The sequence below is a fragment of the Rhizobium mesoamericanum STM3625 genome, assembly GCF_000312665.1.
Lineage (GTDB): Bacteria > Pseudomonadota > Alphaproteobacteria > Rhizobiales > Rhizobiaceae > Rhizobium > Rhizobium mesoamericanum.
This window is the reverse complement of record NZ_HF536772.1, coordinates 3,824,070-3,881,740: the sequence shown is the minus strand read 5'-3', so window position 1 is coordinate 3,881,740 and position 57,671 is coordinate 3,824,070. Positions and strand designations below refer to the sequence as shown.

General features: G+C 59.8%; 51 protein-coding genes and 1 other RNA gene (2 of these 52 cut by a window edge). 15 read left to right on the top strand and 37 right to left on the bottom strand.

The features are described from left to right. Positions 1–243, top strand: partial view of an AzlD domain-containing protein gene (locus BN77_RS18860; RefSeq protein ID WP_007534825.1) — the 3' portion only. 66 nt of this gene lie to the left of the window's left edge; the window shows 243 of its 309 coding nt (coding positions 67–309); its start codon lies beyond the left edge, outside the window; its stop codon occupies positions 241–243. Between the two features lie 15 nt (positions 244–258). On the opposite strand, the gene BN77_RS18855 is transcribed toward BN77_RS18860, so the two are convergent. Further along, positions 259–2,094 (bottom strand): aminopeptidase P family protein, encoded by a 1,836-nt coding sequence (locus BN77_RS18855; RefSeq protein WP_007534823.1) that lies wholly within the window; start codon positions 2,092–2,094, stop codon positions 259–261. A gap of 280 nt (positions 2,095–2,374) precedes the next feature. Here BN77_RS18855 and BN77_RS34170 point away from each other — a divergent pair, with 280 nt between their 5' ends. Next, positions 2,375–2,548: a hypothetical protein gene (locus tag BN77_RS34170; protein WP_167540369.1), complete on the top strand. Its 174-nt coding sequence runs from the start codon at positions 2,375–2,377 to the stop codon at positions 2,546–2,548. Positions 2,549–2,706: 158 nt separating this feature from the next. Here the strand turns inward: BN77_RS34170 and BN77_RS18850 are convergent, their stop codons facing one another. The 3 genes from BN77_RS18850 to BN77_RS18840 are packed head-to-tail and all read right to left on the bottom strand — an operon-like array spanning position 2,707 to position 5,334. Next, positions 2,707–3,585 carry a 50S ribosomal protein L11 methyltransferase gene (locus tag BN77_RS18850; RefSeq protein WP_007534817.1) on the bottom strand — a complete coding sequence of 293 codons (879 nt, stop codon included), beginning with the start codon at positions 3,583–3,585 and terminating at the stop codon, positions 2,707–2,709. Positions 3,586–3,599: 14 nt separating this feature from the next. Next, entirely contained in the window at positions 3,600–4,727 is a 1,128-nt protein-coding gene (locus BN77_RS18845) for an FAD-dependent oxidoreductase (RefSeq protein WP_007534815.1), read from the bottom strand. Positions 4,728–4,731: 4 nt separating this feature from the next. Next, positions 4,732–5,334: an SCO family protein gene (locus BN77_RS18840; RefSeq protein ID WP_007534813.1), complete on the bottom strand. Its 603-nt coding sequence runs from the start codon at positions 5,332–5,334 to the stop codon at positions 4,732–4,734. 341 nt (positions 5,335–5,675) lie between these two features. Between BN77_RS18840 and BN77_RS18835 the strand changes: the two genes are divergently transcribed. The 3 genes from BN77_RS18835 to BN77_RS18825 all read left to right on the top strand — a co-directional run bounded on the left by BN77_RS18835 (position 5,676) and on the right by BN77_RS18825 (position 8,731). Then, entirely contained in the window at positions 5,676–7,640 is a 1,965-nt protein-coding gene (locus BN77_RS18835) for a methyl-accepting chemotaxis protein (RefSeq protein WP_007534811.1), read from the top strand. Between the two features lie 2 nt (positions 7,641–7,642). Beyond that, the gene (locus BN77_RS18830) at positions 7,643–8,110 is read left to right on the top strand and encodes a chemotaxis protein CheW (RefSeq protein ID WP_007534808.1); all 468 of its coding nucleotides are present in this window, start codon (positions 7,643–7,645) and stop codon (positions 8,108–8,110) included. Positions 8,111–8,320: 210 nt separating this feature from the next. Next, positions 8,321–8,731, top strand: coding sequence for a GFA family protein (locus tag BN77_RS18825; RefSeq protein WP_007534805.1), 411 nt, complete (start codon positions 8,321–8,323; stop codon positions 8,729–8,731). 113 nt (positions 8,732–8,844) lie between these two features. On the opposite strand, the gene BN77_RS18820 is transcribed toward BN77_RS18825, so the two are convergent. The 3 genes from BN77_RS18820 to BN77_RS18810 form a co-directional block, all read right to left on the bottom strand. Then, positions 8,845–9,714 (bottom strand): aldose 1-epimerase family protein, encoded by an 870-nt coding sequence (locus tag BN77_RS18820; RefSeq protein ID WP_007534803.1) that lies wholly within the window; start codon positions 9,712–9,714, stop codon positions 8,845–8,847. A 113-nt stretch (positions 9,715–9,827) separates the two neighbouring features. Further along, positions 9,828–10,322, bottom strand: coding sequence for a CreA family protein (locus tag BN77_RS18815; protein WP_007534801.1), 495 nt, complete (start codon positions 10,320–10,322; stop codon positions 9,828–9,830). Positions 10,323–10,386: 64 nt separating this feature from the next. Next, positions 10,387–10,977, bottom strand: coding sequence for a 3'-5' exonuclease (locus BN77_RS18810; RefSeq protein ID WP_040677940.1), 591 nt, complete (start codon positions 10,975–10,977; stop codon positions 10,387–10,389). Positions 10,978–11,235: 258 nt separating this feature from the next. Here BN77_RS18810 and BN77_RS18805 point away from each other — a divergent pair, with 258 nt between their 5' ends. Next, positions 11,236–11,757, top strand: a complete 522-nt coding sequence (locus BN77_RS18805; RefSeq protein ID WP_007534797.1) for a GNAT family N-acetyltransferase — start codon at positions 11,236–11,238, stop codon at positions 11,755–11,757. 33 nt (positions 11,758–11,790) lie between these two features. Here the strand turns inward: BN77_RS18805 and ligA are convergent, their stop codons facing one another. From ligA to BN77_RS18765, 8 genes are all read right to left on the bottom strand, one after another. Beyond that, positions 11,791–13,962 (bottom strand): NAD-dependent DNA ligase LigA, encoded by a 2,172-nt coding sequence (gene ligA / locus BN77_RS18800; RefSeq protein ID WP_007534794.1) that lies wholly within the window; start codon positions 13,960–13,962, stop codon positions 11,791–11,793. A 109-nt stretch (positions 13,963–14,071) separates the two neighbouring features. Continuing rightward, positions 14,072–15,745, bottom strand: a complete 1,674-nt coding sequence (gene recN, locus BN77_RS18795) for a DNA repair protein RecN (RefSeq protein ID WP_007534792.1) — start codon at positions 15,743–15,745, stop codon at positions 14,072–14,074. A gap of 5 nt (positions 15,746–15,750) precedes the next feature. Further along, entirely contained in the window at positions 15,751–16,620 is an 870-nt protein-coding gene (locus BN77_RS18790) for an outer membrane protein assembly factor BamD (RefSeq protein WP_208856467.1), read from the bottom strand. A gap of 274 nt (positions 16,621–16,894) precedes the next feature. Continuing rightward, a complete protein-coding gene (gene lpxC / locus BN77_RS18785) occupies positions 16,895–17,851 on the bottom strand; it encodes a UDP-3-O-acyl-N-acetylglucosamine deacetylase (protein WP_007534787.1) in 957 nt (318 codons plus the stop codon). Positions 17,852–18,139: 288 nt separating this feature from the next. After that, on the bottom strand, positions 18,140–19,864 hold the full coding sequence (ftsZ, locus tag BN77_RS18780) for a cell division protein FtsZ (protein ID WP_007534786.1): 1,725 nt from the start codon (positions 19,862–19,864) through the stop codon (positions 18,140–18,142). 57 nt (positions 19,865–19,921) lie between these two features. Then, a complete protein-coding gene (gene ftsA / locus BN77_RS18775; RefSeq protein ID WP_007534785.1) occupies positions 19,922–21,253 on the bottom strand; it encodes a cell division protein FtsA in 1,332 nt (443 codons plus the stop codon). Then, a complete protein-coding gene (locus BN77_RS18770; RefSeq protein WP_007534784.1) occupies positions 21,250–22,182 on the bottom strand; it encodes a cell division protein FtsQ/DivIB in 933 nt (310 codons plus the stop codon). Before BN77_RS18770 ends, ftsA begins: the two co-directional genes overlap by 4 nt. Beyond that, a complete protein-coding gene (locus BN77_RS18765; protein WP_007534783.1) occupies positions 22,170–23,096 on the bottom strand; it encodes a D-alanine--D-alanine ligase in 927 nt (308 codons plus the stop codon). The genes BN77_RS18770 and BN77_RS18765 overlap by 13 nt, the downstream gene beginning before the upstream one ends. A 530-nt stretch (positions 23,097–23,626) precedes the next feature. Between BN77_RS18765 and BN77_RS18755 the strand changes: the two genes are divergently transcribed. Beyond that, positions 23,627–24,931: an MFS transporter gene (locus BN77_RS18755; protein WP_007534781.1), complete on the top strand. Its 1,305-nt coding sequence runs from the start codon at positions 23,627–23,629 to the stop codon at positions 24,929–24,931. A gap of 115 nt (positions 24,932–25,046) precedes the next feature. Here the strand turns inward: BN77_RS18755 and murB are convergent, their stop codons facing one another. From murB to mraZ, 12 genes are all read right to left on the bottom strand, one after another. Further along, the gene (gene murB, locus BN77_RS18750; protein ID WP_007534780.1) at positions 25,047–26,021 is read right to left on the bottom strand and encodes a UDP-N-acetylmuramate dehydrogenase; all 975 of its coding nucleotides are present in this window, start codon (positions 26,019–26,021) and stop codon (positions 25,047–25,049) included. Next, entirely contained in the window at positions 26,018–27,433 is a 1,416-nt protein-coding gene (gene murC, locus BN77_RS18745) for a UDP-N-acetylmuramate--L-alanine ligase (protein ID WP_040677388.1), read from the bottom strand. The genes murB and murC overlap by 4 nt, the downstream gene beginning before the upstream one ends. Beyond that, the gene (gene murG / locus BN77_RS18740; protein WP_007534778.1) at positions 27,430–28,554 is read right to left on the bottom strand and encodes an undecaprenyldiphospho-muramoylpentapeptide beta-N-acetylglucosaminyltransferase; all 1,125 of its coding nucleotides are present in this window, start codon (positions 28,552–28,554) and stop codon (positions 27,430–27,432) included. Before murG ends, murC begins: the two co-directional genes overlap by 4 nt. 6 nt (positions 28,555–28,560) lie before the next feature. Beyond that, positions 28,561–29,715, bottom strand: coding sequence for a putative lipid II flippase FtsW (gene ftsW, locus BN77_RS18735; RefSeq protein ID WP_007534777.1), 1,155 nt, complete (start codon positions 29,713–29,715; stop codon positions 28,561–28,563). 1 nt (position 29,716) lies between these two features. Next, the gene (gene murD, locus BN77_RS18730; RefSeq protein WP_007534776.1) at positions 29,717–31,129 is read right to left on the bottom strand and encodes a UDP-N-acetylmuramoyl-L-alanine--D-glutamate ligase; all 1,413 of its coding nucleotides are present in this window, start codon (positions 31,127–31,129) and stop codon (positions 29,717–29,719) included. Between the two features lie 6 nt (positions 31,130–31,135). Further along, entirely contained in the window at positions 31,136–32,236 is a 1,101-nt protein-coding gene (mraY, locus tag BN77_RS18725; protein ID WP_007534775.1) for a phospho-N-acetylmuramoyl-pentapeptide-transferase, read from the bottom strand. Positions 32,237–32,257: 21 nt separating this feature from the next. After that, positions 32,258–33,691 carry a UDP-N-acetylmuramoylalanyl-D-glutamyl-2,6-diaminopimelate--D-alanyl-D-alanine ligase gene (locus BN77_RS18720; RefSeq protein WP_007534773.1) on the bottom strand — a complete coding sequence of 478 codons (1,434 nt, stop codon included), beginning with the start codon at positions 33,689–33,691 and terminating at the stop codon, positions 32,258–32,260. Continuing rightward, entirely contained in the window at positions 33,688–35,148 is a 1,461-nt protein-coding gene (locus BN77_RS18715; protein WP_007534772.1) for a UDP-N-acetylmuramoyl-L-alanyl-D-glutamate--2,6-diaminopimelate ligase, read from the bottom strand. The genes BN77_RS18720 and BN77_RS18715 overlap by 4 nt, the downstream gene beginning before the upstream one ends. Before the next feature lie 67 nt (positions 35,149–35,215). After that, positions 35,216–36,958: a peptidoglycan D,D-transpeptidase FtsI family protein gene (locus BN77_RS18710; protein WP_007534770.1), complete on the bottom strand. Its 1,743-nt coding sequence runs from the start codon at positions 36,956–36,958 to the stop codon at positions 35,216–35,218. 2 nt (positions 36,959–36,960) lie between these two features. Then, entirely contained in the window at positions 36,961–37,365 is a 405-nt protein-coding gene (gene ftsL / locus BN77_RS18705; protein ID WP_007534767.1) for a cell division protein FtsL, read from the bottom strand. Between the two features lies 1 nt (position 37,366). Further along, positions 37,367–38,392 carry a 16S rRNA (cytosine(1402)-N(4))-methyltransferase RsmH gene (rsmH, locus tag BN77_RS18700; RefSeq protein WP_007534764.1) on the bottom strand — a complete coding sequence of 342 codons (1,026 nt, stop codon included), beginning with the start codon at positions 38,390–38,392 and terminating at the stop codon, positions 37,367–37,369. A gap of 17 nt (positions 38,393–38,409) precedes the next feature. Next, a complete protein-coding gene (gene mraZ / locus BN77_RS18695) occupies positions 38,410–38,847 on the bottom strand; it encodes a division/cell wall cluster transcriptional repressor MraZ (protein ID WP_007534763.1) in 438 nt (145 codons plus the stop codon). Positions 38,848–39,426: 579 nt separating this feature from the next. On the opposite strand from mraZ, the gene BN77_RS18690 reads away from it, so the two are divergent. After that, on the top strand, positions 39,427–39,621 hold the full coding sequence (locus BN77_RS18690; protein WP_007534759.1) for a hypothetical protein: 195 nt from the start codon (positions 39,427–39,429) through the stop codon (positions 39,619–39,621). A 41-nt stretch (positions 39,622–39,662) separates the two neighbouring features. Here the strand turns inward: BN77_RS18690 and rnpB are convergent. From rnpB to BN77_RS18670, 5 genes are all read right to left on the bottom strand, one after another. Next, positions 39,663–40,058: RNase P RNA component class A (gene rnpB / locus BN77_RS31455), an RNA gene on the bottom strand. 101 nt (positions 40,059–40,159) lie between these two features. Further along, complete coding sequence (locus BN77_RS18685; RefSeq protein WP_007534755.1) at positions 40,160–41,347, bottom strand: NAD(P)/FAD-dependent oxidoreductase; 1,188 nt, start codon at positions 41,345–41,347, stop codon at positions 40,160–40,162. A 101-nt stretch (positions 41,348–41,448) separates the two neighbouring features. Then, positions 41,449–41,964, bottom strand: coding sequence for a lytic transglycosylase domain-containing protein (locus BN77_RS18680; protein ID WP_007534753.1), 516 nt, complete (start codon positions 41,962–41,964; stop codon positions 41,449–41,451). A gap of 260 nt (positions 41,965–42,224) precedes the next feature. Further along, complete coding sequence (locus BN77_RS18675; RefSeq protein WP_007534751.1) at positions 42,225–42,989, bottom strand: N-acetylmuramoyl-L-alanine amidase; 765 nt, start codon at positions 42,987–42,989, stop codon at positions 42,225–42,227. Then, positions 42,986–43,690 carry a J domain-containing protein gene (locus BN77_RS18670; RefSeq protein WP_007534749.1) on the bottom strand — a complete coding sequence of 235 codons (705 nt, stop codon included), beginning with the start codon at positions 43,688–43,690 and terminating at the stop codon, positions 42,986–42,988. The genes BN77_RS18675 and BN77_RS18670 overlap by 4 nt, the downstream gene beginning before the upstream one ends. Before the next feature lie 362 nt (positions 43,691–44,052). Between BN77_RS18670 and BN77_RS18665 the strand changes: the two genes are divergently transcribed. The 3 genes from BN77_RS18665 to BN77_RS18655 all read left to right on the top strand — a co-directional run bounded on the left by BN77_RS18665 (position 44,053) and on the right by BN77_RS18655 (position 47,004). Continuing rightward, positions 44,053–45,264 (top strand): pyrophosphate--fructose-6-phosphate 1-phosphotransferase, encoded by a 1,212-nt coding sequence (locus tag BN77_RS18665; RefSeq protein ID WP_007534747.1) that lies wholly within the window; start codon positions 44,053–44,055, stop codon positions 45,262–45,264. 58 nt (positions 45,265–45,322) lie between these two features. Then, positions 45,323–45,958: a LysE family translocator gene (locus BN77_RS18660; RefSeq protein WP_007534744.1), complete on the top strand. Its 636-nt coding sequence runs from the start codon at positions 45,323–45,325 to the stop codon at positions 45,956–45,958. Between the two features lie 113 nt (positions 45,959–46,071). After that, complete coding sequence (locus tag BN77_RS18655; protein ID WP_007534742.1) at positions 46,072–47,004, top strand: lytic transglycosylase domain-containing protein; 933 nt, start codon at positions 46,072–46,074, stop codon at positions 47,002–47,004. Here the strand turns inward: BN77_RS18655 and BN77_RS18650 are convergent. Continuing rightward, positions 46,998–48,383 carry a serine hydrolase domain-containing protein gene (locus tag BN77_RS18650; protein ID WP_007534740.1) on the bottom strand — a complete coding sequence of 462 codons (1,386 nt, stop codon included), beginning with the start codon at positions 48,381–48,383 and terminating at the stop codon, positions 46,998–47,000. The genes BN77_RS18655 and BN77_RS18650 overlap by 7 nt on opposite strands. A gap of 173 nt (positions 48,384–48,556) precedes the next feature. On the opposite strand from BN77_RS18650, the gene BN77_RS18645 reads away from it, so the two are divergent. The 4 genes from BN77_RS18645 (at position 48,557) to BN77_RS18630 (ending at position 52,714) form a co-directional block, all read left to right on the top strand. Next, on the top strand, positions 48,557–49,801 hold the full coding sequence (locus BN77_RS18645) for a BtaA family protein (protein ID WP_007534738.1): 1,245 nt from the start codon (positions 48,557–48,559) through the stop codon (positions 49,799–49,801). Between the two features lie 50 nt (positions 49,802–49,851). Continuing rightward, positions 49,852–50,469 (top strand): class I SAM-dependent methyltransferase, encoded by a 618-nt coding sequence (locus BN77_RS18640; RefSeq protein ID WP_085989858.1) that lies wholly within the window; start codon positions 49,852–49,854, stop codon positions 50,467–50,469. Between the two features lie 131 nt (positions 50,470–50,600). After that, on the top strand, positions 50,601–51,398 hold the full coding sequence (locus BN77_RS18635) for a glycoside hydrolase family 25 protein (protein ID WP_007534733.1): 798 nt from the start codon (positions 50,601–50,603) through the stop codon (positions 51,396–51,398). An 83-nt stretch (positions 51,399–51,481) separates the two neighbouring features. After that, positions 51,482–52,714, top strand: a complete 1,233-nt coding sequence (locus tag BN77_RS18630; RefSeq protein ID WP_007534730.1) for a lytic murein transglycosylase — start codon at positions 51,482–51,484, stop codon at positions 52,712–52,714. Between the two features lie 507 nt (positions 52,715–53,221). Here BN77_RS18630 and metF read toward each other — a convergent pair. From metF to BN77_RS18610, 4 genes are all read right to left on the bottom strand, one after another. Beyond that, on the bottom strand, positions 53,222–54,121 hold the full coding sequence (metF, locus tag BN77_RS18625; RefSeq protein WP_007534728.1) for a methylenetetrahydrofolate reductase [NAD(P)H]: 900 nt from the start codon (positions 54,119–54,121) through the stop codon (positions 53,222–53,224). Between the two features lie 4 nt (positions 54,122–54,125). Further along, complete coding sequence (locus BN77_RS18620; protein ID WP_040677937.1) at positions 54,126–55,148, bottom strand: ArsR/SmtB family transcription factor; 1,023 nt, start codon at positions 55,146–55,148, stop codon at positions 54,126–54,128. 171 nt (positions 55,149–55,319) lie between these two features. Then, positions 55,320–56,969 (bottom strand): energy-dependent translational throttle protein EttA, encoded by a 1,650-nt coding sequence (gene ettA / locus BN77_RS18615; RefSeq protein WP_007534724.1) that lies wholly within the window; start codon positions 56,967–56,969, stop codon positions 55,320–55,322. A 135-nt stretch (positions 56,970–57,104) separates the two neighbouring features. Next, positions 57,105–57,671, bottom strand: partial view of a hypothetical protein gene (locus BN77_RS18610; RefSeq protein ID WP_007534722.1) — the final stretch only. The gene runs 1,251 nt beyond the window's last position; 567 of the gene's 1,818 nt are visible here — the last part of the coding sequence; its start codon lies off the right edge, out of view; its stop codon occupies positions 57,105–57,107.

The following is a 57,671-nucleotide window of genomic DNA, read 5'->3' as shown; positions in this document are numbered from 1 at the left end:
ATCGGTGGATATGTCCTCATCACCACGATGAAGCGCATTCCGCCGCGCATGGAGGCTGCCCTGGCCGCAGTCCCCGCCGCTGTCTTGACGACGCTTGTTGCGCCGGCCTTCTTCGTGGGAGGTTGGGATTCGAAGCTCGCCCTGCTCGTGGCCCTCATCGTCGGTCTGCGGGCCTCGCACACCTGGATGCTGATCGTCGCCTGGCTCGTCGTCATGAGCTGGCGCCACACGATCGGCATGTGACGCCAGCAGTAATTCTCAATATTCCAGCGGCAGGGTCGCGTTCTCCAGCCATGCTTTGACGTCGTGGTCGTGGATCAGCGGCATCAGCGCCTCGCGAGTGCGCTCATGGTAGCTGTTGAACCAGTGCAGCTCGTCATGCGTCAGAAGCTCCGCAATAACGAGGTTGCGATCGATCGGGCAGAAGGTCAGCGTCTCGAAGCCGAGCATCGGCATGTCGCCACCCTCAATCGCCTCCGCCTCGCGGACATAGATCAGGTTCTCGATGCGGATGCCGAAAGCGCCGGGGCGGTAATAGCCTGGCTCGTTCGAGAGGATCATCCCCGGCAGCAACTCCTGCGTTGAGAGCCTGGCGATGCGCTGCGGGCCTTCATGCACGGAAAGATACGACCCGACGCCGTGACCGGTTCCATGGGCAAAATCAGCCCCTGCCCGCCAGAGAGCGATGCGGGCTAGCGGATCAAGGTCGCAGCCGCGCGTGCCCTTTGGGAAGCGCGCAGTGCTAATCTGAATCATTCCCTTCAGGACCAGCGTGAAGAAGCGCTTGTGGTCCTCGGTGACCGAGCCGATGCCGACGGTGCGGGTAATGTCGGTCGTGCCGTTGATGTACTGGGCGCCTGAATCGATCAGGAAGAGTTCACCTGCTTCCAGCTTGCGGTTTGTTTCCGTCGTCACCCGATAGTGCATGATTGCCGCATGCTCGCCGGCACCGGAGATCGTATCGAAGGAGATATCTTTCAGCGGGTTCTGCATGCTCTGGCCGAGGCGGGCGCGCGCTGCTTCCAGCTTCTGCGCCACCTCGATCTCGGTCACGGTCCCGGGCTTGATCTGCGACAGCCAATAGAGAAACTCGACCATCGCCGCGCCGTCCTGCAGATGCGCGGCCGCAGAACCGTTGATCTCGACATTGTTCTTGACGGCTCGTGACAGCTTCGCAGGATCGTTCCCTTCCACGACCTCCCCCCCGGCCTTGCGAATGATCTGCGCCAAGGCATACGAGGTCAGGTCAGGATCGACCAGCACGCGGCCACCGTCCGTTGCAACAGCTGAGAGCTTCTTTTCGAGTTCCGACGGCGGAAGCTGCAGGCACATCTGCGCGAGATAGGCTTCGGCCTCGATACCGGTCTTGCGCTTGTCGAGGAAAAGGTCGGCCTTACCGTCGGCATAGAGGATCGCGCGCGCAAGGGGGTGCGGCGTATGCGGCACGTCGGCACCGCGAATATTGAAGATCCAGGCGACCGAAGACGGATCGGCAATCAGCACCGCCTTGACGTTCTTCTTTGCAAGATCGGCCGCGATGGTCGCGATCTTATCGGTGGCAAGCACGCCCGCCTGCGCGACGTTCTGGATCGTCACCTGTCCCAGCGGCTCCTGCGGCCGGTCGCTCCAGAGCTTGTCGAGAGGATTGTGAGGCAGGACAACGAGCGAACCGCCAATCTCGGCAAGCGCCTTTTCAAGGCGCCGCACCTCTGCGCCAGAATGCAGCCACGGATCGATGCCGAGGCGCAGACCCTTGGAGCCGTTCTTCGCAAGCCAGACGTGAGGCGGCTCGTTCACAAGGTCCCCGCCGATGAAAACGGAGTTGTCCACCTGTTCGGCAAGCTGCGTCACGTAGCGGCCGTCCACGAAGACAATCGCCGCCGAACGCGTAACCAAGGCGACGCCGGCCGACCCGGTAAAACCCGTCAACCATGACAAGCGCTCCGAACAGGCCGGGACATATTCGCCATTGAATTCGTCGGCTCTCGGCACAAGAAAGGCATCGATGCCAAGCGCGTCAAAACTGTCTCGCAACGCCGCGACCCGGTCGCGGCCAAATTGTGGCGTCGAAGTGACTTCGAAAGATTGGAACATGCTCAATAACCCGGTTTTTGTACGAATCCCGCAGCGAAGGAATTCGGTTATGTTATCGGAATTTCAGGCGAATAGCAGGAATTCGCAAAGCGAAGCCTGAGCAAAGGCCGCCCAATAATTCGGCGGAAATGAGGCGCCGATTCACAAACTGGCACGCTTTATGCATTCAACGCATGGCTCCCATGAACGAAACCATCTCCCTCAGCTTTTCTAAATCGCTATATAGGCGCCATCAAACGGGTTCGAGACGAACCTTAAACGAAACAAAAGGAATTCAGATATGACTGCCCCTCTGTCGCGCTTCGCTTACAGCAGCCCGGTGCAGGCTGGCGAGCGCCAGACCGTGCGTCACATCATCGGCTCGCGCCGTCCGCTCCATGAGGACACCCTCAAGATGCTCGGCGCCGGCCAAAGGGTTACGCGCCATCAGGTCGCAACCAGCTACGTGTTCTGAGCAACTCGCCGCTCTCTTCTCCTCCTCCCTCACGAGATCGGCGATCAGAACCAGTAGAAGCCCGCTCGAGCGCTCCTCCTCCTTCGAGCTCGCGGGCATGACCGGGAAACTGGTCCGAAGGCGGTGCCACTGGCACCGCCTTTTCTTTTGCCTCCATCTCAAGGGCGGTCGAGATGGATCGTCACCCAGCCGTTGCGCCAGATCGTGCGGACGTGCCGCAAATGCGCGCCGTTATAGGCAGCCAACACCTTCCAGCGTTGCGCGGCGAGAATTCCCGAAAGGATGACGGAACCGCCGGGCGCCAGATGATCGACGAGCTGCGGCGCCATCTTGATCAGGGGCCGTGCCAAGATGTTGGCGATGATCAGATCGAAGGGACCATGAGCAGAAAATGCGGTCGAGTGCAGACCCGGCGCAGTCTCGGTGGTGATACCTGACGCAATGCCATTGCGCCGAACGTTCTCGGCAGCGACCCGTGTTGCGATGGGATCGATATCGGTCGCGAGAATTGGAATGTTCCGCAGCTTCCTGACGGCGATTGCCAGGACGCCGCTGCCAGTTCCGAGGTCGAGCGCATTGCGCACCCTGCGCGAGCGCAGGACCCGATCAATCGTCTCCAGGCAGCCCGCCGTCGTCCCGTGGTGGCCGGTACCGAAGGCCTGGCCGGCATCGATCTCGATCGCAATGTCGCCGGGACGCACCTTGTCGCGGTCGTGCGATCCGTGGACAAGAAAGCGCCCTGCCCGAACCGGCTTCAGACCCTCGAGTGACTTCGCCACCCAATCGACCTCCGGAATAACTTCACGCTCGACCTTGGCGTCTGGAAAGCTTGTCTTCAGCGCCTCCTCGACACGCGTGCGAACCTTAGCCTCGTCTTCACGCATCATGTAGACGGACGCTTCCCAGATGTCCTTCTTTTCGTCGATCTCCGTCGTCGCGATTGCGAAGTCTTCTTCGCCGAAGACATCGGACAGCAAATCCAGAATCTCACCTGCCTGCACTTCAGTCGTCGTCACATAAAGGCGTATTTCACTCACAATCGGTCTTTCTTCTATAGGGCGCCATCGATCCACGGCGGCGACTGCGTATCATATCCTGATACACTGCGAAGCAATTTTTGCGAGAATGCAGGTATCCGCAAGATCAGCGGCGCGGCAAGGTCGCGGATCGTGATTGCCACCGGATTGCGCATGGTGATCAGCGATGTCAACCGATAGGTCTGCTTCATGACCCTCTTGACAGCCGGCATCCTGAGTTCGGCATACTCTTTCTGCCGCCCTTCCGAGATCAGCCAGGCCAACCAGCATGCGTCCTCAATCCCAAGGTTCATCCCGCGCGCGCCGGCTGGCGAATGGATGTGCGCGGCGTCGCCGGCCAAAAACACATTGCCCTTTGCCATCGTGTCGACATGGCGGAAGTGAATGCGAAAATCGGACGCCCAGACGCGCTCGGCGACAGGCGCGGGGTGTTGAATGCGGCCTTCGAAATCCGCAAGCGTCGAGATGTAGCGCAGCACATCGCGGGTAACAGGAATACGCCCGATGATACCAGGATCGACCAGGCTGATCTCGGCAAAACCCGGATCGATCGGCAAAGCGTAGCGAAAATCCGCCAGATGGAAGCTACTCTCGAGCGACTGCCCCGGGAACTCGATGCCGACGGCTTTGCGCACCGCCGAACGCGATCCGTCGGCCCCAATCACGATGTCGAAATCTGCGGTTTCGACCGAGCCATCAGGTTTTCGAAGCACAACGGTTGGTCTCGAAAGATCGCCGGAAACCGTCTCCACGGCGGTTTGCCACTCCGGGACGATCTCGTAATCGGAGAGCTTGCCAAGCAGCAAGCGCTCCGTATGTCCCTGCGCCAAGGCGTAGATTGCGCCGTAGGGACCGGGAAGCTTGGTCGTGTCCAGATCGACAAGCTGTCTTCCCTTGGCCGTGATGCGGAAGCGCGCGATCTGCTGGCATTCTTGCAGTATGGCGTCGCTCACGCGGGAGGGTGAAAGCAGCGTCAGCGTCCTTGCGTTGATGCCAAGTGCACGGCTTTCCGTGAGCGACACAGGGCCGGTGTCGCTATCGACGATGCGCGGAAGGTGCCCGCGCCGGGCCAGCTCGAGGGCGACAGTCAGACCGGTCGCACCGGCGCCAGCGATCAAGATGCTGCGATGCCCTGACGCCATGCCGTCATCCCTTGCTGACGAGGTTCTCCAGTTTTTTTACAGCCGTATCGGGATTTTCGCCATAGGCGATCGTACCGGAGAAGCGACCGGCCGAATCGAGCAGGAAGACGGACGCCGTGTGGTCCATCGTGTAGTCGCCGTTCGGATTGCTCTCGTCCACCGGTACCTTCTTGGCGTAGACGCGGTAACCCTTGATGACGTCGGCGACCTTGTCGGGTGCGCCCGAAATGCCAATGATGCGCTTGGAGACATTGGAGACGTACTCGTTCATCACCTCAGGCGTATCCCGCTCCGGATCGACGGTCACGAAATAGGCCTGAAGCTTCTTGCCCTCCGGGTCGACCTTCTCCAGCCATCCATTCATCTCAAACAGCGTTGTCGGGCAAACTTCCGGGCAATGAGTGAAACCAAAGAAGAGTGCCGTCGGCTTGCCGCGGAAAGCCTGCTCGGTGATCGGCTGTCCATTCTGAGCGACGAGAGTGAATGGCACGCCAAACGGTCCCTCGGACACGGCCTCCTTTGTCTTGGTGACATTCAGCGTCAGCCAGCCGAGGATTCCGGCCATGACGAGCACCGCAACCCAGACCGCAATGCGGACAGTCTTCATCGATCGAACCCCTGAGATCGGGACCATTCCCGTTTCCGCGTGATATCGCCTCGTCCTTCACCGTGCAATTCAACAAGATGTTTGCCGGCGGCGACGGATTGCCCCACCGGAACGCGGGAAAGCCCAATCAGATGGGAACCACCACCAATGCTTGGTGTAACAAAACGCAACATGCAATCTTTGAGGGTTAGCAAATACTTAAAAAAACGCATCTAAATTTAGCCCTGGATAGAGCGCTAGCTGCTCTCATGACATGACGTCTGCCTGGTATCTCCACCCCGGCTATCCGCATGAGCGCAAGGTACATGCCGCGTCTCATCGCGGAGGGGGATAATCGTCACATGACTGATATGAAAGTGCGCAAGAGCCTGTCCGTTGGCCAGAGGCTTGGAACTCTTGCAGGCGCGGCGTTTATTGGCTTCGGCTCGATGCTGGCTGTCGGCTGGTACCAGAATTCGAGCGCCGACGCCGGTCTCAGGCACGCCAACGAGATCCAGGCCAGTGTCGATCGCATCAATGAGATGCGCGCGGCAAACCTCACTCTCATTCTCGCCGCCATGGACACCATCGTCGATCGCGGCAATCACAGCGTCAAGGCCGAACGCCTGAAACTGATGAACGATGCGATTAACGCATTGCAGGGTAGCTCTAAGGAGATGCATCGACTGGGAGAGGAGCTGAACGCGGGAAGCCTGCTGTCCACTTACGATGCGGACGTGGCGGCTCTGGGGAAGAGTATCGTCGAAGACCTGAAGGCTGCCGTCGAATCCGGCGCGTCTGATGGTGAATTCGACAAGCTCGATGACGTCATCGACGCTGGCGGCGACAAGGTCGGCGCGACATTGGACACGCTCGCGCGCGAAGGCGGCGAACTCGCAAAGAACCGTATCGACGACGCCAACGCCATTTCCCAACGGGCGATTGAGATCCAGCTCGCACTTGGCATCCTGGCCATCCTGACAATGGCAGCCCTGCAATATGTTCATGGCGGCGCCATCCGGCGCGGCATCGAGGGTGTGCGCAGGAGCATGCACGCCATCATGAGTGGCGACCTCGACCACCATGTTCCTGCCACCGATCGTGGCGACGAGATCGGCGACATGGCACGCGCGGCGGAGAGCTTCCGCCTTGCCGCAATCGAGAAGCAGGAGTTCCAGGCGCGCAGCGAAAGCGAACGCCAACAGAGCGATGCCGAGCGCCGGGGCCGGGAGGCGGCAAAGCTGGCCGATACCGAAGCACTCAACAGTGCGGTAAGTGCACTGGGCCAGGGCCTTGTGCGGCTCGCCGGTGGAGATGTGACAGTCACCATCAATCAGCCGTTCAAGCCGGAACTGGAGCGCCTGCGCGCCGACTTCAACCTGACCACGGCAACGCTCCGTCAGACGATGGCCGGCATCTCCAAGAATGGCGTCTCCATACAGGCGCACAGTCAACAGATGCGCTCGGCTGCAGACGACCTGGCAAAGCGCACGGAACAGCAAGCGGCATCGCTGGAAGAAACCTCCGCCGCACTCGATCAGATCACTGCAACGGTTCGCAACGCCACCAATCGCGCCGAGGAAGTCGGCCACATGGTTGCCCATACCCGACAGAATACCGCAAAATCAGATATCGTCGTCACCGATGCCATGGCCGCCATGGAGCGAATCGCCACCGCCTCGCGCGAGATCGGAACGATCATCAACGTCATCGACGAGATCGCCTTCCAGACCAATCTCCTCGCCCTCAACGCAGGCGTCGAAGCGGCACGTGCGGGCGAGGCCGGCAAGGGTTTTGCCGTCGTTGCGCAGGAAGTGCGTGAACTCGCCGGTCGTGCGGCTGGTGCTGCCAAGGATATCAAGGCCTTGATTGGAAAATCGGGGGCTGAGGTGAAGGCAGGCGGTGAGCTGGTGACGGCAGCCGGTGAAGCGTTGCGCCAGATCGGCGAAGATGTTTTGCGCATCGACGAGCATGTTAAATCAATCGTAACCTCTGCGCGCGAACAATCTACTGGACTGAACGAAATCAATACCGCCATCAGCCAGATGGACCAGGTCACGCAGAAGAATGCGGCCATGGTGGAAGAAACGAACGCCGCAAGCCACGCGCTCGCCATCGATGCCGACAGCCTGATCCAGCTGATCGATACGTTCAAGATCGGCGAGGGCATGAATGCCCGTTCCACGCCGCGGGAAGCCACCGCAGTCTCGCATCCGAAACCATCTCCCGCGCGAGGCCTGATCGGCAAGGTCGCGGGCGCATTCAGCGGCGGCGCAACCGCCAGAGCCATGGCCGCACCGGCCGGAGACAACTGGGAAGAATTCTGATCATGAACAACACCATCATCAACCAGACCGGCTCGCATCTCGAGATCGTCTCCTTCCATCTCGGCGAGCAGGAATTCTGCATCGACATCATGGCGATCCGCGAAATCCGCGGTTGGGCGCCGGTAACGCCGATGCCGCACACGCCGCCTTACGTGCTTGGCCTCATCAACCTGCGCGGCGCAGTGATCCCGGTTATCGACATGGCCTGCCGCCTCGGCATGAAAATGACCGAGCCATCCGAGCGCTCCGCCATCATCGTGACGGACATCGCCGGCAAGCTCGTCGGCCTGCTGGTCGAGCAGGTTTCCGACATGATGACCATCAAGAGCGAAGACCTGCAGCCTGCTCCGGAAATCATCCCGGAAGCCCAGCGCGCCTTCTGCCGCGGCATCGTGGCTCTCGAAAAGACGATGGTCTGCTTCCTGAACCTCGACACGGTGATCGCTGACGAGCTGGCGCAAGCTGCTTGATCGCGGCTGCGGGCTCTACAGAGCCCGCCATTGAGACTTCTGGACCGCTCGCACCGAACCGTAGCGCGCGGTTTTTTTATCTATGGCCATTCTTAGGGCCGTATTGCGGGATATGTGCACACTCCACCGTCCCGCGCGAGGTTTGGCCGAGTACACAAAGCTGATCGGGGTGTACGGATGATCGTCAGAAGGAAAACGGGGGTACGCAGGATGAGCGAGGCGAAGACCCGTCACGCCGGAGGATGTGGCTGTGGCGCGATCCGTTACAGAATTGATGAGGCACCATTGGCGAGCGGCATTTGCCATTGCCAGACCTGCCGAAAGGTTGCTTCGGCTCCGACGCTTCCCTTCGTCACCTTTCCGGTGCGAGCGCTGGTCTACGAACAGGGGGCCCCGCGGGCCTTCGCCTCTTCGAAGGGCGTCGTGCGTACGTTCTGCGGCTCATGCGGCTCTCCGCTCAGCTACCAGAACGATGCCGACCCGGATTTGATCGACATCATGACCGTCAGCCTCGACGAGCCGGATGCCTATCACCCGACGTTTCACGTCTGGACATCCGAAAAGGTCTCCTGGGATCTCATCTGCGACGACCTGCCCGCCCATCCCAAGAGCCGCGCATAGCTTGAGAGCCGCGCCTAGCTCGAAGAGCCGCGCTGCCATTCGGCTTGCCGTTCATGCCGCGTGGTGGCCATCGAGCGGCATGGTCGAGGTCGCAGGCTGATGCGGCGATCGAGCTACGCGAAGATCTCGACCGTGAATGCGAAGCGGCCCATCTCGCCTGGAGGCAATGTCAGACTGTATGGTCGCTCTGCAAGCTCCCTCGGACCGTTCTTTTCAGCGGCCGTCCCATGCCAGGGTTCGATGCAGATGAACGGCGCACCCGGTTTTTGCCAGAGCGCCAGATTGGGCAGGTTCTCAAAACTGAAATGCATCGTTGGGCCGCCCTCGACGCCGTAGCGCAGCCCCTTGCCAGCGTCCTCCGGAAAGATCATGGCATCCTGCTCAAACAGGCCGTGGTTAAGCGCAAGCCGTCCTGCCTTGAACGGTGATGCCAGCTTGGTGGGCGAAATCAGCCCACTGTCCAATCGCACCAAACCGGGTTCGCCCCGATTGTCGAGCGTTATGACGTGATCCTGCCCGGCCGCGCCCGGCAATGGCCAGAGGAAGGCGGGATGAAAGCCGAGCCCAAAGGGCATCGCACGCTGGTCGCGATTGGTCACCTCGGCGGCGACGGTCAGTGCCCGCCCCTGAAGGGTATGCTCCACCGCCAACAGGAAGTCGAACGGGAAGACCGCCATTGTCGCGGGCGATGAGGCAAGCTCATACCGGCACGTCGTTGCACTCGCCAACGCAAGGACAAATTCCGATCGACGTGCGAAGCCGTGCTGCCCCATCGGAAAGCTCTGGCCCTCGATTGTCAGCACGTCATCGGGCGCCTTGCCTACGATCGGAAATAGGATAGGCGAACGCCCGCCCCAGAAAGCCGCATCGCCGTTCCATAGCCACGACCTGCCGTCGCTGGTCTCGAGCACCTGCATCTCGGCGCCGAGCGACGAGACGTCGACGGTCAGATATGGGTTGGCGATCCGCGTCAGGCTTGGCATCGTGCGTCCTCTTCGATTATCCCCTGCGTCAGAACCATATCCACGCCGGCCGCCGATTTCCATCGCCAGTTGGCACCGGGTTTGTCATCGAACCGATTTGCCGTACGTGAACGCTATTGCGGCTTGCCGTTCTTCCACGTGACATTCTGTCCATATAGGGGGATCGTCGAGACCGCCATCTTGGCCGAGCCGTCCGTCAGTTCGCGCGAGTGCGCAAGATAGATTAACGTGTCGTTCTGTTTGTCGTAGATGCGGTTGACGACCAGCTTCTTCCAGACCAGCGACATGCCTGTCTTGAATACCTCGTCGCCGCCCTTCGACAGATTTATGTCACCGATCTCGATCGGTCCCGTCTGGCGGCACGAGATGGAGTTGTTCGAGGGGTCCTCGAACCAGTTGCCGTTCTTGACACGGTCGATGACGCTTCGGTCGAAATAGGTGACGTGGCAGGTCACGCCCTTCACCTGCGGGTCAGCCACCGCATCGATGATGATGTCGTTGCCGATCCAGTCGACCCCCACCTTGCCGACTTGGTCGGCCGACGCCGTGCCGGCGCAGAGGCCGATGAGCGAGGCGGCGGCGAGTGCTGAGCAGCTTTTCCTGGACATGATGGTTCCCTGATTTTCATCCGCATCTAAGGTAAGTGCGACGGATGCCTTTACAAGGAAGACCTCATGCCTTCCTGCAGGTGCAGGCTTCGTATCCGCTCGGTGTCAACCTGCCCGGCTTCATGCCGATCAGCGCCGGAATGGCGTTTACCGCTGCCGCTCCGACTGTCTTTGCCATTGCGATCGCCGCATGCGCGCAGACGGCAGCGTCCTCGGCGGCATTGTGATGGGCAAAGCGCAGACCGAGATGCTCGGCGATCAAGTTGAGCTTGTGCGACAAAAAATGCGGCCAGATCCGCTGGGCCATCTTCAGGCTGCAGAGATAAGTCAGTTCCGGATAGGATTGCCGATAGCAATCGAGGCTTGAGCGCCAGACGCTGAAATCGAAAGCCGCATTGTGCGCGATCATTGTCGCGCCCTTAAAATCGTCGTGGAATTCGTCCATCACCTCCGGGAACTCAGGCGCGTCCTCGACATGCTCGGGCCGAATGCCGTGAATGGCGATGTTCATGCCAGAGAAGCGCATCTCCTTCGGCCGGATCAGCCGCTCTTCAACGCGGGCAACCTTGCCATCCTCGATCCACGCCAGGCCGACCGAGCAGGCGCTGCCGCGCTGTTCGTTCGCTGTCTCGAAATCGATGGCGATGGTTTTCAACGAGATTTCCGATTCGGTTGCATTGATCTGGCATAGCTTTCCCATCCTCTGCGCGCAAATCCGGCTGTTGACATCCGCAAGCGGATTGCCAAACATGGCGCGCATGAACAGGTTGATGACCATGACGCTTACGCTGACGACCACCCTTGCGGGCGTGGCGGGAGCGATGGTGCGTTAGAACAATCCATCATCCGTTAAACCCTGCCGAGGCGAGCAGGGTTCGGAAACCGGCTCTCCTCACTTTAGAAGGAGAGTCGCATGCAGGAAAATCCAAGCCGCAGTAAGGTACCTGTCGGACTGTTGATCCGAGCCGTCCGCTCGTCCGACACCGAGGCGTTGGCAACGCTGGTCAATCTGCCGGGCTTTCGCGCCGGTACCTTGCGTCCACCCTACCAGAGTATTGAAGAGACCCGCCGCCATATCGAAAACGGCAATCCGGACGCGATGCGTCTCGTCGCAACCATTGACGAGCAAATCGTGGGCGACATCGGCATGACCCGCTATCGGGGCCGTCGCAATCATGTCGCCAGCATCGGTATGGGCGTGCATGACGACTTTACCGGCCGCGGCATCGGTAGCGCGCTGCTCGCAGCCATCATCGACGCCGCGGACAACTGGCTGAACATCATGCGTCTGGAATTGACCGTTTACACCGACAACGAGGCCGCCCTCGCCCTTTACCGAAAGTTCGGTTTCGAAGAGGAGGGAATCCTTCGTGCATACGCCTTCCGGGCCGGCAGCTGCGTCGACGCCTATGCGATGGCGCGCATCAAGCGGTAGGGAAACGTCGATGAGGCGTTCAAAGCCTGCGCCTCACTCGCCAATCAGCGCCAGCCACTCGTCCTCGTCCATCGTCTGGACGCCGAGTTCGCGCGCCTTGTCGAGCTTCGAGCCGGCGCCAGGTCCGGCAACGACGATATCCGTCTTCTTCGACACCGACCCTGCGACCTTGGCGCCGAGGCTTTCGGCCCGCGCCTTGGCCTCCTCACGCGAGAATTTTTCCAGCGAGCCGGTGAAAACGACGGTCTTGCCGGCAACAGGGCTGTCGGATGTCGCCGGCTGCTCGGCCGGTAAGGGGCTCTTGTTGTCGAGTTCTTCGAGCAGCGCCCCGATGACCGCGAGATTGCGTGGCTCCTTGTAGAATTCGACGATGGCGCGCGCGACAATCTCGCCGATGCCTTCGATAGCGTTCAAGTCGTTCCAGGCATCGCCGGAAAGGGGTGCAGCCTCCTTCATCGCCGCCTCGAAGGCGTCATAGGTGCCATAGGAGCGCGCAAGCAGTTTCGCGGTTGTTTCGCCGACATGACGAATGCCGAGCGCATAGATGAAGCGGTGGAGTGCGATCGTGCGGCGCTCCTTGATGGCGGCGTAGAGCTTGCCGACGCTGACCTTGCCGAAGCCGTCGATATTTTCAAGCTTGGTCAACGAACCCGCCTGCCGCTTCTCCAGTGTGAAGATGTCGGGCGCAGTGCGGATCTGCAGCGTCGGGTCCTCGCTCTCGAAGAAGAAATCGATTTGTTTCGATCCAAGCCCCTCGATGTCGAAGGCATTACGGGAGACAAAGTGCTTGAGATGCTCGGTCGCCTGCGCCCTGCAAATGAAGCCGCCAGTGCACCGGGTGACGGAATCCAGCTTGCCAGTCTTCTCGTTCTTCTCGCGCACGGCATGGCTGCCGCAGACCGGGCAGGTCTTCGGGAAGGCGTAAGGTCTGGCATCTGCCGGACGCTTCTCCATCACCACGTCGAGTACCTGGGGAATAACATCCCCTGCCCGCTGAACGATCACCGTATCGCCGATACGGATATCGTGCTCCTCTTCGCGAATGCGTTCGCCGGAATTGCCGATGCCCTTGATGTAGTCCTCGTTATGCAGTGTCGCATTGGTAACGACCACGCCGCCGACAGTGATCGGCGTCAGGCGCGCGACCGGCGTCAGCGCGCCAGTGCGGCCAACCTGGATGTCGATATTCTCGACCGTCGTGAAGGCCTGTTCGGCCGGGAACTTATGCGCGGTCGCCCAACGCGGGCTGCGCGAACGGAAGCCAAGACGGGCCTGCAGCTCAAGGCTGTCTACCTTGTAGACGACACCGTCGATGTCGTAGTCGAGGTCGGGCCGCTTCAAACCAATCTCATCGTAATGCGCCAGGATATCAGCAACCGAATTCAGCCGCTTCATGAGCGGGTTGACCGGAAAACCCCATTGCTTGAACGTTTGCACCATGTCGAATTGCGTCTTCGGCAAGGAGTTTGGTTCCGACATTTCGCCCCAGGCGTAGGCGAAAAACTTCAGCTTGCGGCTCGCCGTCACCTTGGCGTCAAGCTGCCGCAGTGATCCGGCTGCCGTATTGCGCGGATTGACGTAGACCTGTTTGCCCTCGGCTTCCATCTGCGCGTTGAGCGCCAGAAAGTCGCTCTTGGCCATATAGACTTCGCCGCGCACCTCAACGACGGAAGGCACACCCGCGGGCAATGTCTGGGGAATTTCCTTGATCGTGCGAATGTTGGCCGTCACGTTTTCGCCGGTCGTGCCGTCGCCGCGGGTTGCAGCGCTCACCATCCTGCCATTCTCGTAGCGGATCGACATGGAAAGGCCGTCGATCTTCGGCTCCGCCGTAAATGCGATCGACTGGTCCGGCATGCGGCCAAGAAAGCGGTAGACGCTCGCCACGAAGTCCTGCACGTCCTCCTGCGAGAACGTATTGTCGAGCGACAGCATCGGCCGCGCATGGATAACGGGCGCGAAGGTCACCGAAGGCGCGGCACCGACGCGCCGCGACGGACTGTCCTCGCGGATGAGCTCCGGAAAGCGCGCCTCGATCGCATCGTTACGCCGTTTCAGCCCGTCGTATTCGGCGTCCGAAATCGCCGGGCGATCCTCGCCGTGATAAAGCTCGTCGTTGCGGGCGATCTCCCTGGCGAGCCGCTCAAGTTCGGCAGCGGCATCTTCGATCGTGAGGGCATCAACGGCTATGGTTTCGGTCGACATTCGGCTTTCGCTCCACGGAATCTGGAGTCGGTTTTAGAGCAAAATGGATGGATTGAAAGAGAGTGAGACGTCATGTCAGGCGCCTCTCCCCAATTCGGCGATTAAGAAATCAGCCGTTCCCGGCCAGCAACCGGGCAGCAGCAGCCCTCGCCTCTTCCGTCACCGAGGCGCCCGCCAGCATACGGGCAATTTCTTCGGTACGGTCGCCAGGCGCCATCGTCGCGACGCGGGTCGCGATCTTCTCGGACCCTTCGGCGGCGGGCCCCTTAGAGATCAGAAGGTGCGTCGCCGCACGCGCTGCAACCTGTGGCGCGTGTGTCACGGACAGGACCTGCACGCGCTCGGAAAGGCGCTTCAGTCGCTGGCCGATCGCATCCGCAACCGCACCACCGACACCGGTATCGATTTCGTCGAAGACGAGTGTCGGCGCAGAACCGCGATCGGCAAGCGCCACCTTAAGCGCCAGCAGGAAGCGCGAAAGCTCGCCACCGGATGCCACCTTCATGATCGAGCCGGGACGCGTGCCGGGATTGGTTTGAACGTGGAACGCCACCACGTCGATTCCTTCAGAGGTCGCATCCTCAGGATTGGTGGTGATCTCCACCATGAAACGCGCGCGTTCTAGCTTCAAAGCCGGCAGTTCTGCCATGACGGCAGCAGCCAAGGCGTCTCCGGCATGATGACGCTTCAGGGAAAGCGCACGCGCCGCTTCCTCGTAGTTCGCCTTGGCAACGCCGACCTCGGATTCGAGCTTGGCAAGCTTTTCCTCACCTGCGTCGACCTCGGCAAGATCGCTGATCATGCGCACGGCCAGCGCCGGCAGCTCGGTCACCGGCACGGCGTATTTGCGCGAGGCTGCGCGCAAGGCAAACAGACGCTCTTCGACACGCTCCAGCTCCTTCGGATCATATTCCGTTTTCCTGAGCGCCGCCTCAACTTCCATCTGGGCATTGGAGAGTTGGTCGAGAGCAGCGTCCAGAAGCGCCACGGTATCTTCGAGCAAGCCCGGAGCCTCGTGGCTCTTGCGTTCCAGCCTGCGCACGAGCGAGGCGATATGCGGCACAGGAGAAGCATTGCCGTTCAGGAATTCGGAGGCCTCGGCAATATCGCCGGCTATGCGTTCGGCCTTCATCATCTTTTGGCGACTGTCGGCGAGTTCGTCCTCCTCGCCATCGAGCGGCGATAGCTTTTCCAGCTCCTCGACGGATGCACGCAGATAGTCCGCCTCGCGAGCAGCATTCTCCACCTTCTCACGCTGCTTCTTCAGCGTCCGCTCAGTATCGCGCCAAATCCGGTAGAGATTGGAAACGGCCGCGGCCTCTTCGTTCACCCCGGCGAAGGCGTCGAGCAGGATCCGATGGGCGTGGGTGTCGACGAGGGCCCGATCATCATGCTGGCCGTGAATCTCGACCAGCATTTGTCCCGCCTGGCGCATCAGCTGAACGCTGAGCGGCTGGTCGTTGACATAGGCCTTGGTGCGGCCGTCGGAGTTTTGGACACGGCGAAAAATAAGATCGCCATCGTCATCGATGCCGTTTTCCCGCAAAAGCTTGCGGGCGCCGTGATCCGGGCCGACGTCGAAGACAGCCGTTACCTGCCCCTTGTCCTCGCCGTGGCGGACAAGACCACCGTCTCCGCGCCCGCCAAGGGCGAGCGAAAGGCTATCGAGCAAGATGGATTTGCCAGCGCCGGTCTCCCCGGTCAGCACCGAGAGGCCGGTCTCAAAGGCGAGATCCAGCCGCTCGATCAGGACGATATCGCGGATCGAAAGCTGGATCAGCATTGGCCTCAGGTACCGAGCAGGAGTTTCTTGCCTGCGGCAGCAATCCACGAACCGGGGTTTTCACGCGGCTCGGTGCCACCACTCTTCAGGAGCTTGAAGGAATCCGCGTACCACTGACTGTCAGGATAGTTGTGGCCGAGAACCGCAGCTGCCGTTTGCGCCTCTTCGACGATGCCCATGGCATAGTAGGCTTCGACGAGGCGTGCGAGCGCTTCTTCGATCTGATTGGTGTTCGGATACTTCTCGACGACCGTGCGGAAGCGCGAGATCGCAGCGAGATATTCCTTGCGTTCCATATAGTAACGGCCGACCTGCATTTCCTTGCCGGCCAGCTGGTCACGCGCGAAGCGGATTTTCGCCTGGGCGTCATCGACGTATTCGGAATCGGGATAGTTGTCGATAACCGCCTGCATGGCCTCCACGGTCTTCGCCGACGCGCGTTGATCCTGGGTGACATCCACGATCTGCTTCGAATAAGTCAGACCGATCAGATACTGCACATAGGGAGCATCCTTCGACTTCGGATATTGCGCCATATAGCGGTTGCCCGAAGCAAGAGCATCGTCGAGACGGCCTTGGCGATACTTCACGAAAGTGCTCATAACGAGCGCCTTGCGCGCCCATTCCGAGAAGGGGTTCTCGCGGTCGATCGCGTCGAATTTGCGCGCCGCCTCGGCCATGTTACCGGCCTTCATGTTGGCGAGGCCCTGGGTGTAGAGCACATCTGGCGGATCGTTCTCAAGGCCAAGTTTGGTGATATCGATATCGGGGTCAGACTGGCATCCGGAAATTAAGGCACCTGCGCTCAGCACCAAGAGCGATGCGAACAAAGCGCGCGCTGTCTTCATCATACTTTCAGACCCTGCATAACCCATCGGAACAATCCCAACGCCGCCATCCCTCAACGGCAGCCGCGCCTTGCTGGCGTTTCTAGCCACAAATGTGCAGCCAGAGCAACGCAATGATGATGCATTAACGCATTTTTGTGGCGACGCGGACCATATTCACTGGTTTTGCACCGGGAAAGCGGCAATTGTTGCCGCTAAACATCTGCTGCATAACATTTATCGGGGAATCACCGGCAATGCGTCCTCATAAAGAAACCGCCTCCCGAAGGAGGCGGCCCTGGCCTAAAGGATTTGATGGAGGTCATGCCGACCAGGGAGCAAATTCCGGTGCGTTGACCCGGATGAAGTCCCGGGGAGCAACGCGCTGACGCGGCGCGGACGTCTCGACCACCTCATAGGCGGTCGCGTCGCTGAGCAACGCCTTGAGAGCATTGGCATTCATCTTGTGGCCACCGCGGTAGGAACGATAGCAACCGATGAACGGAGCGCCGGCAAGCGCGAGATCGCCAACGGCATCGAGCGCCTTGTGGCGCACGAACTCGTCCTTGGCATAGCGCAGACCTTCGACATTGATAACGGTATTGTCGTCCGAGATGACGACCGAATTCTCAAGAGACGAACCAAGCGCATGGCCGGAGGCCCAAAGACGCTCGACGTCCCGCATGAAGCCGAAGGTACGAGCGCGCGACAGTTCGGACTTGAACGTCGCAGCCGTCAGATCGCCTTCCCACTTCTGCCGCCCGATCAGCGGGCAGTCGAAATCGATCTCGACTTCGAAGCGCGTGCCCTCGTAGGGCCTAAACTCGCTCCACGAGCCGCCATGTTCAATGCGAACCGGCTTGGTGACGCGAATGTAGCGACGCTTCACACCGAGCGATACCAGGCCAACCTGTTCGATCGCCTCGATAAACGGCATCGAGCTGCCGTCCATGATCGGCATTTCGGCGCCATGAACTTCGATCAGGACATTGTCGAGACCGAGTGCATAAACAGCAGCCATGACATGCTCGATCGTCGCGACCGAGCGTGCCGGCGAGAATCCAAGAACGGTGCAGAGATCGGTATTGCCAACCTGCGAAGACACGGCACGATATTCGGAGGCCTCGCCATTCTCATGCATACGATTGAAGACGACGCCAGTGTCAGCCTCTGCCGGGTTGAAGGTAATCGAAACGTCAGCACCGGAATGGACGCCGATGCCCGAGAGCGTGATCGGACGTGATACCGTTGTCTGAAAACCCAACATGCCAATGACCATAAATTTTGCCTTTATTATCCCTGGTGATCGGACAGCGGCTAAAATGCCGAACCATCTGCCAGGGTTCATTTCACTCCGTCGAAGCCTCTCCATAAAACGCAAGAAGACGGTTTCTTGGCCACATACATACTTTCGCCCGGGCTCCAATCCAAATCACTGTTTCTTTCGCATTGTTACGAAAGCATGCCTTTGAAATAACAGCGCAATTAGCGCCAGATTCCAGGCCCTGAAACGGCAATGCCCGGGAGCGCGCTCCCGGGCATCCTCGTGGCGATTCTGTCCCTTGCCTCAGTTCGACTGACGACGCAGGAATGCCGGAATTTCGAGCTGATCGTCTTCCTGCATCATGCGGGCTTGCGGAACACTACGGCCCTGATCATCGAGGTTTCCGCGGCGTGGCGCATAAAGGCTTGCCTCAGGAGAAAGCGGCCGGCGCTGCTGCGAGGCGGCTGCCGGAGCGGACGTCATCTCCGGGGCAACCTCCTCTTCTCGGCGGCCAAGCGAGTTGGTGATCCGCTTCAGGAGACCCATCGGACCACGCTCCTCGTGAGCGTGAGACGGAGCGGCCGGCTGCGAGCGATGGTCAATCTCTGCCTGCACGACCGGCGGGAAATCCTCAACCTTCGGCATACGGACGGCCTGCTGGGCGGCCATCGGCTGCTGCATAACAGGCGCCGGCTGAGGAATAACCGGCTGCTGGACCGGCTGGCTCATGACTGGAGCGTGCATCGGAGCCTGCTGAACCGGTGCCGGGCGAATGATTGGAGCGGCTTCCGGCGCAGCAAAAATCTTGCTTTGCGGACGGAAAGTCTCCTGCATCGCCGGCTGCTGCACGGGGGCTGCGGCACGCGGAGCATGGATCTCCAGCTCGCGTTCCATTTCGACTTCGGCCGCGCGGATTGCCTGGGCTACCGGGTCGACGGGCTTCGGTGCCTGCTGCATGACGGGTGCAGGCTGGGCTGCGGCCGGCGCCGGAGCAACGGCCGCGGAAGGACGGATAACGGGCTTTGCGGCCGGCTGGAACGTCTTGCCAGCAGCTTCGTTGATCGCCCGATCGATGCCGGTTGCAACGACGGAGACGCGGATGATGCCTTCGAGCGATTCGTCGAAGGTTGCGCCGAGGATGATGTTCGCATCCGGATCGACTTCTTCGCGGATGCGGGTAGCAGCTTCATCGACTTCGAAGAGCGTCAGGTCACGACCGCCGGTGATGGAGATCAGCAGGCCCTGCGCACCCTTCATCGAGGTTTCGTCGAGCAGCGGGTTGGCGATTGCAGCTTCGGCAGCCTGCATTGCGCGGCCCTGGCCCGATGCTTCGCCGGTCCCCATCATTGCACGGCCCATTTCGCGCATGACGGAACGGACGTCGGCGAAGTCGAGGTTGATGAGACCTTCCTTCACCATCAGATCGGTAATGCAGGCAACGCCGGAGTAGAGCACCTGGTCAGCCATTGCGAATGCATCGGCAAAGGTCGTCTTGTCGTTGGCGATGCGGAAAAGGTTCTGGTTCGGAATGACGATCAGCGTATCGACCGACTTTTGCAGTTCCTGGATGCCCTGCTCGGCAAGCCGCATGCGGCGACCGCCTTCGAAGTGGAACGGTTTGGTAACGACGCCCACCGTCAGGATGCCCTTGTTACGGGCCGCCTGCGCAACGACGGGAGCAGCGCCCGTGCCGGTGCCGCCGCCCATGCCTGCGGTGACGAAGCACATGTGGGTTCCGTTCAGGTGATCGACGATCTCGTCGATGCACTCTTCAGCAGCTGCGCGCCCGACTTCCGGCTGCGAACCAGCACCGAGACCTTCGGTAACGTTGGCGCCGAGCTGGATGATGCGCTCCGCCTTGGTCATCGTCAGCGCCTGGGCGTCCGTGTTGGCAACGACGAAGTCGACGCCCTGGAGGCCGGCGGAGATCATGTTGTTGACAGCGTTGCCACCGCCACCGCCAACACCAAACACGGTGATACGCGGCTTAAGCTCAGTGATATCCGGCTTTTGCAGCTTGATAGTCATGTTTACCGTTCCTTCTCTTTATGGCCGCATCGCCACGCCGGCCAATTCACTCAATGATCAGAAGCTTTCCTTCAGCCACTGCCCCATGCGGGCAAAGCGACTGCTATTTCCTCCAAGCGACATGAGCAGACCGCTCTGTGACGCATGTGTTTCCTGGTCCGCGACCTGGGGATAGATCATCAGACCGACGGCGGTCGAAAAGGCTGGGCCCTTCGCTGCCGTCGGAAGGCCCGAGACGCCCATCGGACGGCCGATTCTAACGTTGCGGGCAAGAATGCGGCGCGCAACTTCGGCAAGGCCGGTGAGCTGGCTTGCACCACCCGTCAGCACGACACGCTTGCCGACGATCGGGCTAAAGCCCGAGCGCTGGATGCGGTCACGGATCAATTCCATCGTTTCCTCGATACGGGCGCTGACAATGCGCGATACCAAAGCGCGCGGCACCTGCGTCGGCAGGTCGCGTTCGTCTTCGCCAATCGGCGGGATCGAAATCAGTTCGCGCTCGTCCGAGGAATTCGGCATGGCGGACGCATGAACGACCTTCAGGCGTTCGGCATCTTCGATACGGGTTGAAAGGCCGCGGGCGAGATCCGTGGTGACGTGATGACCACCGAGGCTGACGGCATCGGTGTGCACCAGCTTACCCTCTGCGAAGACGGAAATTGTCGTCGTGCCTCCGCCCATGTCGATCGCCGCGCAGCCGAGCTCGACTTCGTCGTCGACGAGAGCGGCCAAGCCTGAAGCGTAAGGCGTCGCAACAATGCCCTCGACCGAGAGATGCGCGCGATTGACGCTAAGCTCGAGGTTCTTCAGCGCGGTGCGCTCGGCGGTGACGACGTGCATATCGACGCCGAGGACATCACCATACATCGACAGCGGATCGCGAATACCGCGCTCGCCGTCAAGCGAGAAGCCGGTCGCCAGCGAATGCAGCACCGCGCGATCCTGTCGCAGCGACTGCTGGCAGGCGGCCGACAGGACCTTCTTGAGGTCGTTCAGTTCGACTTCCTGGCCACCAAGATCGATGGTTGCGGTGTAGATGTCGCTCGTCAAGCGACCAGCCGTAACGTTGACGATCAGGCTTTCGACGGTCAGGCCGGCCATGCGCTCGGCGGCGTCAACGGCAAGACGAATCACGCTCTCCAGGGCATCGAGATCGGAAATCGCACCGGTCTTGATGCCACGCGAGCGCTGGTGGCCGATGCCGATGATTTCAATATTATGGGTGCGGCCCGGCAGAACCTGACTTTCCTCGCGAGGCGTCAGGCGGCCGATCATGCAGACGACCTTCGTCGAGCCGATGTCCAGCACCGAAACGACATGCGACCGCTTCGACGAAAGCGGCTTCAGGCGCGGCAATCCGAAATGGGACGAACCGAACAAGCTCATATATTTTGCCCCGCCTTCTTCAAATCCTTGGTGCGCTGATCAAGTACAAGTTGCCGGCGCGCCATCGCGTCCGGCGTCAACTGAATTGCCGTGCGGTCGGTAAGTCTGAGATCGACCGCAGCGATATCGCGCTCCAGAAGATCCTGCTCCTTCATGAGCTTCGACAGCCGCGCCAACGCCAGATCGACATCGTCTTCCGGCAGTTTGACCGCAATGCCGTTGTCCATATGCAGATCCCAGCGACGACCCGAAACCCAGACGTAGGCCTTTACCCGCGCCTTGATCTCCGGCCAATTTGCAAACTCGGCCTCAAGCGAGGTCGCGGCAACCTCGGCACCGCGACCGACGACCAGGGGTAACTGCGAAAACTTGTTGTCGCGCAGCGGAGCAATGACCGAGCCCCCCTTCTCTACGAGCGAAAGCTCCTGACCGTGCTGCCAGATGGCGTAGGCCTGACGCTCCTTGAGCTTCACCTCGATCGTCTTCGGATAGATCTTTCGAACTTCGACGTTCTCAACCCAGGGAAGCTTGGCGATCTTCTGGCGCGCCGCATCGACGTCCAGAGCGACAAGCGAGGTCGTACCGTCGAGCCCCAACAACTGCAGGATCTCGATTTCGGAGGTCTCGGAATTGCCGGACACCTTCACATCATCGATTGCAAATCCAGCAGCCGTCGTCGTCGCCTGCGCAACCGCCTCTGTGTGACCGCCGAGCGACATGCCGTAAAGACCCGTCGCCGCGAAGAAAGCCAAAGCAGAGACGGTTCCGGTATGCGCCGGAATATGGATGCGGCCGCTTCCGAGACTGACAAGAAAGCGGACCACGCGGCGCAACGGGCGCGGCAGAACCAGTCGACCATCACCCTCGGGATACGAAGGCTCAGACTGATGAGTTGGCCGCCCTATTCTTTTGACCGTCACCGAGAACAAGAAGCGTCCTCCACCATCCAACGGAGAAATTCCCCAAACGAGTAGCCGGCATGTCCGGCCATTTCGGGCACCAGGGAGGTTGGCGTCATGCCCGGCTGAGTATTGATTTCCAGCCAGATGATTTCGCCATCTTCGGAGAAGCGATCGTCATAACGAAAGTCGGAGCGACTGACGCCACGGCAACCAATTGCTTGATGCGCCCTTAACGCCAATGATTGTATTTTTTGGTAAATATTCGGTGAAATTTCCGCAGGAATGACGTGTTTCGATCCACCGGCGACGTACTTGGCATCGTAGTCGTAAAAGCCATGCCCCATCGGCACGACCTCGGTCACGCCGAGCACCTGATCGCCCATTACGCCGCAAGTCAGCTCTCGGCCATAGATATAACGCTCGACAAGAACCTGTTCGCCATAACGCCACTCCGGAGAGCTGATGATCTGCGGAGGATGGGATTGATCCTCCTGAACGATCACCACACCGAAGCTGGAGCCCTCTCGCACGGGCTTCACAACATAGGGCGGCTTCATCGGATGCTCAGCCGGGAAGGCGAATCGATTGATGACTTCGGACTGAGCAACGGGAATGCCGGCAGCGGCGGCGACACCCTTGGCCTTCTCTTTATCCATGGCAAGGGCCGAAGCCAGAACGCCGGAATGAGTGTAAGGAATCTCAAGGTACTCAAGGACGCCCTGGATCGTGCCATCCTCGCCAAAAGGGCCATGCAGCGCATTGAAGACGACATCGGTTCGCAATGCAGCAAGCTTTGCTGACACGTCACGATCGACGTCGATCCGCGTCACCTGGAAGCCCTCCGCCTCAAGAGCATCCGCGCACGCCGTCCCGGAAGAAAGGCTGACCGGCCTCTCCGAGGAAAATCCGCCCATCAGGACAGCGACATGCTTGCGACTCATCAACACCCCCAAAAAATAACCTGCACATTGAGTTTCGACGCTTGCACCAAGCTTGTTTCCAGGCCGAATCTCGTTCTGTCATTGAGGTGTATTAGAGCCTGATTATGGTTAATGAAGTGTTTACTTTCGTTAATTTTGCCTTGGCCGACCGCCCCGACCAAACCCAAATTGCCGTAACGGCAGCCGCATGCCCGTGCGGGTTCCCCAACGAAAGTTGCGCCAGTTCGAGGCTTCTTCGCTCGAAAATTTCCAGACGATAACGCAAGAAGCGCTCCCCAATCGGCCGCCCCACTCAGCACAACTTGAAATGCTTTCGCAGCCCGTCGCCGACGCTCCAAGGGCGCTCGCTGAGGCCCTGATACCGATGCCGATCGCGCGATCCGCGCGCAAAGACTGGTTGAGCGGCAAAAAAATGCAAAGCCTACTAATCTTTTTTTCGTTTATTACCGGGCGGCCATTTGCGCCGAATTAAAATTGCGTTAAGAGCCGCCTGCCCTCGGGGCACAGTTGTAATCCCAATTGGAATGAAAATGTCAGACGCGATAACCAGAGTATCGCCGACGCTCGCTTCATCGAACAGTGCGCAAGTCAACTCGCCGGCGCGCGTTCTGATCGCGAGCCTTGTCGGCACCACGATCGAATTCTTCGATTTCTACGTCTATGCAACCGCCGCCGTACTGGTCTTCCCGACGCTGTTCTTCCCGAACAGCGACCCGACGACCGCGCTGCTTGCATCTTTTGCAACCTTCTCGATCGCCTTCTTTGCGCGTCCGCTCGGCGCCGTGGTCTTCGGCCATTTCGGCGACAGGATCGGGCGCAAGACGACGCTCGTCGCGGCCCTGCTCACGATGGGCATTTCGACGGTCGTGATCGGCCTTCTGCCCTCCTACGAATCGATCGGCGTCATTGCCCCGCTGCTGCTTGCACTTTGCCGCTTTGGTCAGGGTTTTGGCCTTGGCGGCGAATGGGGCGGCGCCGTGCTGCTCGCCACCGAGAATGCGCCAGAAGGCAAGCGCAGCTGGTACGGCATGTTCCCGCAGCTCGGCGCCCCGGTTGGCCTGTTTTTGTCTTCGGGTATCTTCTGGCTGCTTTTGCAGGTCATGTCGCAGGATGCGCTTCTGAGCTGGGGCTGGCGCGTTCCGTTCATCTCGTCCATTTTGCTGATCGTCATCGGTCTCTGGGTCCGCCTCTCGATCACCGAGACGCCGGCCTTCCAGAAGGCGATCGACAAGCAGGAGCGTGTAGCTGTCCCGGTTGCCGTACTCTTCCGCAAGCACAAGCGCAGCCTGTTCCTCGGCACCTTCGTGGCGCTGGCAACCTTCGTGCTGTTCTACATCGGCTCGGCTTACCTGCTGTCCTACAACGTCAAGGTCCTGAAGATCCCGTTCCTCGATGCGCTTGAGATCCAGATCGTCGGTTCTATCGCCTTCGGCATCTTCATCCCGATCGTCGGTAAGCTTGCGGAGCGCTTCGGCCGCCGAAAGATGCTGATCATCACCACCGTGCTGATCGGTATCTTCTCGTTCTTCCTGCCCGGGCTGATGACCGGCGGTGAAGGCAGCATCGTGGTCTTCGCGATCGTTGCGATGGCGCTGATGGGCATGACCTACGGCCTGATCGGCACGGCTCTTGCCGCGCCCTTCCCGACTGCAGTCCGCTACACAGGCGCCTCGATCACCTTCAACCTTGCCGGCATTTTCGGCGCATCGCTGGCGCCCTACATCGCAACCTGGCTGCAGGCAAACTTCGGCATGCAGTATGTCGGCTACTATCTCGGTCTCTCTGCTGTCATTACCCTGATCTGCATCCTGGCCTCGGGCCAAGACGAAGTCTGACGTTAACTTGCATTGAAAACTAAAGGCCACAAAACCCTGGTTTTGTGGCCTTTATTGTCTCTAAGACAAAAAGCGATTTTCCGTAGTTCGGGCGAGGAACTTTCCCGACACCCAGCTATTCGCTGGTGACGCCCTGAAAGGGCCGGACTTCCCGTCCAGGCATGAAGACGCCGAAACGCTTGATTTCCCACTCGAGCTTGATACCGGAATTTTCGAAGACCTCACGACGGACCTGTTCGCCAAGATATTCGAGATCGTAGCCAGTCGCTTGCCCCATGTTGATCATGAAGTTGCAGTGGAGCGAGGACATCTGCGCGCCGCCGATTACCAGCCCGCGGCACCCTGCTTCATCAATCAGCTTCCAGGCGGAATGCCCTTCGGGGTTTTTGAAGGTCGAGCCCCCCGTCTTTTCGCGGATCGGCTGGACCGTCTCGCGGTGGCTGCGCACGGCATCCATCTCGGCTCTGATCTTGGCGCGGTCCTCGTTGTACCCTTCGAAGAGCACCGATGTGAAGATCAGATCATTTGCCACCGACGAATGACGATAGGAATAGCCCATGTCGGCGTTCGACAGGACATGCTTGTTTCCCTTACGGTCAACCGCGTTCACCTCGACAACCCGTTCGCGCGTCTCCGCGCCATTGGCGCCGGCGTTCATGCGTGCGGCACCGCCGATGCTGCCGGGGATGCCGTAGTAGAAGTGGAAGCCGCCAATGCCGTTATCCATTGCCATGGCTGCGACATGCTTGTCCGGGCAGATTGCACCGGCAAGGATGCGATTGTCCCCAGCAAGCTCGACAGAACCGAAGCCCTTCGCAGAAAGCCGCAAGACAACCCCGGGAATGCCGCCGTCGCGCACCAAAATGTTGGATCCGACACCCACGACAGTCACCGGAACCCCTTCCGGCAGAAGCTTGAGGAAAGCGATCAGGTCATCCTCATCGTGCGGCTGGAACATCAGCTCGGCCAGACCGCCGGCGTGGAACCACGTAACACGGTCCATCGGCGCATCCGGAGTGATCCTTCCACGGATGTCCTTTATGCCGTCGCCAAGCGACGCAAGAAGCTTTTCCCCATTCACCTGTTTCATGCAGATATTCCCGAAAGGCTTTCCAATTGCTTGGGCAGCGCTGCCGCCCAGTATGTGATACTCCCAGCCCCCAACAGAACCACAAAATCCCCCGGCTTTGCAATCTCTGCGACCATTTCAGGCAAAAGCTCTGGGGACGGCAGGAAGCGGGCATCGCGGTGACCGCCAGACTTGATCCGAGACACGAGCGCATCCGAGTTCGCGCCTTCAATTGGCTCCTCACCCGCAGCATAGACAGGCGCGAGGAAAATGCTGTCCGCATCGTTGAAGCAGGACGCAAACTCCTCAAAGAGGCTTGATAGCCGCGAATATCGGTGTGGCTGATGGACCGCGATCACGCGTCCCTTGCAGGCCTCGCGCGCAGCGCGCAGCACTGCTTTGATCTCGACCGGATGGTGGCCGTAGTCGTCGAATATCTGAACGCCGTTCCACTCGCCGGTCAGCGTGAAGCGACGCTTGACGCCGCCGAAGGAGGCAAGTCCCTTGGCGATGTCCTCGCTCGACATGCCGAGACGATTGGCAACCGCGATCGCGGCGGTGGCATTGGAGATGTTGTGACGTCCGGGCATCGGCATCACGAGATTGTCGAGCTTGATGACCTGTCCGGTCCGCCGACGGCGGATCTCGACGTCGAAGATAGAACGCGGCCCCTCGACACGGACATTCATGAAACGAACGTCAGCCTGAGGATTTTCGCCATAGGTAATGATCTTGCGGTCCTCGATGCGGCCAACCAGCGCCTGGACTTCCGGATGGTCGAGGCACAGAACGCCGAAACCGTAGAACGGCACGTTTTCGACGAACTGGCGAAATGCAGCGCGAACGGCATCGAAGTTGCCGTAGTGGTCGAGGTGTTCAGGGTCGATGTTGGTGATAACGGCAACGTCGGCGGGAAGCTTCAGGAACGTGCCGTCGGACTCGTCGGCTTCCACCACCATCCACTCGCCCTCGCCCATGCGGGCGTTGGTGCCGTAAGCGTTGATGATGCCGCCATTGATGACGGTGGGGTCGAGGCCACCCGCTTCGAGCAACGTTGCCACCAAGGACGTCGTGGTGGTCTTGCCGTGCGTACCGCCGATCGCAATCGCGTTGCGGAACCGCATCAATTCGGCAAGCATCTCCGCCCGGCGCACGACCGGCAGCAGCTTTTCGCGCGCAGCCACGAGCTCGGGGTTGCTTTTCTTGATCGCGGTCGAGACGACCACCACTTCGGCGTCACCGAGGTTCTCCGCCTTGTGACCGACAAAGACTTCGATGCCTTTGTCGCGCAAGCGTTGCACGTTTGCGCTGTCGGCCTGATCCGACCCCTGCACCCGGTGTCCGAGATTATGGAGCACCTCGGCAATGCCGCTCATGCCGATGCCGCCGATGCCAATGAAATGAACGAGGCCGATGGCCTTCGGCATTTTCATGCGCGTTTCCCCTTGAACTCTGCAATTGTACGTCGTGCCGCAATAGCCTCTACCATGTCGGCAAGCAAGTTCGCAGCATCGGGTTTACCCGCCTGCTTGGCTGCAGCGGCCATCCTGGCGAGCTTTTCCGGATCGTTCATCACATGGGTGAGGATCGATGCGATCTTCTCCGGTGAAAGCTCGGCCTGGGGAATGACCTTGGCGCCGCCAGTCGCCGCAAGCGCTGCCGCATTCGCCGCCTGATCGTGATCCAAAGCATGCGGATAAGGCACCAGGATAGCCGGTCGCCCGATCACGGAAATCTCCGAAACCGTCGATGCGCCGGAACGGCAGATAACGAGATGTGCTGCGGCAAGTCGCTCGGCCATGTCGGTGAAGAACGGCGCGGTATCAGCCGCCATCTTCAATTGCGCGACGCACGTGCTCATCATGCCCATGTCTTCCGGGCGCACCTGCTGCGTGATGCGCAGGCGATCGCGAAGCCCGTCCTCAAGCAAGCTGATCGCCGTTGGCATCGCCTTGGAGAAATATTGCGCTCCCTGGCTACCGCCGAAGACGACGAGATTGAAAGGCTCACCCGGATTGGACGAAGAATATGGCACCTTCGCCGCCTCGATGATTGCGGGGCGCACCGGATTACCAGTTGTCACCGTTTTGTCCGGAAACTGGCCGCCGCCTTCGGGCAGGAACCCGCCCGCAATTGCTTGAACACGGCTCGCCAGCGCCTTGTTGGCGCGACCCATTACGGCATTCTGCTCATGAATCATCGCCGGCACGCCAAGGCGCGTGGCAGCCATGAGCGGCGGTACGGTCGGATACCCGCCGAAGCCAACGACCACCACGGGCTTGAGACGCGCGATAAGCTTCTTGGCAGCCCGCATTCCGGACCACAGCGTCCACAGCGAGCGGGTGACAGCGACCGGGCTCTTGGACCCGATCGTCGCCGACGGCACGACATGAATCTCGTCGGCCGGGAACTTGCCGGCATAACGCTCCGCACGACTATCGGTGACCAGGTGCACGGAATAGCCGCGATCCCTCAGCTTGTAGGCCAGAGCCTCCGCAGGAAACACGTGGCCGCCGGTTCCTCCGGCGGCAAGCAGGACGATGCCTTTGCTCATAAGCAGTTACTCCGCCGGCATGCCGTGCGCGACGCGGAAGAGGCTCCGGTCCTGCGCACGCTTTTCCGGCCTATGACGCGTCAAAGCGAGAATGAACCCGGCGGTGACGCAGATGGCGACCATGGACGAACCGCCGTAGGAAATCAGCGGCAGGGTCATACCCTTTGCCGGCAGCAGTTCGAGATTGACGCCCACGTTGATGATCGACTGTATGCCGATCTGCAGCACGAGGCCAGCGACGGCAAAGCGGTTGAAGTCGTTGCGTTCCTTGTAGGCATGTGAGAGACCGCGAAGCACAAGGACGGAAAAAAGCGCGACAAGTGCCATGCAGAAGACAATGCCGAACTCCTCGGCTGCGACCGAGAAGATGAAGTCGGTATGCGCATCCGGGATGATCCGCTTGACGATACCCTCGCCGGGTCCCTGGCCGAACCAGTCGCCGCGGATGATGGCTTCACGCGCCGTATCGATCTGGAAGGTGTCGCCTTCGCCGGTCAGGAACTTGTCGATGCGAAGCGCCACGTGCGGGAAGATGTAGTAGGCGCTGACAAGGCCGCCGACACCGCCTGCACCGAGCAGGATGATCCATATCCACGGCATGCCGGCCATGAAGAACATGCCGCCCCAGACGGCGGTCGTCAGGATCGTTTGTCCAAGGTCAGGCTGTGCGACCAGAAGAGCTGCGACAATGCCGAAGAGGATGATGGCGAAGAGATTGCCTGGTATCTCAGGCTGCCTGGCGTGCTCGGCAAAGAGCCAGGCGCAAACGACCACGAAGGCGGGCTTCATGAATTCGGAAGGTTGAATCGAAATGCCGGCCAACGTGACCCAACGGCGGGATCCCTTTACCTCGACACCGAAGAACAGTGCCAAAAGCATCATGGCGAGGGCAACGATCAACAGGATGATCGCCGTGCGTCGCACCTGGCGCGGCGTAAGGAAGGATAGCCCGACCATAACCGCCAGTGACGGGATCATGAAAGCCGCGTGGCGCTTGACGAAGTGGAACGGCTCCAGCCCGATGCGCTCGGCAACCGCTGGTGAAGCGGCGAACGACAGCATGAAGCCAATGCCCATCAGGAAGATGAACATCGCCAGAAAAAAGCGGTCGATGGTCCAAAACCAATCGGCCAGAGGCCCACGTTCCGCGCGGCTTACCATGTCACTTATCTCCTGTTGCCGAACCGATCAGCATGGTGATTCCGTCGAGCGCTGCCACATGGCTTACGAATGCATCGCCCCTGACTTCAAAGTTCTTATACTGGTCGAAGCTTGCGCAAGCCGGGGATAACATCACGGCCAGAGGACCGCTGTCGTCTTCTTCGGCATCGGCTGCGGCATGCGCAACGGCGCGCTCCAGCGTCCCTGAGATCTCGTAGGGCACTGCCTCACCGAGTGTTGCAGCAAATTCGGCCGCCGCTTCGCCGATTAGATAGGCCTTGGCAATGCGCGGAAAGAACCCAGTCAACGAGGTGATCCCGCCAGCTTTGGCTAACCCACCGGCAATCCAGTAAATGCGCTCGTAGCTCGAAAGCGCCGGAGCCGCCGCGTCTGCGTTCGTGGCTTTCGAGTCGTTGACGAAAACGACGCTGCCGCGACGTGCGACCGGCTGCATGCGATGCTTGAGCCCAGGGAAGGACACCAACCCCGCACGTATTTCCTCTTCGGAGACACCGACTGCAAGGCACGCAGCAACCGCTGCTGCGGCATTCTGCGCGTTGTGGCCACCGCGTAGTGTCTGGATCCCGTCAAGATCGGCGATCGGCTTCGTGGCGCCTCCCGACGCCTGGGTGAGCTTTGTTCCGTCCGCATAGATGCCATAGGCAAGGGCATGGCGACGGGAAATTCGCGTAACCTTGCCGCCGGCTCGCTCGATACGATCTGCGATCATCTCGCAATGGCTGTCGTCCACGCCGACCACGGCCACATCGCTGCCGGCGACCAGACGTTCCTTGATGTCGGCATAGTGCTGCATCGTCCCGTGACGATCGAGATGATCCGGCGTCAGGTTGAGCAGGATGCCTGCGGACGGATTGAGTGTCGGTGCAAGGTCGATCTGGTAGGACGAGCATTCGACGACGTAAAAGCGCCCATCCTTCGGCGGCTCCAGCGTCAAGACGGCCGTGCCGATATTGCCGCCGAGCTGCGTGTCGCGACCGCTCGATTTCAGAATATGCGCAATCAGCGCTGTCGTCGTCGATTTGCCGTTGGTGCCGGTGATTGCGATGAACGGGCAATCCGGCGCATGTGCGCGCCGTTCGCGCACGAAAAGCTCAACGTCGCCGACGATATCGACCCCAGCGGCACGGGCGAGATCAACCGTCCAGTGCGGCTTCGGATGCGTCAGTGGTACGCCGGGCGACAGCACCAAAATCGACTGCGCGCTCCAGTCAATGGAGCGCAGATCAGTCGTGTGGATGCCCTCAGCAGCGGCTTTGGTGACGCTATCGGGATTGTCGTCCCAAGCCGTCACCTCTGCACCGCCGAGTTTCAGCGCCCGCGCAGTGGCAAAGCCGGAGCCGCCGAGCCCGAAGAGGGCGACTTTCTTTCCTGCGAGTGTCGTAACGGGGATCATCGCTGCTTACCGCAGCTTCAGGGTGGAGAGGCCAAGCAGGGCCAGGCCGACGGCGATGATCCAGAAGCGGATGACCACCTGGCTTTCCGTCCAGCCCTTCTTTTCGAAATGGTGATGGATCGGCGCCATCAGGAAGACGCGTCGACCAGTCATTTTGAAGAAGCCGACCTGGATAATGACCGACAGCGTCTCCATCACGAACAGGCCACCGATGATCGCCATGACGATCTCGTGCTTGGTGGCAACGGCCACCGTGCCGATCGTGCCGCCGAGCGCCAGCGAGCCGGTATCGCCCATGAAAATTGCGGCGGGCGGCGCATTGAACCACAGAAAGCCAAGGCCAGCGCCGATGACAGCGCCAAGCACGACCGAAAGCTCCCCGGTACCCGGTACGAAGTTGATCTGCAGGTAGTTGGCGAAGACGGCGTTACCTGCGAGGTACGCAATCACCCCGAAGGACGCTGCGGCAATCATGACCGGCACGATGGCGAGCCCATCGAGACCATCGGTCAGGTTCACGGCATTGCCGGCGCCAACGATTACAAAACCGCCGAAGACGACGAACATGATGCCGAGATTGATCATGAAATCCTTGAAGAAGGGAAACGCGATCGACGACCCGAACGTCGAACCCGCGGTTCCCGAGGCCAGCGCCGTGCGCATCATGAAGTAGACGGCAATGCCGGCGATCACGAATTCGATGCCGAGACGGGCCTTGCCGGAGAAGCCCTTGTGGCTCTGCTTGGTGACCTTCAGGTAGTCGTCATAGAAGCCGATCGCGCCGAAACCGAGGGTAACGAGGAGCGTCGCAACCACGTAGGCGTTCGACAGATCGGCCCACAGCAGTGACGAACCGATTATACCCGCCAGGATCATCAGGCCACCCATGGTCGGCGTGCCTGCTTTCTTGAAGTGCGTCTGTGGTCCGTCAGCGCGGATCGGCTGCCCCTTGCCCTGGCGGATGCGCAGTGAGTTGATGATGGTCGGGCCAAAGAGGAAGACAATGAAGGCGGACGTAAACAGGGAGGCGCCCGTGCGGAAGGTAATGTACCTGAATAGATTCAAGAATTTCAGGTGTTCCGACAGTTCGACAAGCCAAATCAGCATTCAGGGCCCCTTGTTACCCGCTCAAAAATCGCGTTGCGTGTCGGCAAATGGCGGGAATTTGTCAAGGAGCGCGGCGACGATCTTGCCGAAACCTAGGCCCAGTGACGATTTTACCATCAGCACGTCGCCAGCCGCGACAGCGTTCAATACATAGTCTGCTAGTTCTTCGGTCGTCTCGTAGTGGACGACCTGCACGCTTTCGGGAAGCGATTCCTTCAGCGCCACCATTTCAGGCCCGGCGAGCCAGACATGCTCGATACCGGCTGCAAGCAACGGCCCCGCCAGGTCAGAATGGACCTTTTGCGCATAGTCGCCCATCTCCAGCATGTCGCCGAGGACGGCAACGCGTCGCCCAGCACCGGCCGGCACCGCACTCGCAAGCACGGCAATTGCTGCTCGCATCGAAGCAGGATTGGCGTTGTAGCTTTCGTCGATAACCGTGAAGGCGCTCCGGTCGATTGCCAAGCGATGGCGCCGGCCCCTGCCCTTTTCCGGCTTGAGCGTCGCGAGCGCGCCGATTGCCTGCTGCATATCTGCACCGACGATCTTCACAACGCCGAGCGCAGCCAGTGCATTCTCGGCGATGTGCCGGCCCGGTGCGCCGATCGCCACTTCCTTCGTATCGCCATCAATGGTGATCCACAACGTCGAACTCTGATCAGAGCCGTTAAACTCCGCCAGGCGGAAATCCGCCTTGGCGTGCTGACCAAACGAATAGATGTGCTGGATACCCTGAGCCTGTGCGGTACGCTCCAGGAAATTGAACTGATCGTTATCGCGATTGAGCACGACCTTGCCGCCCGACGCGACGCCTTCGAAAATCTCCGCCTTGGCGGTCGCGATCTCCCGTATGCTCTTGAAATTGCCAAGGTGGGCCGGCGCGATCGTCGTGATCACGGCGACATGTGGCCTGATCATCTTGACCAGCGGACGGATCTCGTCCGGGTGGTTCATGCCCACTTCGAAGACGCCGAAGTAGGTGTCGAGGGGCATCCGGGCGAGCGTCAAAGGCACGCCCCAGTGATTATTGAACGAGGCCACCGATGCATGCACCTTGCCCGATGGGGACAAGACGCGCCGCAACATCTCCTTGGTCGTCGTCTTTCCGACTGAGCCGGTCACGGCGATGATCTGCGCGCGCGACCGCGCACGCGAGGCGATCGCGAGCTTGCCGAGGGCTGCCAATACATCCTCGACGACGATCACCGGAACGGTAAGCCGCCCCATGGCAGGAAGGCGCGCTTCGCTGACGACGAGTAGAGCCGCCCCGTTTGCCATTGCCATCGACGTGAAGTCGTGTCCGTCAACGCGGTCGCCCTTGATGGCGAAGAAGGCTTCGCCGGGCACAATGGAGCGGCTGTCGATGGAAATCCCGGTAATGCCCTCAGGCAAAGTGCCGAACGGCCGCCCTGCCATGGCGGCAATCATGTCTTCCGTCGTCCAAAGCCAGTTCACGGTTTCAGCTCCTCCAAAGCCTTACGCAATTCGGCGTGATCCGAAAAAGGCAGGGTGACGCTCCCGATCGTCTGCCCTTCTTCGTGCCCCTTGCCAGCCACGATCAGCGTGTCGCCAGATGTGAGCATACCAACCGCCGTGCGGATTGCCTCCGCGCGATCGCCAACCTCGGTGGCGCATCCTGCGGCCGCCATGATCTCGGAGCGGATGGACGCAGGCTCCTCTGATCGCGGGTTGTCGTCTGTGACGATCACCACATCTGCCAAACGGCAGGCAATCTCGCCCATGATCGGCCGCTTGCCGCGGTCGCGGTCGCCACCACAGCCGAACACGACGATGACACGTCCGGTCGTGAACGGCCGGACGGATTCCAAAACGTTGGAAAGCGCGTCGGGCTTGTGAGCGTAATCAACGTAGGCAAGCGCACCATCCCTGGTGTGGCCGACCAGCTCAAGCCGACCTGATGCACCCTGCAGCTTTTCGAGCGCAGCCATGGCGACCTTTGCCGGCACGCCTGTGGACATGGCAAGACCCGCCGCAACAAGGGCGTTGGCGACCTGGAAATCGCCGGCAAGGGGAATATCGACTTCGAAGATTTCGTCGCCGGCGTGGATTTCGGCCACCTGCTTGTGGCGAAAATGCTCGACGCGCTTCAGCGTCAGGTAGTCACCCTTGCGACCGACGGTGCGGACATCGTGTCCCGCACCACGCGCTGCTTCGACCGCCTGTTGGGACCAGGCATCGTCGGCAAAAATCACAGCCGGTGACCCCTTCGGCAGCAGCGCATCGAACAGCCGCATCTTTGCGGCCATGTAGCTTTCGACCGTCGGATGGTAGTCCATGTGATCGCGGCCGAGATTGGTAAAGGCAGCGGCTGCGAGCTTGACGCCATCGAGGCGACCCTGATCGAGACCATGGCTGGAGGCTTCCATCGAGGCATGTGTGACACCCTCGTTTGAAAGCTCGAACAGCAATTTGTGAAGCGACACCGGATCGGGTGTCGTCAGCGAGCCGTATTCGTTGCGTGTCGGCGAGACGACGCCCGTCGTGCCGATCATTGCGGCGGAATGTCCGGCATAGGCCCAGATCTGCCGGGTAAAGGAAGCAACAGACGTCTTGCCGGCGGTGCCGGTCACCGCAACCATCGTTTCCGGCTGCTTGCCATAAAAGCGAGACGCCGCGATCGACAGGAAGCGGCGTGGATCGTTTGCGACGAGAACAGGTATGGAAGCATCGATGTTATGGGAGGCAACGGCCACGACGGCGCCGCGCGCAGCCGCGTCCGCGATAAAGCCTGCTCCATCCGCCTTCGCCCCGGCGACAGCAACAAACACCATTCCGGGTTCGATCTTGCGACTGTCGGACGAGACGCCCGCAACCGCCAGCGCCCCGACAGACCGAGCCAATTGATCTTCAAGTTCCGGAAATGCATCTCCGGCGATGTCTCGCAAGTTCATCGAATGTACTTTTCTCTCTCAAGCCGCCGCGCCCCCGTGGCGAATCGGCTCCGACATTCATTCAGACTCAATAAGACACCAACATGGCCGATCCGTCGTCACCGAACTTCGGTTCCACACCGAGAATAGGCGCTGCACGCGCAATAATGTTCTTCACCATGGGCGCTGCCGTGTAGGCGGCGATGTTCTGCCCCTTCTCGCCATTGTGCGGCTCATCGCAGAATGTCAGCACAACATATTTCGGGTCATCGATCGGAAACGCAGCAAGGAACGCGTTGAAATTGAGATTCGACGCATAGCGGCCGTTGACGACCTTGTCTGCCGTACCGGTCTTGCCGCCGACGTTGAAGCCGGGAACATCGGCATTCCGGCCCGAGCCCTTGATGCCGTTCAGCTTGAAGAGATAACGAACGTCGTCGCTGGTCGTCTTCTTGACGACCACTTCTGCAACTTCGTCGGCCTGTTCGCGGTTGCGCGGCAAGAAGGTCGGCTCAATCAGCTTGCCGCCATTGACGAGCGCCGCACCCGCAACCGCCGTCTGCAGCGGGGTCGTGGAAACGCCGTGCCCGAAGGAGATCGTCACCGAGTTGATCTTCTTCCAGACCTTCGGCTGGCTCGGCATCTTCACCTCGGGTAGCTCCGTCTGCATCTTGGTGAGCAGGCCGAGCTTCGTCAGATAGTCCTTCTGCGCATCGATGCCGACGATGTCGATGATGCGGGCGGTACCGACGTTCGACGAGTACTGGAACACCTCAGGCAGCGTCAGCCAACGGCGCTGGCCGTGGAAGTCGTGGATCGTGAAGCCGCCGATACGGATCGGTTGTGTCGCATCAAAGCTGTCGTTGAGGCTGACCTTGCCGGTGTCGAGCGCCATTGCGAGGGAGAAGGTTTTGAAGGTCGACCCCATCTCGAACGTGCCGTTCGACATACGGTTAAGCCAGCCTTCCTTGGCGCCTTCCAACGGATTGTTGGGATCGAAATCCGGGGCCGATGCCATGGCAAGCACTTCACCGGTATGAATATCGAGGATGACGGCTCCAGCACCCTTTGCCTCGTAGTTCTTGATGGCGTTGACGACGACATCGCGCACAATGTTCTGGACACGGACGTCAATCGACAGGCGGACCGGCTCGAGCGGCTGATCGCTTGTCATGCCGACGGAAGCGAGGTCCGCAAGACCCTGATCGTCAATATATTTTTCCATGCCGGCAACGCCACGGTTGTCGATGTTGACGTAACCGAGGATGTGTGCGGCAGTCGGGCCGCCTGGATAGAAGCGGCGCTTCTCCGGCCGAAAGCCAATACCCGGAATGCCGAGCGCCAGAACCTGGCTTTGCTGTTTCGGCGTCAGCTGGCGACGCAGCCAGGCAAAGTGGGAGGTACGGTTGGCAAGCTTCTTGTAGGTACCCTTCATGTCAAGGTCGGGCAAAACCGTGGCAAGTTTCTCAACCGCCTCGTCCGCGTCAACGACCTTGTTCGGCTCCGCAAACAGCGAGACCGTGCGGATGTCGGTCGCCAGCACTTCGCCGTTTCTGTCGAGAATATCCGGACGCGACGCCATCAGACGGTCCGGTGGCAGGATGCTGGACACGACGTCAGGATCGCGGATCGCGTATTCGACAAGACGCCCGCCGATGACGCAGTAAACCGTGAGGAAGCCGACGATCAAGAGCCCGACGCGGCTCTTGGCCTGTCCCGCCCTCTTCTTTCGCGATCCCTCGATCGGCATATTGCCGCCGAGGCGGTTATGTGTGCCGGCGGAGAAATGCGCCTGGCTCTTCAAGACCATGATGCGTGAAAGAAACGACATCTCTACTCCACCGATCCGGTTGCCATCATGTCTTCTTCTTCGGTCTGCGGCGCGACTGCCTTCGGCTTCGCCTTTCCAGAACCGGCTTTCGCTTCGGTAACGTCAGGAACAGGGACCTGCGACTTCAACATCGGCAGTTCCTTGGCATGGACGAGCGAGGTTGACGCCGTTGGCTGCAACTGAAGCTCGTCATTGTAATTGTTGACCAGCCGCTCAAGTCTGTTCGGTTGGGACAGCAGCGCCCAATCCGCCTTCAACAGATCGATGGTATCCTTTTCAAGCTTGATCTCCGCTTCGAGGCGATGAACTTCCTCGAGCTTGAGCTCGGCATGGTGCTTGATCGTGTAGGTGACAGCCGCAGCCGCTGTCATGACACCGACGAGGATGAGGTCCAAGGTTCTCAGCATTTCACGCTCCGAGCTTTCCGAGACTCGCCAGATTCGGCAATCCGAAGATGGAAATATCTGCCGCTTCGGCAGGCGCTGTCGTGCGCAGCCCTGCCCGCAGCTTGGCAGATCGCGCCCTCGGGTTTGCTTGCGCCTCCGCTTCGCTCGCAGCAACTATCGGCTTCCCGATCCGCTCAAACGTCGCAGCACGTTCGTGCGCGACGGGCAGATGACGAGAGCCCGAAGCCTTGCCGGCGCGATCTGAGAAGAACGTCTTGACGATCCGGTCTTCGAGCGAATGGAAGGTAACGACAACAAGACGTCCGCCGGGCTTCAGGACGCGCTCGGCCGCAAACAACGCCTGCGCCAGTTCGCCCAGCTCATCGTTGACGAATATCCGAAGCGCCTGGAAGACGCGCGTCGCCGGATGGATCTTGTCCCTCATCTTTCGCGGCGTGACGAGCTCAATCAGGCCGGCCAGATCGCGCGTGGTCTGAAACGGCTTTTCAGCGCGCCGTTTTTCGATCGCATGCGCAATGCGCGGTGACTGACTTTCCTCTCCGAGAAAATGAAAGATGCGGATCAGGTCTGCGACCTTGGCGCGATTGACCACATCTGCCGCAGACACGCCTGTAGCCGACATACGCATATCCAGAGGGCCATTCTTCTGGAACGAGAAGCCGCGCTCTGCCTCATCGATCTGCATTGAGGACACGCCGATATCGAGCACAACCCCATCCAGTCCGCCGGACGGAGCAGCCTCGGCCAATTCAGAAAACTGCGAATGAACGAGCTTCAAACGACCCTGGCTCTGCGCGACAAGAGCCTGTCCGGCTTCGATAGCGGTCGGATCGCGATCCAAGGCGATCACATTGGCACCCGCACCGAGAATGGCAGAGGTGTAGCCGCCCGCACCGAAGGTGCCATCGAGAATGATTTTGCCCGGCGATGGCTCGAGCGCAATCAGAACCTCGTTAAGAAGAACCGGAATGTGGCGAACCGGTCCGCCACCGGCATCAATTGAATCTCCGCCAGGATTCGCCGTCATTCCGCTCCCTCGTACTTTCAGGAACGCCCGCCCGCCAGCCGGCGCCCTCCTCGTGCCTGCATCTGGGCAGCCTGAAAGGCCTGCGGCTGCCACAGCTGAAAATGATCCGCCCGACCGACGAAGGTCACCTCGTCCGAGATACCGGTGAAGTCGCGGATAAAATCCGTGACCATCAGCCGACCTTCCTGATCGAGCTTCATGAAGATACCGCCCCCGTGAATGAGAAGCGACATCTCGTTCGCATCCGGCGAAAATGGATCTTCCGCAGATATCTGGCGCTCGAATCTCTCCAAGAGATCCGGGCCGCCGACACTGATCGCCGGAAACACAAAGTCCTGGAAGCAATAGAGCTCCTGAACATTGCGCTGCGCCAGCACGGACCGAAACGCCGCCGGCACGGAAACCCTGCCCTTGGAATCGATTCTGTTGGTCGCATTTGAAAGGAAGCGGCTCATGACACGAAACATCCGTTCCCGAAAGAGCCCGGACCGCACTCACAAGCCCGGAACCTCGACATTCAGGCACAGCTTCGCGAGCCGAATGGACAATCTTCCATCCGGCGCCTCCGGAATGGAAGACACCTTGGCTTTGCGATTGGTGGGCACAAACTTGCCCTTGCGCAGTGCATAAATGGGATAACATGGGACCATATGGGCGTCAATGGGAAACGCCCGTCTCACGATGAGCGCAGTATCAAAAATTTATAAGCTGTTAAGTTTAACAAAGGGTTAGGAACACACTTGCCAAGGCTGCGCGCCGGCCTTTCCAGCATGTCCCCGCAAAGGGCGAATGGCTCGAACAGACAGGGCGAAATATGAGATCTGCAACAAAGGCTTAAGGCTTGCTCTTCAAGAGTGGCAGGCGCCCGTTGAAGGCGCCTGCAGCAACAGGTATCGGCCGCTATCTCCTTTGACGTAAGCGACCAAGCTATTCGGATATTGCCACCTGCAAAATAATAAGGACTGGGAGAATTGAATCAGTTAGTCGCTGCAGCATATTACTGAACTCTAAATAAGTAACGGTGGAGTAGTGCTATGACAAACTTCACATTAAAGGGACTTCTTTACGGACGCTTCGAGCCGGAAAAGCGTATTCCGCTGTCGCAGTCTGGCATGACGACCGACATCAAATGCGATTCCTGCGGCAAGATCTTCAAGCGCTGGTCCATTCTTGCGCGCAGTAGCACCACCTGCGACGAGTGCCTGGCAAAGGCGCCGACCGCCCACTGACAATCGACCACATCACCAAGAACACCTCTCTGAAAAGGTTGTTCGCCAGTTGGCCTGTAAGCCGGGTTCTGTATGGCCCCGGCCGAAGCCGGAACGTGGCAGCCATTCCTCTGGGACAACGTTTGCACGCTGCCTCACGCAACCCACCCGGATGACTGACCTGGAAACCGGCCGGAAGGCTCGCGCCTACCACGTCATCCCTATTCGGTCTTGCTCCCGGTGGGGTTTACCTTGCCATCGCCGTTACCGGAGATGCGGTGGGCTCTTACCCCACCCTTTCACCCTTACCTGCCGAGGCAGGCGGTTTGCTTTCTGTGGCACTTTCCCTGAGGTCGCCCTCGCCGGACGTTATCCGGCACCGTGTTTCCGTGGAGCCCGGACTTTCCTCACCCTACCGCCTTTCGGCATTGGTAATGCGCGGCTGCCCGGCCAACTGGCACGGCTCCCTTAGCGGAGACTGGGGGTGAATTCCACTGAAATGTTGCCGACCCCTGCGACTGCAAGCTCAGACCAGGCGCCCCCTGTCAAACGCGATCGCCTAGCGGAAAACCGGCGTCAGCTCCCGGCCGAAGTCCTCTGCCCCGAGCCAGCCCCTGGTCATGATGACAGCCCCCAGACGGCCGAGTTCATCCGACGATTTCGCTGCAACGAAATTGCCGCCCGCGAGGACCGCAATGCGCGGTGAATCCGTATAGCCAACATAGGGATATGCTGTCGTCGTGAAGGTTGACACGCACGGGGCAGACGTCGTCGGACAACCGGCGAGTGCCGGCATCAGTTTGAGCGCGGTGGATACAAGATTGTCGCGCTCGAGCGGATCGCCGTTTGAGCGAAACCACGCTCCGATATCCTCAAGCGTCTCGAATGACCGTGCTTCGAGATCCCCGCCAAGCTTCAGGTAGGTGCGTCCATCGGGATATCGAACCGGTGGCAGGATGTAGACGTGGTCCTCGTCGCGATCACCGAAGACAATCGTTGAAGGCATTTCGGAGAAAATCGTCGTCTCCCGCTCGCCAAGCTCAAAGAAGGCGACGGTGCGGGCAGCAACTCTGATATCGATCGGAGCAGGCAGGAGGTCGTTGAAATTGCTGAAGCCGCCGGCGGCGACGAGCACACGCGCCGCGCTATAGGTCTTGCCACCAGCACGGACCTCGACGAATGCGCCTCGGTCGCAAACAGAGGTAACCGTCGCATCGATAGCCGTCACGCCTGCCTGCTCGGCAAGTTTGGTTTGCGCCCGAACCAAAGCACGCGGATTGATGTGGCCCGCACGCCGCGCTTCGAAATAGCCGCTAAACGAGCAATTGAAGGAGAACTGCGGGAAGCGCTCGCGCAACGCCACAGGCGCAAGCGTCTCAACGTCGAGCCCGAGCGTTTCGCTTACCTGCAATGCCCGCCCGAGATACCCCTCGCCCGGTCGGGCGGGCGGTCCGGCAAACAGACAACCCGCCTCCGAGAAAAAGGAAACGCCACTTTTGGCTTCGATTTGCCGGTAGCGGTCGAGCGAGCGTGCCGCCAATGTCGCCCAGACCATATTGTCGTCGAAGGACCGCGTGATGCGGGCCTCGTCGTAATGACTTGCAAAAACGCCGTGGTGACGCTTGCGCTCGGCCGGCTCGCCAGGGCCGATAAGTGCAGTTCCTTCGATCATTCCGGAAAGATGGCGGGCAGCAGCCGAGCCCATCATTCCGCGTCCGACGACAATCACTTTGAAATCAACTGCCATATGTCACCTCATGGTCTGAGGCCGGATAACACAGGCGCCACGCTGAATCATATTGTTAAGCGTCAGGTCAAAACGAACCCTGGACAAGCACTTTCTGGTGATCAGAGCATCGCCAGGACCTTGCCACAGTAAGCCTTGGACACCGGGTTCATGCGGGTTGCACCGTGACCGGCATTGTATTTCAGGATCGTACCGCACGTTTCGCCGCCGCCGAGCTGATGCGCTGCGGCCAGGTATTTCATGCCAAACTTGATGTTTGTCTCGGGATCGAACAGCCCCTTGGCAGTCCCCGAGTAGCCCATCATCCGTGCTGTGGCCGGCTTGATCTGCATAAGGCCAATTTCACCCGCGCTGCCACGTGCGTTCGGATTGAAATTGCTCTCGACGCGCACCACTGCGTTCGCAAGCTCAACGGGAACGTGGTACTCGTTTGCATATTTCACGATAAGAGCGGAATAGATGTTGGTCGAGAAATCCGGCATCGCATAGCCGCTAGTCCGGTCGACAGTCTTCAAAGGAACTATCTGAGATCTTGCACCCCATTCGCCCGCGACGGCGCAATTCATGCCCATCAACAGTGCACTCGCGCACACCGCAGCAGAAACAACCTTATTCATTCAGTCTAATTACTCCGACCCAAAGAATTTCCGGACCGTGTTGAAATAACAATCCGGAATTATGCAGAAGATCTATATTAGATATTCTGCAGCAATTCTTTTTGTTGCAATTGACGACCGCTCGAAACCCCAAACAAATCAAGCGGCGCCGTTCGACGGTTGGCGTTAGACCATCGCAATGAGGAGATAATAGGGAAATGATGTGGCGGCGCAGCAGACTCCTGAAATCGACGGAGCGAGCGGCACTTTAAAAATACGACTTATGAGGAGTAACGCGGAAGCGACGCCAGCAGACGGTGCAGCGTGTCGATCGTCGAAAAATCTGCAATACCGTCAATTCGGGCGGGCCGAAAATGGCGCTGGAACGCCTCGACCTCGCCTGCCATCTTGTCTGAGAATTCGCCTGTGATCTCAGTCGCATAACCATAAAGCGAGAGCATCGACTGGAGGGCTTCTACCGGCTGGCCCCGGTCGCCGCGTTGGAAAAATCTTCCACCGGAAATCGGAGCAGGCTCAACCCAGTGCCCCACACCGGCTCGGTGGAGCTCTTCCCAGGGAAATTTTTCCCCCGGATCCACTTTCCGAATCGGTGCAACATCGGAGTGTCCGAGCACTCTTTCGGGGGCAATGGACCAACGTTGGCCGCAATCACGACACAATTCGATGACGGACCGAATTTGTTCTTGGGGATACTCCGGCAGCCCGCCCGGATGACCCGCATTGGCAATTTCGATGCCGATCGACAAGGAGTTGATATCAACCTCGCCCTGCCAGTAACTTTTGCCTGCGTGCCATGCACGACGCTCCTCGGGCACGAGCTGAAGAACCTCACCGTCTTCACCGACGAAGTAATGGCTCGAGACCTGGCTTTCGTTGTGACAGAGCCACTCCAGCGCTCCCTCAGGTGTCGGCATGCCTGTGTAATGAAGAAGGATCATGTCAGGCTTGCGCCCGCCCGCCCGTTCGCCATGATTGGGCGAAGGACGAACGGTCGCCTTCCGGTAATCGGCCTCAAACGAGGTCATGCTGCGCGGCGTTCCTTCTCGATCGCCTCATAGGCTTCGTTCAGCGCCGCCATGCGTTCGTTGGCGATGGCGTGGAACTCGGCCGGCACACCGCGGGAAATCAGCCGATCCGGATGATGTTCGCTGACAAGACCATGATAACGGCGACGGATCGTCGTGAAGTCGTCGGAGGGCGAAACGCCGAGCACCTTGTAGGGATCGCGGCCGATCGAAACATGGCGCGCGGCGATCCGTTCGAAATGCTCTTCATTCATATGGAAAATCTCGCCGACGTGCCGCAGGAACGCCAATTCCTTTTCATGGATAAGCCCGTCGGCCTTGGCGATGTGGAAGAGACCGTCCAACACCTCTTCCAGCACCGGGCAATTGGCTGCGCACGTTACGCACAAGGACGAAAGGCGTTCCGCATAGGCTTCATAACCGGCGACATCCTGACGCGCCAGATTGTAGAGACGAGCGACATTCTTTGCCTGCTCGGGCGGGAATTCAAAGATCTCGCGGAAGGCATCCACCTCCTTCTCGCTGACAATGCCGTCCGCCTTGGCCATCTTCGCCGAGAGCGCAATGATCGCGACCGAGAATGCGACCTTGCGGCGCGTCTCGGGATCACCTTCGAAGACTGTGCGGATAGCCTCGACCACCGCAGAAAGGACATTGCCCGCGGTGCCAATGGCATTCAGCAGTTTTTCCCAGAAGGACATAAAAGTCTCTCGCAGTGCAAATAGGAAAAACACCTTGACCAAATAATGCCCGGCTTTGCAAGGCGGCGATTGGTCGTAGGATGGAATAGACTTTTCACAATTCGTTCATGGTCGAAACGCACAGCCTCAAAAAATCGTGCGCGAGGCGGGTTCCAATTGCAGCAAGGCGCGACGCTCGCGCTATCCACAGCCCTTCTTTGGTGCGATCTTACGCTTGAAACGATTATATCACCGCTTCTCTCTATCTGTGCCGCCCCCGGCCCTATTTTCACAATAACTACACTTTACATGCCTCTTTGCCTGTCGCATCCATGCGTCAGGTAAGGCACGCTACCGTGCTGATATGAGACATTGGAGGGATCATGGCCAAACAGAAAGTCGCAATGCTCACGGCTGGAGGCCTGGCACCCTGTCTGTCATCCGCGGTCGGTGGACTGATCGAACGCTACAGCGACGTGGCACCGGACATCGAGCTCATCGCCTATCGTTCCGGATACCAGGGCGTACTCCTTGGCGACAGCATCACGATCACTGCCGACATGCGGGAGAAGGCGCCGCTTCTGCATCGCTACGGTGGCTCGCCAATCGGCAATAGCCGCGTCAAGCTTACCAACGCAGCCGATTGCGTGAAGCGCGGGCTCGTCAAGGAAGGCGAAAATCCGCTTCGTGTGGCTGCCGAACGGCTCGCCAACGATGGCGTCAACATCCTTCATACGATCGGCGGCGACGACACCAACACCACGGCCGCAGATCTCGCCGCCTATCTTGCCGCCAATGGCTACAATCTGACGGTCGTTGGACTGCCGAAGACGGTCGACAACGATGTCGTGCCCATCCGCCAGTCACTCGGCGCGTGGACGGCCGCCGAAGTAGGCGCGCACTTCTTTGACAATGTCAGCAACGAGCAGACGGCAGCACCACGCACCCTGATCATCCATGAAGTCATGGGGCGTCACTGCGGCTGGCTGACGGCGGCGACCGCCCGGGCCTATCTGCAGCGGACGAAGTCCTATGAATATGTCGATGGGTTGATGACAAACGCCAAGATGAAGAGCATCGACGCAGTCTATCTGCCGGAAATGGCATTCGACCTCGATGCGGAAGCGGCGCGTTTGAAGGACGTCATGGACCGCACAGGGCATGCAACCGTATTCGTCTCGGAAGGCGCCTGCCTTGATGCCATCGTCGAGGAACGTGAAGCGGCTGGCGAGACAATCAAGCGTGACGCTTTCGGCCACGTGAAGATCGACACAATCAATGTCGGCGGTTGGTTCCAGAAGCAGTTCGCGGGCCTCATCAGCGCCGAACGCTCGCTGGTGCAGAAGTCCGGCTATTTTGCACGTTCGGCCCCGGCCAACGGTGATGACCTGCGCCTCATTCAGAGCATGACCGACCTTGCCGTCGAAAGCGCCCTTAACAAGGTGTCCGGGGTCACCGGTCACGACGAAGCTCAGAACGGAAAGCTGCGGACGATCGAGTTCCCCCGCATCAAAGGCGGTAAGGCCTTCGATATTTCGACCACCTGGTTCGGCGAAGTCATGGACACGATCGGGCAGAAATACCCGGCCGCATGATTGACTGACAGTTAATATGGTGTCTTTGCTTTTGCCCTAGGGAATAGGAGGAGATTCCATGTCGCTCGAAGCCTGGTTCGCTTTTGCCGCCGCGTCTGCAATCATGCTCGCCATTCCGGGCCCGACGATTCTCCTCGTCGTTTCCTATGCCCTTGGCCATGGACGCAAGACGGCGCTCGCGACGGTATCGGGCGTTGCGCTCGGCGACTTCACCGCGATGACGGCGTCACTGTTCGGATTGGGGGCCGTGCTCGCGGCCTCCGCGACGTTGTTCACCATGCTGAAGTGGATCGGCGGCGCCTACCTGATCTGGCTCGGAATCAAGCTCTGGCGGGCGCCGGTGATTTCCGAACCGATGGCAGACAATGACAACCTTCCCGAAACGAAATCGCTCAAGGTTTTCCTGCATGCCTATGTCGTGACGGCTCTCAACCCGAAGAGCATCGTATTTTTCGTCGCATTCGTTCCGCAGTTCCTCGATCCGTCTCAGCCGTTCTTCGGCCAGATGCTCATCATGGAAGCCACTTTCCTGGTGCTCGCAACCATCAATGCCTCCATTTATGCGCTGGCTGCCAACGCCGCGCGCGGCCTGATCCGCAAGGCAAGTGTTCAGCGCGCAGTCAACCGTACCGGCGGCACTTTGCTGATTGCCGCGGGCGCCGTTACAGCAGGCTATCGCCGCATCGCCGCGTAAAGATTTTCGGCGGGTTGCAGCGAAGCAACGAATACGTTAATTGCGGAATCCAGGCTTAAGGTTTTTGATAACTTCTAACGCTGCCGGGGCGGCGCGTTCACGAAAGTGAGAGTATGGCAGCGATCGGTTTTTCCGGCCTAAAACGCAGTCTCATTGTTTCGACAATGCTCTGCGGCGTTGTTGCCGGATGCACGAGCGTCGAATACACGTCGCAGGCAGAATTGACCGCAGCCCAGACCGTTGTTCCGACACCCAGGCCTGGCGAAGACGCGACACTTGCAGCTGTGCCGGCCGGCGAAGGAGCGACGCAGACGGCGATGATCACCGCCGCCGACCCGACAGCAACGGCTTTGACAGCACCGGCCATGCCGGCGGGCGATCCTTCTCAGTTAAGCGGTCAAGTCCAGGCGACGACGGCCACGGGGAATGCCCAGATTCCACTTACGCCGGAGATGACGGCTATCCAGTCCGTTGTACCGATCCCGCGCCCGGGCACCCCGTCCCCATCGACGCAGCTCGCTTTCGCCGCGACGCCTCAGGCCGGCAGCGCCATTGCCGCGCTTTCGGCAATCGATACGACGCCGCATCCGATGATGGATTATGGCTTTGACACATCGGGCCCCTCCGACCCGCCGGCCGCCCCTCCCATGTTCAGCGACAGCGACGATGATGGCGCCCCGACGGTTGAGAAGAGTGCGATCACCAAGATCATCGACAAGTACTCGAAGCTTTACCAAGTGCCCGCCTCGCTGCTTCACCGCGTCGTCCATCGCGAAAGCCGATACAATGCGAAGGCCTATAACAAGCGCGGCTACTTCGGTCTGATGCAGATCAAGTACAATACGGCCAAGTCCATGGGCTACGAAGGCGAGCCCGCCGGCCTGTTTGACGCCGAGACCAACATTAAATACGCCGCCAAATACCTTCGTGGCGCATGGCTGGTCTCCGACAACAGCGAAGACGATGCAGTCCGCCTTTATGCGCGCGGCTACTACTATGACGCCAAGCGCAAGGGCATGGAAAACGTCGCAAACGGCAGCTACTGACGAGTGCGAGATAGCGTCGCTAGAATCTCCTTCACAAAGGCCTGTGGCTTATAACCGAGCCAACCCGGCGTCAGCCCGAGCCTGACGACGACAAGCTTCGCGGACGGCACGATCGCAACACTCTGCCCGTCGTGCCCCTCCATCCAAAAAGTGTCATCGGGAAGACCGGCAACGGCGCTGCTATCGCCGCCGGGTGCGGCAAGCCAGGCCTGCGCCTGCGTATATTTGCCACCCGAGGCCATCGTCGGCGCCCTCATCGCAGCCATGAACCGCTCCGGCAACAGCCTTTGTCCATTCCAGACGCCGTCCTGGAGAAGGAACTGTCCGAAGCGTGCCCAGTCGCGCGCTGTGGCGTAAAGGTAGGAACTACCAGCAAAAGTTCCGCGAGCGTCAACTTCGAGTACCGCGCTCGACATGCCGATTGGATCGAATAGTGCCGTCTTTGGATAGGCAAGCGCTGTCTGAATGTTACCGATCCTGTCCATCCATATCTTCGAGATCAGCACCGACGTGCCGCTCGAATAATTGAAGCGCTCGCCCGGGCTCGCCTCCAGGGGGCGACTGGCTGGCAGCACCGTCATATCGGGATCGAGATAGAGCATGCGCGTGACATCGGCGACCGTGCCATAACTCTCGTTGAAGGCCAGACCGCTCTCCATGCCCAGGAGGTCGCTGAGCTTGATCTTCGAATAGTCGCCGTTCTGCCACTGCGGCAGGAGTGCAGCGTCATCGAACGCGATCTTGTTGTCGAGCATCAGCCGGCCAACGATCGCTGCGTTTATGGTCTTCGTCATCGACCAGCCGATCAGCGGCATTGTCGGACTGAAACCATCCCCATAACGCTCGGCAATGATGCGGCCATTGAAAACGACGACAACCGCACGCATTGCCGGACCGGTCAGATCGCCGTTAGAAAGCAGCGCCTCCAACTCAGTGTCATTTGCCTTTGCGACGGCATTGCCGTCCGGCCAGATCGCATCGTTTTCCTGTTCAGGAGCGACCGGGTGATCGGGCACTGCGCCGGCCGCCGCTTCGAAGTCGCCGTCCGGCACGCTGCTGCAGCCAAGCGTGCCATGGTAGATTGCATAGCCCGGTGCAAAGAGCCCGAGAATGCGTGCGCTCACCCGCCTTTGCTGTCTGTCGACAGCCACCCGCACCAGCCGCAACAACGGATTTCCCGGAGCTTGAACATCTTCATGGAGCACCTGCTCAGGATCCCGCCCTGCGAGAAACACGTTCGAGCAGACGATCTTGGCCGCATAACCATCACCCACCCGCAGCAATTCAGGTGGGCTGGCATAAAGCCAAGCAGCACCCGCAGCGACGATGACGACCAATAGAAGAGCAAGTGATTTCAAGAGACGCCGTACAAATCGCATGAGCGATCCTCCTTGCTGCAAGAGAAGCAGGAAAGCGCGCCGCGCGAAAGACCCACCGCCTCCGCATGGTTTTTTCATTTCTGAAAAACTGACCTCCTGCCCACAGCCAGCGTCATCAAACTGTAGTGACGGCGCGCTAAACGCCCTGAACGCTAAAAGGGTGAAAGACTCATATGACGGAATTTGCACCGGATGCCGGCTTCCGCAAGAACCGGAAACTCAAGGCAGCTCTTCTCCGCCACAGCGCCTTTTCCAAGGCCGGATTTTCTGAACGGCTTTTCGGCCTTTTGTTTTCCGGTCTGGTCTATCCCCAGATCTGGGAAGATCCCGATCTCGACATGCTTGCGATGGAGCTTCAGCCCCATCATCGCGTCGTGACGATCGGCTCCGGCGGCTGCAATATGCTCGCTTATCTCTCCAAGAGCCCGGCGTCGATCGATGTCGTCGACCTCAATCCGCATCACATCGCCCTCAATCGCCTGAAGCTTGCCGCGTTCCGTCATCTTCCCGGCCACGCCGATCTCGTTCGCTTCCTCGCAACGCCTCACGAGACATCGAACAGCCACGCATTCGACCAGTTTCTGGCTGCCAATCTCGACGAGGCGACCCGGAGCTACTGGAACGGCCGCAAGTTCGGTCGCCGCCGCATCACGGTGTTCGATCGAAATATCTACGAAACCGGACTGCTTGGACGGTTTATCGGTGCAGCTCATCTGCTTGCCCGCCTCCATGGTGTCGACCTCACCGAGATGACGAAAGCTCGTTCGCTGCGCGAGCAGCGCCAGTTCTTCGACGAGAAAATCGCGCCGCTCTTTGATCGACCGGTCGTACGCTGGATCACCGGCCGCAAGAGCTCGCTGTTTGGCCTCGGCATCCCACCGCAGCAGTATGATGAACTTGCAAGCCTTGTAGCCGACCAGTCGATCGCGCCGGTCCTGCGCCACCGTCTCGAGAAGCTCGCCTGCCACTTCCCGATGCAGGAAAACTATTTTGCCTGGCAGGCATTCGCTCGCCGCTACGCGCCGAAGGGCGAGGGCCCGCTTCCGACTTACCTCGAGCCCGCGAACTATGAGGCGATCCGTGCCAATGTGGATCGCGTCGCCGTTCACCATGCAAGCTTCACCGAGTTGCTCGCTGGCCAGCCCGCCGCCTCGCGCGATCGCTATATCCTTCTCGACGCGCAGGACTGGATGACGGATCAGCAGCTCAACGATCTCTGGGCCGAGATCAGCCGCACGGCCCGCGAAGGTGCCCGGGTGATTTTCCGCACTGCGGCCGAAAAGAGCATCATCGAAGGACGTCTGTCGCCCACAATCCGCGATCAATGGAGCTACATGGCAGAGCGCTCGCTCGAACTCACGGTGTTCGATCGCTCGGCAATCTACGGAGGCTTCCACATCTACCGGAAAACGGCGTGAGCGAGCTCGGCGTGACCCCTGTCGCAAAGGATGACGGCCATGCCGCCCTGATGGACGGCATGTACCGTTATCAGCGCCACATCTATGATCTGACACGCAAGTATTACCTTCTCGGCCGCGATCAGACGATCCGCAATCTGAATGTACCCGCAGGTGGAACCTTGCTGGAGGTCGGTTGCGGAACCGGTCGAAATCTGGCGCTGGCCCACAAATACTACTCAAAGGCAAGGCTCTACGGCCTCGACATATCGCAGGAGATGCTGATCTCGGCGCGCAGGACATTCGAGACCAAAGCCACGCTCCCGGACTTCCGCGTCGCCGATGCGACGGCCTTCACGCCACGCGAGTTCGGGGTTGGCGGCTTCGACCGTGTCCTCATCTCCTATGCTCTGTCCATGATTCCCGACTGGGAATGCGCAATCGACTCGGCCCTGGCCGCCCTCGTCCCTGGTGGCGAATTGCACATCGTCGATTTTGGTCAACAGGAACGATTGCCGGGCTGGTTTGCTCGTCTCCTCAAGGCATGGCTACGAAGATTTCATGTGTCACCGCGCGCCGATCTCAGGCAGGTTCTGGCGTCCCAAGCCTCTGAAAATCAAGCACGACTCATCTTCGAGAGCATCTACGGTGGATATGCCTGGCGAGCTGTCATTGTGACCAAACCTTGACATTTCGCTTGAAACTAACCGAATTTTTACGTTGATATGGGAAAGAGAGGGGACATTCCTCTGCTGGACGCGTCTATCACGAAGGTCGAGCTGTGGGGCAAAAATTCCATTCGTTTCGCGACGGAACATCTATGCGCCGGCTTCTGTTTTGCGTTTTGCCGTTGGCTGTCATGCTCGCCGGATGCACGTCATCTGGCTATGACTATCTCGAAACAGCGTCCGTAAAGCCAAAAACGCGCTTCAAGGACACCGATCCCCAGGACTTCGGATCAAAGCATCCGGAGCTGCAACCGATCCACGGCATCGACGTTTCGAAGTGGCAAGGCGATATCGACTGGCAGACGGTCAAGAGTTCCGGCGTCGCCTTCGCGTTCATCAAGGCGACCGAGGGCAAGGATCGGATCGATCCGCGCTTCAATGAGTACTGGCAGCACGCCCGCGCTGTGGGCATTCCACACGCTCCCTATCATTTCTATTACTTCTGCTCGACACCCGACGAACAGGCCGATTGGTTCATCAGCAACGTGCCGAGGGAAGCGATGCGCTTGCCGCCCGTCCTCGATGTCGAGTGGAATTCGGAATCGAAGACCTGCCGCCTCCGGCCCGATCCGGCAACGGTCCGCGCCCAACTGCAGCGCTTCATGGATCGTCTCGAGGCCTATTACGGCAAGCGGCCGATCATCTATACGTCGGTCGACTTCCATCGCGACAATCTCGTCGGTTATTTCCAGGATTATCACTTCTGGGTCCGCTCCACCGCCAAGCATCCCGACGTCACCTACGCCTCCCGCCGTTGGGCCTTCTGGCAGTACACCTCGACGGGCGTCATCCCCGGAATCAAGGGACCGACGGACATCAATGTTTTTGCGGGATCGACACAGAACTGGCACAACTGGGTGGCGGCGGTGTCGAAGGACACAAATTCTTAGTAACGTCCGACGGTCTTTCTTGCTTCCGTCACAATCATTTGGGAAATCGACGGAAATTCCATTTGATGACGAGGATCGAAACTATGCACTGCTCGCCCGCAAGCCGCACGGCACTTGCACTCCTTCTTGCTGCTGGTCTTTCCACCGGCGCTGCCGCGCAGACGCCGGCACCGAGTGCTCCGGCTTCGCAGACAGCCGCTCCGGCATGTGACGGTGACCTCGCTGTATTTCTGGCAGGCGTGAAGGCCGACGCGGTCGCAGCAGGCGCGTCTGCCGAAGCCGCAGACAAGGCGCTGGAAGGGGCACAGATCGACCAGAAGGTCTTGAGCCGTGACCGCGCTCAGGGTGTGTTCAAGCAGACTTTCCTGGAATTCTCACAACGGACCGTCAGCCAGGCTCGCCTCGACATCGGCCGCCAGAAGATGAAGCAATACGCCGATGTGTTTGCCCGTGCCGAGCAGGAATTTGGCGTGCCGGCCGGCGTCATTACCGCCTTCTGGGCGATGGAAACCGACTTCGGCGCTGTGCAGGGGGATTTCAATACCCGCAATGCCTTGGTGACCCTTGCACATGATTGCCGCCGGCCGGAGCTCTTCCGTCCGCAGCTGATTGCCCTCATCGAAATGGTTCAGCACGGCGACCTCGACCCGGCAACCAATACCGGTGCCTGGGCTGGCGAGATCGGTCAGGTTCAGATGCTGCCCCGCGATATCGTCGCCTACGGCATGGACGGAGACGGTGATGGCCACGTACGCCTCAAGCAGAGCGGCCCCGACGCCATCCTGACGGCAGCCAAGTTCATCCAGCATCTCGGCTTCCAAAAGGGCCAGCCATGGCTCCAGGAGGTTACCCTCCCGGAGAACCTCCCCTGGGAAAAATCCGGCATCGGCGGTCCTCTGACGGCCGGTGAGTGGTTTGCCCTTGGGGTCAAGCCGCGCGATGGCAACACGAGCTTCTCGAACCTGCATGGCGATCTGATCCTGCCGCAGGGCCGCCTTGGCCCAACCTTCATTGCGTACCCGAACTTCCAGATCTACCTCGAATGGAACAAGTCGTTCATCTACACGACTTCGGCCGCCTATTTTGCGACCCGCCTCGCCGGCGCCGAGACCTATCTCAAGGGGACGCCCGAACAGGGCCTTTCCAACGAGCAGATGAAGGAGCTGCAGACGAAACTCGGAACGCTTGGCCACGACGTCGGCAAGGTCGACGGCATCCTGGGTTCGGGCACGCGGGTTGCCATCCAGAAGGAGCAGCAGCGTCTCGGCATACCGGCGGACGGCTGGGCAACGCCGTCGCTCCTCAACTCTCTCTGATCATCTGTCCTTCAGCACGCACGTCGGGCCGGGTTTTGCACCCGGCCTTTCGTTTGCGTGGTTTGTCCCATGGTTTCAGGGGCTTCACCGCGAGCCTTCAACTTGCCTCAAGCGTAAAGAGAGGATCGCCGACTTTAACGGCACGTTAAAATATGTGAATATTTTTCGCAGACAATTTTTGTTGTAATTTCAGTGAATTAGTAGCGGCCGAGTGTCCGCAATGTGACATTTTCGCCGCAGTGCAGTATAAAATCCGCTTTCCAAGCGACACAATCACGACATATTATCACGCCGTTAACGCGAGGAGACAGACATGGGACTTACACAATCCTTGAATGTCCTTTTGGTCAGCGCGGCGTTTGCATTCGTATTGACAATGCTTTTCATCTGAACGTCGTGACAACAGAACAGTACCGAGACTCCTGAGTAGCGAAACAGTTCAATGAATCGGAAAAGCGCATCCCACGAGGAGATGCGCTTTTCTTTTTGCCTTCTGATTGAATGAGCCTATGCGGCAGCACCAGCCTTTTTGGCGCCTTCGCGTGTGAAGCCGAGATTGGTCAGCACGGCCGAAACGAGGGGTGCGCGGTTCATCGTGTACAGGTGGAAGTCTGTGAGCCCGCGGCGCGCCAGATCCTCGATCTGTTCGGCCGCAACTTCGGCGGCAACCTTTGCCCGCTCCTCCGGCTTATCGTCGAAGCCTGAAAAACGCTCATCGAGAAACGCGGGTATAACAGTGCCGCAGGCGCCGGCGAAACGCTTCAGCTGTGTTAAGTTCTGGATCGGCATGATGCCGGGCACGATCGGAATGTTGACGCCAGCGGCCCGCACCTTTTCCAGATAGCGCTCGAAATTGTCGTTGTCGAAGAAGAACTGCGTCAAGGCCCGCGTCGCGCCGTTGTCGGCCTTTTGCTTCAGCATGTCGATATCGGCAGCCGTATCGCGGCTCTCCGGATGTTTTTCGGGATAGGCAGAGACAGAGATCTCGAAATCACCGATCTCGCGCAGGCCGGCAACCAGTGCCGCCGCATTCGCATAGCCACCGGGATGCGGCTGGTAGGGCGCGCCGACGCCACCCGGCGCATCGCCGCGAAGCGCTACGAAATGCTTCACGCCAACCTTGCGGAAACTATCGATGACACCATGCGTCTCGTCCTTGGTCGCACCGACGCAGGTGAGATGCGACGCTGTGGCAAGCGGCGTTTCAGCGATGAAACGCGAGACTGTCGCCAGCGTCGGTGCCTTGGTGGTGCCGCCGGCGCCATAGGTCACCGAGACGAAGTCCGGGTTCCAGTCCTGCAGCTCGCTGACCGTATTCCACAGCTGACCTTCCATCTCTTCCGACTTCGGCGGAAAGAACTCGAAGGAAATGCCGATCTTGCGGCGCGCGTCGCTGTTCAAAACCATATGATTATCTCCCGGCAAGTATGGGTTCGGCGCCTTCGCTGGCTAAGGAGGCCAAAAGCTGCCGCGGGTCGCGCGCAAGCCAGACAGTGACTGTAAGCCCCTGCCCGCTTTGATGACCCGGATGAAGATCGACGACCTGCTCGACATCAAGCCCTGCCTTGCGCAACCAGTCCGACATCGACTGATGCGAGAAACCAAGGCGAACATGTGCGTGCTCGTCGCGAAGGTATTCCAGCCCGTGCGGGGCAAGATCGATGATGACCAACCGCCCTCCGGGCCGCAGCATGCGCGCTGCCTCGCCGATCGCGACCTCGGGCTGGTCGAAGAAGTGCAACACCTGATGAATCGTCACCACGTCGAAGTCCTGTGCCTCGAACGGCAGGTTCAGGATATCGGCGTGGCGCACGGACGCCTTGGTAATCCCCGACTTGTCGAGATTGGCGCGCGCCACGCTCAGCATGTCGCGGCTGGCATCCACGCCAATGGCCCGGCGATAAAGGCCGGACAGAAGTTCGAGGATGCGCCCGGTCCCTGTACCGAGATCAAGAAGCGAGTCGATCGGCTGGCTGCCGAGCAGCCGAACAACGGCGGCATCGACCTCTTCATCGGCGGCATGCAGGCGGCGAAGCTCGTCCCACTCGGCCGCGTTACGGCTGAAATAGGCCTGCGCCCGCTCCGCCCGCTGGCGCTTGACAGCCGCCAACCGCTCGCTGTCACGCAGGACCACAGGATCGTTGTCGGAGGCATGCGCCAAGAGACCGCGCACGAAAATGGCAGCCTTGCCATCCTGCCTGAGCCGGAAATAGGCCCAGGCTCCTTCCTGGTAACGGTCGATGAGATCCGCTTCGCCGAGGAGCTTGAGGTGACGAGAGATGCGTGGCTGGGATTGCCCGAGAATTTCTGTAAGATCTGTGACCGTCAGGTCCCCTGCTGCAAGCAGCACCAGCAGGCGCAGACGTGTCGGCTCGCCGGCCGCCCTGAGGACGTCCACCAGCGCATCTAGACCGAGTTTGATAGGCTCACCCATATCCTGTCCAATCAACATATAAAGATATCTTTATGTGAATTGATTTGATGTGGCAAGCCGCAATTCGATCCGTTCACGAAATTAGCTGCTCGGATCGCGACATCAAGGCGCGCAAAAAAAGCCCCGGCGAGCCGGGGCTGCTTGGCAAAGTTCAAAGCCGATCTCTGATGATCAGCGCGTCAGCCGCTTGTAGGTCACGCGCTTCGGATTGACCGAATCGGCTCCGAGGCGGCGGATCTTGTCCTGCTCGTAGTCTTCGAAGTTACCTTCGAACCATTCGACATGGCTGTCGCCCTCGAAGGCAAGGATGTGCGTCGCCAGGCGGTCGAGGAACATGCGATCGTGGCTGATGATAACGGCGCAACCGGCGAAGTTTTCCAGCGCATCCTCGAGTGCTGCCAGCGTCTCGGTATCGAGGTCGTTGGTCGGTTCGTCGAGGAGGATGACGTTGCCGCCGGCCTTCAGCATCTTGGCGAGGTGAACGCGGTTGCGCTGGCCACCGGAAAGGGTGCCCACTTTTTGCTGCTGGTCACCGCCCTTGAAGTTGAATGCGCCGCAATAGGCACGAGAATTCACTTCGTGCTTGCCGAGCTTGATGATGTCATTACCACCGGAGATTTCCTCCCAGACAGTCTTGTTGCCATCGAGAGTGTCGCGGCTCTGGTCGACATAGCCGAGGTCGACGGTCTCGCCAATGCGGATGTCGCCGCTATCGGGCTTCTCCTGGCCGGTAATCATGCGAAACAGCGTCGTCTTGCCGGCGCCGTTCGGACCGATGACACCGACAATCCCGCCGGGCGGGAGCTTGAAGGTGAGGTTCTCGATCAGCATGGTATCGCCGTAGCCCTTGGTGAGGTTCTCCGCTTCGATGACCACCTGGCCAAGACGCTCTCCGACCGGGATGACGATCTGAGCGTCGCCGGGCCGACGATCGGCGGCAGCTGCCACCAACTCGTCATAGGCACGAATACGGGCTTTCGACTTCGCCTGGCGGGCCTTCGGGCTGGAGGCGATCCACTCCTGTTCGCGCGATAGCGCCTTCTGGCGGGAGGCCTCTTCACGGCCTTCCTGCTGCATGCGCTTGGCCTTCGCCTGCAGGTAGGCTGAGTAATTGCCTTCGTAGGGAATGCCACGGCCGCGGTCGAGCTCAAGGATCCAGCCGGTGACGTTGTCCAGGAAGTAGCGGTCGTGGGTGATCATCAGCACGGCACCGGGATATTCGCGCAGGTGCTTTTCAAGCCAGGCGATCGTCTCGGCGTCGAGGTGGTTGGTCGGTTCGTCGAGCAGCAGCAGGTCTGGCTGGGCCAAGAGCAGGCGGCAAAGCGCCACACGGCGCTTTTCACCGCCGGAGAGCTTGTCGACCGAAGAGTCCCCCGGCGGGCAGCGCAACGCGTCCATCGCCATTTCCACCTGGCTCTCGAGGTCCCAGAGATTCTGGCTGTCGATGATGTCCTGGAGCTTCGCCCCCTCTTCCGCCGTCTCGTCGGAATAGTTCATCATAAGTTCGTTGTAGCGGTCGAGGATCGCCTTCTTCGGTGCAACCCCTTCCATGACGTTCTCAAGAACCGTCTTGGAGGCATCGAGCTGCGGTTCCTGCGCGAGGTAGCCGAGAGTGGCGCCTTCGGCGAGCCAGGCCTCGCCGGTGTATTCCTTGTCGAGACCGGCCATGATGCGAAGAACCGTCGACTTACCGGCACCATTCGGGCCGAGGATACCGATCTTGGCATCCGGATAGAAAGAAAGGTGGATGTTTTCCAACACCTTCTTGTTGCCGTACGCCTTGTTGAGGCCGGCCATGTGATAGATGAACTGACGTGCCATTGCTAACTCGCTCCGCGGGGGGATTTTCCAATTTTGCCGCTATGTAGGCGAATTAGAACCAAGGAGCAACGCGCGGCCGCCAAAAACCGAAGGCTTTTATCGATGTCACCGCGGCCGGGCCCTTCATCGAGCCCGCTATTGCAGCTTTTCGTGGTCTATCCGGAAAAGCTGGAAATTTGTCCGCGTCGGCGAAGGCACGCGCTCCAGTCCCGGCCATGACCGCCCCGCAGCAAGGGCAGCGTAGAGCGGCGCCTCTTTGGCATCGGCTTCCAACGGGAAACGGCAGACCGCGACATAGTCGAATGGTGAAAGGGCCTGCCGACGGATGTCCGGATCGGACGAGCGAAATGCCTCGAACATCCGTTTCATGCCGGGTGAAGCGCGATGAAACGGCGCAGCACCGATGGAGAACCCATCCGGCAGAGCAAGCAGGACCGGCAAAGCAAGGCCCTGAGGCAGCGCAATTCTCGCCGGCGCAATGGTCTTCAGGACGCCGAGGTCCTGGTCCTTGCACTCGTCGAAGGCCATGTAGTCTACGGCATCAAACGTTCGAACGGTTGGCGCAACAACCAAACGAGGCAAGGCGAACCCCACCAAGACAGCAATGATTGCCGCTCCGGTCATCCGCCATTCTTTCGTGAGGCGTCGAGAACGAACAAGTTCGGCGACCGCCGCCGGCACGAAGGGTGGTACGAGCGCAAT

Bases quoted from the DNA above. Each gene is read 5' to 3' on its own strand.
- ftsL (WP_007534767.1), bottom strand. From the start codon at position 37,365: ATGCTGAGAACCTTGGACCTCATCCTCGTCGGTGTCATGACAGCGGCT.
- ftsW (WP_007534777.1), bottom strand. From the start codon at position 29,715: ATGGTAAGCCGCGCGGAACGTGGGCCTCTGGCCGATTGGTTTTGGACC.
- ligA (WP_007534794.1), bottom strand. From the start codon at position 13,962: ATGTCGACCGAAACCATAGCCGTTGATGCCCTCACGATCGAAGATGCC.
- murG (WP_007534778.1), bottom strand. From the start codon at position 28,554: ATGAGCAAAGGCATCGTCCTGCTTGCCGCCGGAGGAACCGGCGGCCAC.
- rsmH (WP_007534764.1), bottom strand. From the start codon at position 38,392: ATGACGGCGAATCCTGGCGGAGATTCAATTGATGCCGGTGGCGGACCG.
- lpxC (WP_007534787.1), bottom strand. From the start codon at position 17,851: ATGGTCATTGGCATGTTGGGTTTTCAGACAACGGTATCACGTCCGATC.
- BN77_RS18755 (WP_007534781.1), top strand. From the start codon at position 23,627: ATGTCAGACGCGATAACCAGAGTATCGCCGACGCTCGCTTCATCGAAC.
- ftsA (WP_007534785.1), bottom strand. From the start codon at position 21,253: ATGAGCTTGTTCGGTTCGTCCCATTTCGGATTGCCGCGCCTGAAGCCG.
- BN77_RS18825 (WP_007534805.1), top strand. From the start codon at position 8,321: ATGAGCGAGGCGAAGACCCGTCACGCCGGAGGATGTGGCTGTGGCGCG.
- BN77_RS18840 (WP_007534813.1), bottom strand. From the start codon at position 5,334: ATGAAGACTGTCCGCATTGCGGTCTGGGTTGCGGTGCTCGTCATGGCC.
- BN77_RS18805 (WP_007534797.1), top strand. From the start codon at position 11,236: ATGCAGGAAAATCCAAGCCGCAGTAAGGTACCTGTCGGACTGTTGATC.
- BN77_RS34170 (WP_167540369.1), top strand. From the start codon at position 2,375: ATGACTGCCCCTCTGTCGCGCTTCGCTTACAGCAGCCCGGTGCAGGCT.
- BN77_RS18685 (WP_007534755.1), bottom strand. From the start codon at position 41,347: ATGGCAGTTGATTTCAAAGTGATTGTCGTCGGACGCGGAATGATGGGC.
- BN77_RS18845 (WP_007534815.1), bottom strand. From the start codon at position 4,727: ATGGCGTCAGGGCATCGCAGCATCTTGATCGCTGGCGCCGGTGCGACC.
- BN77_RS18640 (WP_085989858.1), top strand. From the start codon at position 49,852: ATGGACGGCATGTACCGTTATCAGCGCCACATCTATGATCTGACACGC.
- metF (WP_007534728.1), bottom strand. From the start codon at position 54,121: ATGGTTTTGAACAGCGACGCGCGCCGCAAGATCGGCATTTCCTTCGAG.
- BN77_RS18675 (WP_007534751.1), bottom strand. From the start codon at position 42,989: ATGACCTCGTTTGAGGCCGATTACCGGAAGGCGACCGTTCGTCCTTCG.
- BN77_RS18620 (WP_040677937.1), bottom strand. From the start codon at position 55,148: ATGGGTGAGCCTATCAAACTCGGTCTAGATGCGCTGGTGGACGTCCTC.
- BN77_RS18660 (WP_007534744.1), top strand. From the start codon at position 45,323: ATGTCGCTCGAAGCCTGGTTCGCTTTTGCCGCCGCGTCTGCAATCATG.
- BN77_RS18680 (WP_007534753.1), bottom strand. From the start codon at position 41,964: ATGAATAAGGTTGTTTCTGCTGCGGTGTGCGCGAGTGCACTGTTGATG.
- mraZ (WP_007534763.1), bottom strand. From the start codon at position 38,847: ATGAGCCGCTTCCTTTCAAATGCGACCAACAGAATCGATTCCAAGGGC.
- BN77_RS18855 (WP_007534823.1), bottom strand. From the start codon at position 2,094: ATGTTCCAATCTTTCGAAGTCACTTCGACGCCACAATTTGGCCGCGAC.
- BN77_RS18715 (WP_007534772.1), bottom strand. From the start codon at position 35,148: ATGAACTTGCGAGACATCGCCGGAGATGCATTTCCGGAACTTGAAGAT.
- murB (WP_007534780.1), bottom strand. From the start codon at position 26,021: ATGAAACAGGTGAATGGGGAAAAGCTTCTTGCGTCGCTTGGCGACGGC.
- BN77_RS18790 (WP_208856467.1), bottom strand. From the start codon at position 16,620: ATGGGTTATGCAGGGTCTGAAAGTATGATGAAGACAGCGCGCGCTTTG.
- mraY (WP_007534775.1), bottom strand. From the start codon at position 32,236: ATGCTGATTTGGCTTGTCGAACTGTCGGAACACCTGAAATTCTTGAAT.
- BN77_RS18645 (WP_007534738.1), top strand. From the start codon at position 48,557: ATGACGGAATTTGCACCGGATGCCGGCTTCCGCAAGAACCGGAAACTC.
- BN77_RS18670 (WP_007534749.1), bottom strand. From the start codon at position 43,690: ATGTCCTTCTGGGAAAAACTGCTGAATGCCATTGGCACCGCGGGCAAT.
- BN77_RS18710 (WP_007534770.1), bottom strand. From the start codon at position 36,958: ATGTCGTTTCTTTCACGCATCATGGTCTTGAAGAGCCAGGCGCATTTC.
- murD (WP_007534776.1), bottom strand. From the start codon at position 31,129: ATGATCCCCGTTACGACACTCGCAGGAAAGAAAGTCGCCCTCTTCGGG.
- BN77_RS18820 (WP_007534803.1), bottom strand. From the start codon at position 9,714: ATGCCAAGCCTGACGCGGATCGCCAACCCATATCTGACCGTCGACGTC.
- BN77_RS18815 (WP_007534801.1), bottom strand. From the start codon at position 10,322: ATGTCCAGGAAAAGCTGCTCAGCACTCGCCGCCGCCTCGCTCATCGGC.
- ftsZ (WP_007534786.1), bottom strand. From the start codon at position 19,864: ATGACTATCAAGCTGCAAAAGCCGGATATCACTGAGCTTAAGCCGCGT.
- BN77_RS18650 (WP_007534740.1), bottom strand. From the start codon at position 48,383: ATGCGATTTGTACGGCGTCTCTTGAAATCACTTGCTCTTCTATTGGTC.
- recN (WP_007534792.1), bottom strand. From the start codon at position 15,745: ATGCTGATCCAGCTTTCGATCCGCGATATCGTCCTGATCGAGCGGCTG.
- murC (WP_040677388.1), bottom strand. From the start codon at position 27,433: ATGAAAATGCCGAAGGCCATCGGCCTCGTTCATTTCATTGGCATCGGC.
- BN77_RS18830 (WP_007534808.1), top strand. From the start codon at position 7,643: ATGAACAACACCATCATCAACCAGACCGGCTCGCATCTCGAGATCGTC.
- BN77_RS18630 (WP_007534730.1), top strand. From the start codon at position 51,482: ATGCACTGCTCGCCCGCAAGCCGCACGGCACTTGCACTCCTTCTTGCT.
- ettA (WP_007534724.1), bottom strand. From the start codon at position 56,969: ATGGCACGTCAGTTCATCTATCACATGGCCGGCCTCAACAAGGCGTAC.
- BN77_RS18690 (WP_007534759.1), top strand. From the start codon at position 39,427: ATGACAAACTTCACATTAAAGGGACTTCTTTACGGACGCTTCGAGCCG.
- BN77_RS18835 (WP_007534811.1), top strand. From the start codon at position 5,676: ATGACTGATATGAAAGTGCGCAAGAGCCTGTCCGTTGGCCAGAGGCTT.
- BN77_RS18655 (WP_007534742.1), top strand. From the start codon at position 46,072: ATGGCAGCGATCGGTTTTTCCGGCCTAAAACGCAGTCTCATTGTTTCG.
- BN77_RS18665 (WP_007534747.1), top strand. From the start codon at position 44,053: ATGGCCAAACAGAAAGTCGCAATGCTCACGGCTGGAGGCCTGGCACCC.
- BN77_RS18635 (WP_007534733.1), top strand. From the start codon at position 50,601: ATGCGCCGGCTTCTGTTTTGCGTTTTGCCGTTGGCTGTCATGCTCGCC.
- BN77_RS18765 (WP_007534783.1), bottom strand. From the start codon at position 23,096: ATGAGTCGCAAGCATGTCGCTGTCCTGATGGGCGGATTTTCCTCGGAG.